This window comes from Streptomyces sporangiiformans, assembly GCF_005768555.2.
In the GTDB taxonomy this organism is placed as follows: Bacteria; Actinomycetota; Actinomycetes; order Streptomycetales; family Streptomycetaceae; genus Streptomyces; species Streptomyces sporangiiformans.
On the sequence record NZ_VCHX02000117.1, the window covers coordinates 57,672 to 113,212 of the forward strand.

Consider the following 55,541-nt stretch of genomic DNA (forward strand, 5'->3'; position numbering starts at 1 on the left):
CACCACGCGGCCGAGGCGTCGCGCAGGGTGTTGGTGCCGCAGTGCACCTCGCCCATGCCGAGGTGGTACGTGTACCAGTCGTCGATGTACGACACCTTCAGGCCGACTCGCCTGTATACGGCGGTGACAGCCTCGGTGAAGATGTCCTTGCCGGCGACGACGGGGCCCCACTGGCGCGGGGCGAGGTAACGGTCGCGGGAGAGCAGGATGCCATTGACGGCGCCGGGGACGTACGCACTGGTCTTGACGGTCGGGGCGGCAGGAGCGCTCGCGTCGCCGGCGAGCCACTTCTGCTGACCGTGCTTCTCGAGCGTGTCCACGAGGGGCGTGGTGCCGCCCATGCGTGTCAGGCGCGGCACGGAGATGCCTTCTCCGCCTTCCACCGGCTCGGTGTCGCGAACGTACAAGGCAGGCACCCGCACGATCTCGTCGTCGGTGACGCCCGTCTCGCGCTTGAGTATGTCCAGGTTGGCCGCGATGCGCTCGGCCGCCATGGCGTTGTCGGCCACCAGATGCCGGTTGGCGAGGGCCTCGTCGATGGTCTCCTTCGGCGCCGGCATGCCCTGGCGGCGCGGAACCGAGAACATCTTGGTCCCGCCGTGGCCGTCTCGCTTGGCATCACGCAGCAGCCGCAGCCCGGCCTCGGGGTCGGCGACACCGATCCGCCAGCCGCGCGGGGTGTCGGCGGGCAGGAACTGCACGAACTCATCGACATGACCGACGCCCAGCCACGAGGTGTCCAGCAGCAGCGGATCCTGCAGGCCCTGGGACTTCAACAGCGTGCGCATCGCCTTCGACGGCCGCGCGCCGCTGTCCTTGCGGTAGCCCATGATGATCCGCCCGGCCGGGAACGAGCGGCCGCCGTGGGCGTAAGGCGGGACGGTCTCCAGGTTTCCCATGGAGTTGAGCGACCAGTCGTCCGGCCGGCCCCGGTCGAAGGCCTGCACGACGCCGATGTCCCGGCCGCGCACCTTCTCGAACAGCTCCCGGCCCGCCTCACGGTCAGACTGGGCCGAGCGCAGCATCACGCGCATCACCTGTTGACGCCCGCCCGGTCCGGTCATGCTGACGTAGGCCGGCTCGACGAAGTCCTGCGCCCAGATGTCCTCGTACTTGTCGAAGGTCACGAGCGGCTTGGTGATACCGGCGCCCTTGGCCTCCTTCTCCAGTTCCCTGACGAACTTCCGCTGCAGTCCGCCCCATTCGCCTTCGCCGCGCACTTTGGTGACCATCAACTGCTGGGTGTTCTGCAGATGGTGGTGGGTGAGGAGAGGAGCGACCCGCAGCGTGACCCTGTCGGACGTGGTCCGGCCGGCGGATGTCACGCTCAGGCGGATCACCGCCCGGCCGTCCCATTTCGCGCTGTCGCGGATCACATCGGTGGCTTCGACACCGAACTCCGCGCCGGAACGCAACTCGGCGGAGGACAGCCGGGTCCGGGAGGTGACCAGGACCCACCTTCCGGAACGCTTGACGAAGACCCGGGTGTGCTTGGCCCCCGCTGTGACCTGCACGCTGCCCTTGGCCCCGGACGGCAGGCCCCGCATCGGTACGGAGCGTACCCGGGCCAGGTCGGCGGCGTCGGCACGGCCGTTGACCTTGGTGTCGGAGGCGTCGTTGCAGGCGGCCAGCTTGGCGATGGACAGCGGTCTGCCACCGGGGCCGGTGACCGGGCAGCGCTTGGTGTCGTCGTCGGTGTTGGGCAGGTAGACCGCTCCACGCCCGGCGGACCAGCTGTCCTCACCGGCCGTGTCGGTACCGCCGGTGAAGTCGACCCGGCCGTCACGGTTCACGTCCGCACGGAGGTCGGCCGACGAGGACGATTCCACCGCGGAGGCGGGTGAGAGCGGTGCAGCCAGAACGGATCCGGCTGCGGCGAGGGCGAGGGCGAGGGCGAGGGCGACGGGTCCCGCGGAGTTCGTACGTAGACGCGTACGTGTGCGCACTGCGCGTCCCTTCTCAGGTGGGGGGTGTGACGCCGTGCAAGAGGAGGAACGAGAGTTGTGCGTTCACTGGGGGGCGCGAGGTTCATACCTGGGTCTGTCGGCATCTCCCGTAAGGATCAGAGCGGACCAGACCCTGAGAGGTTTCGGGAGCGACGCTGATGCGGTGCAGAGCGGCTCCCGTTGCTCGCGAAAAAGGCCAGTCCAGACGCCCACGCCATCGAGGGACGACGTTTCCGCAGGTCAGAGGGGGAATCCCTCGATCTGGTGCGGTATTGGCGTGCGGCGGTCCGCGACCGCCGACAATCGCCCAAAACAACGAAGAGACCACCTCGGGGTCAACCCGAAATGGCCTCTGACCTGCTACTTCGCAAGTCGGGACGACAGGATTTGAACCTGCGACCCCTTGACCCCCAGTCAAGTGCGCTACCAAGCTGCGCCACGTCCCGATGCGCTCCGCCGCGGTGAACCGCGTGATCGCGCAATCAGAACTCTACCCCACACCCCGGCNCGCTCCGCCGCGGTGAACCGCGTGATCGCGCAATCAGAACTCTACCCCACACCCCGGCCAGGTCCGAAAGCGGCGTGAGGGCGAGGAACAATGGGCGCGAGGGACAATCGGCGTATGAGCGCTACTTCTGATGTCGGACGGGACCGGGACCCCGAAGGCCGGGCCCGCAACGCGCGGCCACGGGACGGGCTCGGGCGGCCCCTGCCGTACGGGGCCGCCGGGGTGGAGCGGCAGCCCGAAGGGGTCGTGCGCACGCCCGAGGAAACCGTCGCCGAGGCGCAGTCGCTGATGGCGGCGGGGAAACCGTTCCACGCGCACGAAGTCTTCGAGGATGCCTGGAAGTCGGGGCCCGAGGAGGAGCGAGCGCTGTGGCGGGGGCTGGCGCAGCTCGCGGTGGGGCTCACGCATGCGGCTCGGGGGAACGTGACGGGCGGGGCGCGATTGCTGCGGCGCGGGGCCGGGGCGATCGAGGAGTGGGGCACGGAGGCCGGGCGGGAGCGGCCGCACGGCGTCGATCTGCCTGGACTCGCCGCCTGGGCACGGGAGTTGGCGGGGACTGTGGAACGGGAGGGTGCCGCGGTGGACGCGGAGGCACGGGCTCCTCGGCTGCGCGGGAGGACGGCGTAGCAACGGCGTGGCACGCGAGTGCTGTGCGATGACGGGGCGTACGTGGCACGGCTCGATGTCCTTTCCCGGCTGTTCCGGTCCGGTGCGGTGACCGGGCTGTCAGTGGCGTGGGGCAGACTCGGGGTGTGCGAAAGATTCATGTCATCGGCATCGGGGCGGGCGACCCCGACCATCTGACCCTTCAGGCGGTCAAGGCTCTGCGGAGCACGGACGTGTTCTTCATCCTGGACAAGGGCGAGGTGAAGTCCGACCTCGTCCGGCTGCGCCGTGACATCCTCGACGCCCACCTGCCGGACGGGGCGTATCGGCTGGTGGAGGCCCGTGATCCGGAGCGGGACCGGGCCGCCGGGGGCGCGGGCTACTCCCCCGCCGTCGGCGACTGGCGCAGCGCCCGCGCCGACATCTACGAGCGTCTGATCGCCGAGGAGCTGGGCGAGGACGAGAGTGGGGCGTTCCTGGTGTGGGGCGATCCCTCGCTGTACGACAGCACGCTCGGGATCCTGGAGGAGATCCTCGACCGGGGTGCCGTGCCCTTCGACTACGACGTCGTGCCTGGTATCAGCAGTGTCTCGGCCCTCGTCGCCCGTCACCGTACGGGCCTCAACCGTGTCGCCCGGCCCGTCCAGATCACGACGGGCCGGCGTCTCGCCGAGGGCTTCCCCGAGGGCGTCGACGACGTCGTCGTCATGCTCGACGCCCACCAGATCTTCCAGAAGTACGCGGACCAGGACATCGACATCTACTGGGGCGCCTACATAGGCACCCCTGACGAGATCCTCGCCTCGGGCCCCCTCGCGGAGACCGCACCCCGCATCGCCGAACTCCGCTCCGAGGCGCGCGAGCGCAAGGGCTGGATCATGGACACGTACCTGCTCCGCAGGCGGCCGCGAGGATAGGAGGCTCCGGGTTGGGGCGGGGGCCACAGACCACCTGCTGTGGCACCCGGCGGATACGCGTGTCCGTCACGGCGAGTTGAGGCCCAGCCGGGTCAGTGTCTCGGCGACGTCGGAGGCAGGTGTGACGCCCTCGGGCAGCGGAGGGCGGCGTACGACCACGACCGGCAGGCCGAGTGCGCGGGCCGCGGTCAGCTTGGCCGACGTCGACGCGCCGCCGCTGTCCTTGGTGACCAGCACGTCGATACGGTGCTCGCGCAGAAGGGCGGTCTCGCCCTCCACCGAGAACGGGCCGCGCGCCAGCAGGACTTCCGTGTGGCGCGGCATCGGCGGCCCGGGGGCCTCCACCGAACGTACGAGGAAGTAGAGCTCGGGCACGCGCGCGAAGGCCGACAGGCCCAGGCGGCCCGTGGTCAGGAAGACGCGGCGGCCCAGCGACGGAAGAAGATCGGCGGCCTCGGCGAGGGACGCCACCGAGTGCCAGCGGTCGCCGGGACGCGGTTCCCAGCCGGGCCGGCGCAGGACGACGACCGGCACGCCCACGACGGCCGCGGCCCGCGCGGCGTTCGCGGTGATGCCCGCCGCGAAGGGATGCGTGGCGTCGGCAACGGCGTCCACATGGTGCGCGCGCAGCCACTCCGCGAGCCCCTCCGCCCCGCCGAAGCCCCCGATGCGTACGTCCCCGTCGAGCGAGCCGGGCCGGGACACCCGGCCCGCGAGCGACGTCGTCACGCGCACGCCGGGCCGGGCGGCGAGGGACGCGGCGAGTTCACGAGCCTCGGCCGTGCCGCCGAGGACCAGGACGTGCTGGTGGGACATGGCGTCGAGCGTACGGTGCCTGGAAGCTGGCAAAAAGGCCGGATCGGTCGACGGCACTGCGGCAAGCTCAGCGGAGCAGAAGCTGGATTCCGCCCAGTACCGTCGCCGCGATCACCAACTGTTCGAAGAGCCGCTGATTGATGCGGTTCACGGCCACTTTGCCGATGAGGGCGCCCGGGACGACGAACACGGCGAGGGCGGCGTCCAGCAGCAGCGAGCGGCCGTCGATCAACCCGAGGCCGACGCTGAAGGGCACCTTCGAGACGTTGACGATCAGGAAGAAGAAGGCCGAGGTCCCCAGGAAGCCGAGCTTGCGGAATCCGGCGGAGAGGAGATACATCGACATGACGGGGCCGCCCGCGTTGGCGACCATCGTGGTGAAGCCGCCGAGCACACCGTACGAACGAGCCTTGATCCGGCCCGCCCGCGAGGTCACCGAGTCCGGCTCCTCCTCGGCCGTGACCTGCCTGCGGCGCCACACCGTGACCCCGGCCATGAACAGCAGAATCGCGCCGATCGACATCCGTACGATCCCGTCGTCCGCCCACATCAGGAACAGGGTGCCGAAGACGACGCCCCCTGCGACCGCCGGGAAGAGCCGCCACAGCGTGGGCCAGTGCGCGTGCCTCCGATAGGTGAGCACGGCGAGCACGTCCCCGACGATGAGGATGGGCAGCAGTACCCCCGTCGAGGCGCGGGCGGGCAGGACGGCCGCGAAGATCGCGAGACTCACCGTATTGGCCCCGCTCACCGCGGTCTTCGAGAAGCCGACGAGCATCGCCGCGGCGGCGAGTGCGGCGAACTCCCAGGCGGAGATGTGCCAGAGCGTCATCGTGTTCATGCGAAGGCCGATGCTATGCGCAAGCATCTAGCCGCGGGAGACCGTCTCGCCAGGTGACCCCTGCCCGCACGGGACCGCTGGTCTTGCCCTGTGGACCGCCGTCCCGCCCCCCTGGGAAGATCGTCCGGAACCTTTGCCGACGACGATGGAGGAGCGATGACCGACTCGCGCGAACACACCCTCACCGGCACCAGGGGCACCATCACCGCACGCGAGTGGCCACGGGAGCGTCCGCGGTACGTCGCGCTCCTGGTCCATGGCTACGGGGAGCACATCGGCCGGTACGAGTACGTGGCGGACGTACTGAACCGGCATGGCGCGGCGGTTTTCGGGCCCGACCACATGGGGCACGGGAAGTCGGCGGGCGAGCGGGTGCTGATCGAGGACTTCGAGGACGTGGTGACCGACGTCCACGCGACGGAACGGCTGGCGCGGGCCGCCTACCCGGGGGTGCCGGTCGTGCTGATAGGCCACTCCATGGGTGGGCTGATCGCGGCGCGTTACGCCCAGAGGTACGGAGAGGGTCTCGCCGCCCTCGTGCTGTCCGGGCCGGTGATCGGCAGCTGGGCGCTGCTCGACCGGCTGCTCCCGCTCGACCCGCTGCCCGATGTCCCCATCGACCCCTCGACGCTCTCGCGGGACCCGTCGGTCGGCGAGGCGTACGCGACGGATCCCCTCGTCTGGCACGGCCCGTTCAAGCGCCCGACGCTGGAGGCGTTCGTCCGTACGCTGGAGACCATCTCCAAGAGCGGGAACGTGGGCGCACTCCCGCTGCTGTGGCTGCACGGCGACGACGACCGGATCGTGCCGATTTCCCCCAGCCGCGCGGGCGTCGAGGAGCTGCGCGGCAGCGACTGGACCGAACGCATCTGTGCGGGAGCCCAGCACGAGGTGTTCAACGAGACGGACAAGGCCGCGGTTCTCGCGGACGTGACCGGCTTCGTGGACCGCGTCCTCGGGAACTGAACCACCGGTGTTTCCACTGGTACGCCCTGGGCACTCGCGGCCGCATGGAGTGGTTGCGGAGAGCAGCCTGCGCGGATGAGGACCCGGAACTGTTCTTCCCCGTGGGCACGACCGGACCCGCAGTACGGGACGTCGTGGCCGCCAAGCGGATATGCGCCCGCTGCCCGGTGACCTTCGAGTGCCTGACCTGGGCGCTGGACACCGGACAAACCTCGGGTGTGTGGGGCGGAACCGGTGAGGAAGAGCGCACGGAGCTGCTCCGTATGGTTCACGGTCAACCCACAAGGAGAAGCGCGTCATGACTGTGGTGAAGAGCACCCTCCCCGACGCCGCACGTCAGGTGGTCGGGGACGCCCTGCAGGGCACCCTGGTGGATCTGCTCGGACTCTCACTCATAGGCAAGCAGGCCCACTGGAACATCGTGGGCCCACGATTCCGCTCGATCCATCTGCAGATCGACGAGGTCGTCGCGACGGCACGTACGTACTCCGACACGGTGGCGGAACGTGCGGCGACGCTCGGCATCCCGCCCGACGGGCGGCCCGAGACCATCGCCACGACCTGCGCCCTGCAGGCCCCGAAGCACGGCGGCTGGATCCAGGACACCGAGGTCGTCAGCCTGCTCATCGAGGCCCTGGAGACGGTCATCGCGCAGCTGCGCGAGCGGATCGACGCGACGGACGAAGCCGATCGCGTCACCCAGGACCTGCTGATCGGTCTCACGGCCGAACTCGAGAAACACCGCTGGATGTTCCAGGCCGAGGACTGGCCGAGCTGACGTCCGAGGAAGGAAAGGGGGTCACGCCATGACCGACACCCTCGAACTCGACGCGCTGTGGGACGAGTTCCACCGCGTGGTGAACATGACCTCGCAGGAGCTGGCCGCCTGGCTGAAGGCGCTTGACGCGGGCGAGGAGACCGAACCGCTGCCGGAGCACGCGGGGTCACCCACCGGTCAGCAAGTGCTGGACATCCTCCAGAAGCGCCGTACGGACCTCACCGAGGACGACATCAGCGTCATGTACGGGGTCGTGGACACCGTCACGGAAGAGACCGAACAGGCGGACCGGACGGGCCAGGCGGACCGGACGGGCCCCGAGCAGGAGTACGAGGCCGAGGAGACCCGGCGGCGCCATCGGCTGATGACGCTGGGTCATGATCCGCTCAGGGCGCCGTCATGACCAGGCACAGCCGGATCGTGGAGGCGCTGGTCTCCGAACACGGCACGACGTTCGCCGAGGAGGCGGGCATCACGCTGCGGAACACGCCGCAGCCGCTGTACCGCACCATGGTCATGGCCTGCCTCCTCAGCGCGCGTATCCGCGGTTCCGTCGCCGTGGCGACCACGCGTGCCCTGTACGAGGCCGGGCAGCGCGATCCGCGCCGGATGGCCGACGCGAGCTGGCAGGAACGGGTCGACGCGCTGGGCGAAGGCGGCTACCGGCGCTATGACGAGCGCACGGCGACTCAACTCGGCGCAGGCGCCGAGCTGTTGAGGGAGCGCTGGGGCGGCGACCTGCGGCGTATGCGGGACGCGGCGGACGGTGACCTCGACGAACTGCGGTCGCTGCTGCGGGAGATACCGGGGCTCGGTCCGGCGGGCGTGGACATCTTCCTGCGTGAGGTGCAGCGGGTCTGGTCCGAGGTCGCGCCATATCTCGACGCGAAGGCGCTGCAGGGCGCGGAGCGGCTCGGGCTGCCCAAGGATCCCGACCGCCTGGTGAAACTCGCCGGTGACACCGACCCGGCCGTGCTGGCAGCCGCGTTGGTGCGCGCCGCGCTCGACAAGAAGGTAGTGGAGGAGTGTCTGCGGAGCGCCGCGCAAGCTTCCTCGAAGGCGGCCTGAGCGACGGGGTTCGAGGGGTAGCGCCGGAGCCCGACGGCCCGTCACCCTCACGCGTGACCGGATCTGAGGAACTCCGCCATCGCGCTCAAGTCACGTTCCCCGAAGCCCGCTTCGGCTGCGCCTCGGGCCAACCGGCCGTTGACGTAAGCCTGTTGCATGGGCGCGCCCACCCGTTCGGCGAGCCCAAGGATCAGGTCCAGGTCCTTGGCGACCAGTTCGAGGGTGAAGGCCACGGGGGTGTCGTCCGGGTGCAGATAGGCGTCCTTCTTGTAGCTCACGAAAGGCGCCCCCGCGGCGCTCGCCGCGAACACCTCGTACGCGGACTCTCTCGGCACACCGGCCCGTTCGGCGAGGACCAGCGCCTCCGACAGGGCCTGGTTGAGGGCGTGGACGACGGAGTTCACCGCGAGCTTCATCGCCGCTCCCGAGCCGCTGTCGCCGAGGTGGAACACCCGCGTGGCCAGCGCGTCGAGCACGGGCCGTGCTTGCTCCAGCGCCTCGGCGGAGCCGCCCGCCAGCACGGTCAGTCTGCCCTGTTCGACGAAGGAGACGCTGCCGGAGACGGGGGTGTCGAGGAGGCTCGCGCCGGTCTTGTCGACGAGGGTGTGCAGGGCCGACACCGTCTCGGGCGCGATCGTGCTCGTCTCCAGGACCACGCTCCCGGCGCGCAGCCCGGCGGCGATGCCGTCGTCCCCGCCGTAGGTCTCGGTCACGGCCGCGTCGTCGGCGAGCGAGACAAGGACGGTCCGCGCGCCCGCGGCCGCCTCGCGGGGCGTCGCGGCCACGGTGTCGGCGACCGCTTCGGCCTTCTCGCGTGTGCGGTTGTACGCGATCACCTCGAAGCCGGCGTCGCGCAGCCGCCGCGCCATGGCCGCGCCCATACGCCCGGTGCCGACCAGCGCGACCCGCCGCACGTCGCCCGCTCCGTCGTCGCCACTCATCGCAGCAGCCACCCGCCGTCCACGTTGAGATTGACGCCGTTGACCGAACGGTTGCGCAGCAGGAAGTCCACCGTATCCACGACGTCCCGCATGCTCGTCAACCGTCCCGTGGGCGTCTGCGCACGGTAGTTCTCCAGCACCTCGGCCGGCTTGCCCGCCCAGAACGGGCTGTCGCCGACGATGCCCGGGTGGACGGCGTTCACCCGGATCGGGGCGAGTTCGGTCGCGAGGGTGCGCACCAGCCCGGTCACTCCGGCGTTCACGGTCGCGACCGTCGTCGCGCCCGGGTAGGGCCGCTCCTTGGCCTGCCCGCCGAAGATCACGACGGCGCTCTGATCGCTCATCCGCGGCAGTAGCGCATGCACCACCTCAGTGTATCCGACGAGCTTGAGCGTCACGAGGTGCAGCGCGGCGTCGATGTCGTACTCGGCGACGAGGTTCTGGTCGCGCGAGATACCGACGAGGACGAGATGGTCGACGTGCCCGATGTCCGTCAACGCAGAAGCGATGTCATGGGGCCGGGACAGGTCGAGGGCCAGTCCCCGCGCGCCGATCTCCTTGGCGACGGTGTCGGCGCGGTGCGCGTCGCGCCCGGTGAGCACGACCTCGTCCCCGCGCGCGGCGCAGAACCGTGCGATCTCGCGTCCGATACCTGCCGTACCCCCGATCACCACCACGCTGGTCATGGCTGCTCCTTCAGTGCCGTGCGCAGGTAGTCCCAGTCCCGGGTGAAGCGATAGGCGTGGCGTGACGGAGGCTGCGGTGCCTGTGTCTCCAGCCAACGCACCGGGCCGGGCCCGACGTTGGCGAAGCTGTGCACACAGCCGGCGCCCGCCCAGGCCGCGTCGCCCACCCCGAGCCGGTGCCGCTCGCCGTCGAAGGTGGCGTCCACGGTGCCCTCGACGATCAGATACGTCTCCTCGAAGGGGTGGTCGTGCCCGCCCACGACGCCGTCGGCCGCGTACTGCACCATGAACATCGTGGAGGCCACCGCGCCCAGGTCCGTGTCCACCATCATCTTCACGGTGATGCCGCTGTAGACGAGCAGCGCCGTGCGCATGCTCGCCGACACCGCGAGCAGTTCCTGGGACTGCTTGCCGGGTTCCATCTGGGCGGCCTCGAAGTGGCCGAACGAGCGGGTGCGCGGGTCGCGTACGTCGATCCGGACCGGCTCGCGGGCGCCGGCGGCCGGCAGCGCGGGCACCGTCTCGGTGTCGTGCCCGTACCGTGCGCGCGGCACCGGTGCGAGCATGTCGGCCCAGCGCGCGGCGGTGTCCCCGGCGCCGCGCCAGGCGTGCGGCACGCCGGTCGGCAGGACTCCGTAGTCGCCTTCCTCGAGCAGGTACGCGCCCTCCGGCACATCGAGGATCACCGTCCCGGACAGCACATGGAAGGACTCCTCGTACGCGTGCACATGCGCGCCGATCGCCCCGTCGGGCGCCAGCTCGCAGACGCCGAAGCCGGTGTGCACGGCGCCGTCCGCCTCGTCGACGACTGTTCGCCGCCTGAATCCCTTGCTGCTGTAGGGCAGTTGGGACGGAACGGCGAACGTGGCGTCCGCCGCCCGCTGTACGACGTAGTGCGTCACGCCTGCTGCCTCTTCCGCTCCTCGACCGCCGCCGCGAGACGGTCGCGGGACTCCTCGACCAGACGGCGCGCCCGCGCGGTGTCGGCGAGCAGCCGGCCGTCCCGTTTGTGGACCGTGCCGTCGACGATGACCGTCTCGACGTTGGACACGTCCGCGCACAGCGTCACCGCCGCCACCGGGTCGATCAGGGGCGCGACGTTGAGGGCGGTCGCGTCGATCGCGACGACGTCGGCGCGCTTGCCGGGGGTCAGTGACCCGGTGCGCTGCTCGAGTCCCGCGACATGCGCGCCGTTGACCGTCGCGATCTCCAGCATCCGACGTGCCGTCAGCATCGTTTCGGGCACGGTGGTGTTGGCCTGCCAGCACTCCGCGTTCACCCGGGCGCGCTCGGCCCCGAAGGCGGCGCGGATCTGGGTGAACATGTCGCCGGGCACGGTGGTGACCACGTCGATGCTCAGACTCGGCCGCAGCCCGTACTCAATCGCCTTCATCACGGGCGGCCAGCCGTGCCCCATCTGCGTCTCCACCTGCGGCGCGATGGAGACCGTGCCGCCGCTGTCGGCGACCATCCGCCACTCCTCCTCGCTGAAGTAGCAGCAGTGGACGTAGGTGGTGTCGGAGCCGAGCAGCCCGAGGTCGTGCAGTTGCCTGACCATCCCGAAGCGCCCGGCCAGCCGCCCCATGCCGACGTGCACGGTGATCGGGATGTCCAGCTCGCGTGCGAGCCGCCACTCGGCGTCGACGACGTCGTTGACGCAGAAGCCCGGGCCGCGGGTCGCCAGGCCCATGGTCAACAAGCCCTCATCGGAAGGGAAGTGACGCTCCCTCACCCGTCGTACGTCGTCCCTGGGCATGGCGATCTTGCTCTCGAACCAGTAGTCGGCGAGCGAGGTGTTGGCGCTGCCGTACGCGTACTGGGCGCGGATCCCGGTCTCGCTCAGCGCCTGCACGGCGGCGTCCGGGTGCTCGGGCGTGTTGTTGATGTGCGACCAGTCGACGAGCGTGGTGATCCCGGCGTTCAGGCACTCCAGCGAGCCCGCGAGATTGCCCGCGTACACGTCCTCGGGGCCGTAGACGGGTGCGAAGGTGTCGAGTACCTCGACGAAGTAGTCGTCGAGTGTGGCGTCGGGCGCGCAGCCCCTGATGGGTGCCTCCCAGGTGTGGCGATGGGTGTCGACGAATCCCGGCATGACGATGCGGTCCGTCATGTCCAGGACTTCGGCGTCCACTTCGGCGGCGATCTCCCGTTCGACCGCCGCGATCCGGCCGTCCTCGATCAGGACGTCTGCCCGGGGCAGGTCCCCGATGCCGGGGTCCATCGAGATCACATGGCCCGCGCGCAGGAGCATTCGTTTGGTCATCGCGCTACCCGCCTTTCTCCGTGCCGGGTTCAGTAGCTGGTGAGGTCGCGGACCGAGGCCTCGACCTTGTCGACGGTGGGGATGACCTGCTCTTCGAGCGCGTCCGCGAAAGGCAGCGGCACGCATGCGGCCGCCACCCTGCGTACGGGCGCGTCGAGGAGTCCGAATCCCTCATCGGCGACGACCGATACAAGTGTTGCGCCCCACCCGCCCTGGTAGGGGTTCTCCTCGACGGTCACGAGCCGCGAGGTCTTGGCGAGGGAGCCGAGCACCGTCCGGGTGTCCAGGGGCACCAGGCAGCGCAGGTCGATCACCTCGGCGTCGATGTGCTCCTCGGCCAGCCGCTCGGCCGCCGTCAGCGCCACGGGCACCATCGAGGCGAGGGCGACGAGCGTGACGTCTGCGCCCTCGCGTACGACGGCGGCCCGTCCCAGCTCGACGACGTGGTCCGGTGGCGGGGGCACCCCCTTGGTGGCGAGGAGCCCTTTGTGCTCGAAGAAGACCACGGGGTCGTCGCTGCGGACGGCGGCCGCCATCATGCCGATCACGTCCGCGGGCGTGGCGGGTGCCGCGATCTTCAGTCCGGGCACGGTGAACGCCCAGTTCTCGGTCGCCTGGGAGTGCTGCGCGCCGAAACCGAGACCGCCGCCGTTGGCCGTGCGCACCACCAGCGGCACGGTGACCTGGCCTCCCGTCATGTAGCGGACCTTGGGGATCTCGTTGGCGAGGTAGTCCCAGCAGCAGGCGAGGAAGTCCGAGAACATGATTTCGGCGATGGGCCGCATCCCGGTCATCGCGGCACCCATCGCCGCCCCGACGATGGCCTGTTCGGAGATCGGCGTGTCCCACACCCGCTCGGGTCCGAACTCCTTGTGCAGTCCGACGGTCGTCTTGAACACCCCGCCTGCGGCGCCGATGTCCTCGCCCAGGCAGACGACCGCCGGATCGCGCCGCATCTCACGTGCGATGCCTTCGGCGACCGCCTCGCGGTAGGTGATCACGTCCGCCACGCCGCACCTCCGTCGGCCCATACGTCGGTCAGCGCCTCGCGCGGATCGGGCGCGGGGGCGTTCTTCGCGGCCTCGACGGCCTGCTGTACGAGGCTGCCCGCGCGTTCGTCGGCCTCGGTGGCCGCCTCCGCGGGCACGCCGAGTTCGGCGAGGCGGCCGCGGGCGACGTCCAGCGGGTCGTGCTTGAGCCAGCGCTCCACCTCCTCCGCCGGCCGGTAACTGGCCGGGTCGGCGCGGCTGTGGCCGAAGTGCCGGTAGGTCTGCGCCTCCAGCAGGCTGGGCCCGTCCCCCGCCCGGGCCCGGTCCGCCAGCCGGCTCACGGCCTCCTGGACGAGGACCACGTCGTTGCCGTCGACGATCTCGCCGGGGATGCCGTATGCGGGAGCGCGGTCCGCCGCGGGGTTGGCCACGGCGGTGACGTCGGCGATCGGCGTGTACTCCATGTACAGGTTGTTCTCGCAGACGAAGAGCACCGGCAGTTTCCACACGGCCGCCAGGTTGAGCGCCTCGTGGAAGGCGCCGATGTTGGTGGCGCCGTCGCCGAAGAAGGCCACCGCGATCTGTCCGGTGCCGCGCAGCCGGGCGGACCAGGCGGCGCCGACCGCCATGGGGAGGTGGGCGCCGACGATGGCGTACGAGCCGAGCATGTTGCTCGACGCCTTGGTGAGGTGCATCGAACCGCCCTTGGCCTTGCACAGGCCGGTGGCACGGCTCATCAGTTCGGCGAGGCACTCCTCGGGGGTGGCGCCGCGGGCCAGTGCGTGGTGATGGCCCCGGTAGGTCGCGAACACGTAGTCGTCGTCTCTGAGGGCCGCGCTCGCGCCGACGGCGATGGCCTCTTGGCCGGAGGCGAGGTGGGTGGTGCCCTTGACGAGGCCGGACATGAACAGGTCGTGGGCGGCCTTCTCCGTACGCCGGATCATGGCCATCTGCTCATAGAGCGCGAGGAGCTGGGCCGCGTTCGTCATGACTCGCCCCTGCCCTCACGGGTGTTGAGGTGGGACTGCGCCTCGCGCCTCGTGTTGAGCTCACCGCCGACCGTCCAGTACTTGCGGCCCGCCACGAGCAGTTCCTCGGCCGGGAACTTGGTGATCACCTCGCAGCCGTCGGCCGTGACGACGACTTCCTCCTCGATCCGGGCGGCCGACCAGCCGTCCGCCGCCGGCCAGTACGTCTCCAGCGCGAACACCATGCCCTGTTCGAGGACTTCGGGGTGGTCGAGCGAGACGAGGCGGCTGAAGATGGGCTTCTCCCAGATCGACAGGCCCACGCCGTGCCCGTACTGCAGCGCGAACGCGGCGGTCTCGTCGGGGAAGCCGAACTCCTCGGCGCGCGGCCAGACCCGGACGATGTCGGCGGTCGTGGCGCCCGGCCGCACCAGGGCGATGGCCTCGTCCATGTAGGCGCGGCAGCGGACGTACGCGTCGCGCTGCGCGGCGGAGGCGCTGCCGACGGCGAACGTGCGGTAGTAGCAGGTGCGGTAGCCGAGGTGGCTGTGCAGGATGTCGAAGAACGCGGGGTCGCCGGGGCGGATCAGGCGGTCGCTGTAGACATGCGGGTGCGGTGAACAGCGCTCCCCCGAGATGGCGTTGACGCCCTCGACGTATTCGCTGCCCAGGTCGTAGAGGACCTTGCTGACGAGTCCGACGCATTCGTTCTCGCGCACGCCCGGCCGCAGGTGGCCGTACAGCTCCTCGTACGCCGCGTCGACCATCGAGCAGGCCTGGGTGAGCAGGGAGATCTCGTCGGGGGTCTTGATGCGGCGGGCCTCCAGGAAGACCTGCTGGCCGTCGACGACGTCGATGCCCTGGTCCTTGAGGGCCTGGAGTATGGGCATCTCGGCCAGGTCGACGCCCAACGGCTCGCCGGCCAGGCCGTGTTCGCGCAGTACCTCGGCGATCTTCGCGGCGACGTCCTCGGCGATCCCGGCATCCGGGTGGAAGGCGCCCCGGAGCGTCGAGATCCCGGCGCGGGCGCCCGTGGGCGGGCCGCCCTTGCCGTCGCTGTAGTCCAGCCACGGGTTGTAGAGCTGGTGGTGGCGGGCGGCGGAACCGAAGTCCCAGACGACCGGTTCGCCGCCGCGGACGAGCAGCGCGAAGCGGATCAGCTTGTCCATGGCCCACGTGCCGATGTGGGTGGACGACATGTAGCGGATGTTGGAGAAGTCGAAGCTCAGCAGCGCGCCCAGCTCGGAACGGTTCAGCGCCGCGTTCAGCCGCGCCAGCCGTTCCTTGCGCAGCCTGTCCAGGTCGACGCGCTCTTCCCAGTCGACGGCATTGGGGCCGAAAGTGCGGATCGCCATGGCGAACCTCCCCTTCGAGTGAACGACCGTCCGAGGGGAGTGTCAAGGCATACTGAACACGAACCACACGCCGACAGCCGGGTCGTCCCCGTCGTTGCGATAGCGGTGCGGCGTCGTCGACTCGAAGGAGACCGCGTCGCCGGGCCGCAGCGTGTACTCCTCGAAGCCGAGCGTGAGCACCAGTTCGCCCGAGGTGAGGTAGCCGTACTCCGTGCCCGGGTGCCGCATCAGCTTGCCCGTGCCGGACGAGGTGCCCCCCGGTCGGTACGTGACCAGCAGGAAGTCGACGTCCGTGCCCGGAACCCGGCCGAGACGCTCCCATACGACACCCGAGTCGAGCTCCAGGACCTCGCGGTCGTGGGCCTCGACCAGCGGACCGATCCTGCGGCCGGGGTCCGCGGCGAGGGCGGCGAGGGCGCGCAGCACCGTGCCGGGCGGTGCGCCCGCGCTCGCCTGCGTAGGCACGTCGGACACACTGGTCACTTCAGTCGCGCCTGCCCCCTCCGCCGCGTCGAAGAGCGACTCGACCGGTATGGAGAGGGCGGTGGTGATGGCGTACAGCGTGCTGACCGACGGCTGGCTCTTCCCGGTCTCGATCTGCGAGATGAGGCTCGCGGACACCCCGATCTCCCGAGCCAGGCCGCGCAGGGTCATGCCCCTCGCGGTGCGCGCCTGACGGATGCGCGCACCGACGGGCGGCACGACCACAGGGGACACGGACGGCTCCTCTCGCGAAGAACGTTCGCTCCCATTGAACAGGTGCACGGAGCGGAGCGGAACCGCTCAGGAGGCGGTGGGTGTCCAGTTTCCCAGCCAGTCGTCGATCTCCTGGCCGGTGGCCTGGGCGTCGGTCAGCTGGGGCCGGTCGCCGCTCGCCGAGCCGGCGCCGGGGCCGGTGTTCTTGTACTCGGCGAAGCGGTCGTCCTTCCAGGAGAAGCCGCCCATGTCGGTCCAGGGCTTGGACTTGATGGCGTTGCTGAGGGTGGAATTGCGGACCGTGGTCTGCGGGTCGAGGGACGCGTCACCGCCGGCGTGCCAGTTGCGGCCGAGGAAGAAGCTTCCCGCGGACACGTCGCCGTTGAACGTGGTGTTGTTGATCAGGAAGCCCTTGCGGTCGGGGGCCGTGCTGGGCGCCGTGACGTATCCGGCCGACGTGCCGTCCCACCGCTTCTTCAGGGTGATCACCGACTTGTTGATCACCGCGGTGGCCCGGCCGAAGATGAAGTCGACGTTCCCGACGATGTAGGAGTTGGTGATGTAGACCCGGCCGAGCTTGTCCCTCGCCGCCGTGTCCAGCAGCAGCGTGTCCTGGTCCCCGGTCATGATGACGCCGTCGAGGAGGACCTTGTCCGCGCCGGTGCGCAGGGCGACGGCCTGGTGTCCGTTCAGGTTCTGGTTCTTCGCCTCGTCGAAGTCGTTGGAGATGGTGAGGTTGCGGGCCTGGAAGTCGTCGGCGTCGACGGCGACGGTGGCGCTGCCGCCGGTGCCGTAGTTCCCCGAGCCGTCCGGCTTCGGCGTACCGGCGGCGTTGTTGAAGACGATCACGGTGTCCTTGCGGCTGCCACCTGTGCCCTGGAAGGTCACATGGGGCTTGTTGGACGGGACCTTGACCGTCTCACGGTAGGTGCCGGGCTTGATGGAGATGACGACCCGTGAGGGGTTGTGCGCCGGTACGGCGTTGACCGCGGCCTGGACGGTCGTGTACTGGCCGCTGCCGTCCTTGGCGACGGTGAGCGTGGCCGCCGCCTTCGGGCTCGAGGTACCCGTACCCGCCGTCGTGCCGATCGAAGTCCGGGGCCCGGTACCGGACTTGAGGAGCGCCGGGATGTCGGCGGCCTTGTCGAGCGTGTAGCTGTAGAAGCTCTTCGGATCGAAGGCCGCGCCACCGCTCTCGTTGCGTCCGCTGGTGCCGGAGAACACGTTGCCGCGCTGCACGAGGGCGGCGGTGCTGTCCTTGGTGACCGGGTTCTTCAGACCCTGGAAGTAGCTGTTCTCCAGGACCATCTTCGTCTTGCCGCGCGCGTAGTTGCCGTACGACGTGGTGATGTCGGTCCCCGACTCGTCCTGCAGCCAGTTGTTGTAGAGGTGCGCGTGGGCGAGGTTGTCGGCGGAGGGGTTGCGCTGCTCGGTCTCGCGGAACCAGTTGTGGTGGATCGTCAGGTCGGCGGTGGCGTTCTCGGTCCAGCCGATTCCGAAGGTCTTGTTGTTGTTGCTGAGCTTGTTCCAGGACACCGTCACGTAGGTGGTGTCCTTGCGGCTGTCGATCAGGCCGTCGGCCATGTGCCGCAGGTCGTTGTGGTCGATCCACACGTGGTGCGCGCCGTCCATCTGGATGGCGTCGAAGTCGTGGTCCTTGTCGTTCCACGTCCCCATGTACGAGTCCCGGATCGTCAGGTTCCGGATGATCACGTTGTGTACGCCCTGGCCGAGGAAGAAGCCGCCCCCGACGATCTGGCCCGAGGTTCCGGAGCCGACGATCGTCTTGTCCGAGGCGACCTTGATCTCCTTGCCCTTGGGGTCCATGTTGATCGCGCCGGCCACGACGATGACGTACGGCTCCGCCGCCGTCGCGTACTTCTCGAGGTCGGCGAACGTCTTCACGGTGACGGTCTTGCCGCCCCGGCCGCCGTAAGTGCCCTTCTGGCCCAGCGCGTTGACCGAAGCGAAACCGTCGGCCGTGTCGTTCGCCCAGGCCGGGGCGGCCGCCGCCGAGGCCGTCCGCTGAGCGTCCTCGCCGAACAGACCGAGATCCGGGCCGTACGACAGTCCGGCCGCGGCGGCCATCGCCACCGGGATCCCGACTGTCAGGCCGAGCCTGCGCCTGCGGTGGCGCGCCTTCTGCTGGGATGAATCCATTACCTCAACCGCCCTGGTGAACTGTTGGTCCGACTTGTGCGTCCGACACTTCTTCGGTTCATTGCTCCAGGCAGTTGCCGCCCCGGGCGAAAGGGTTGCCGACGATGCCGACCCCGAAAGTTTCGACGCTCCAGGCACCGTCGCTACTTGATCACCTCACGGTGCCGGCCCGTCAGTTCCTGGAGCGCCTGCGCCATGACCTGCCTGGTGAGTACGCGGTCGGTCTCATCGCCAGACGGAGGCCGGGACCCGGACGGACGCCGAGGCGGACAGGAGGGCGTCCGCCGCGTCGGGGACATGGGGCAGCCGGTTCTCGGCCGGCCGGACCCTGCGAGCACGGTGGTGGTCCACGACGAGGCGGCGGACCGTCGTGAAGAGCCACGGACGCGCTTCCCCCGCGTCACCGTCGATTGCGTTCGCGTGCTTCCAAGCCCGGGTGACCGCCTCCTGCAGGACGTCCTCGGCCTGATGCCAGTCCCCTCCCAGCAGCCGGGCGGCGTACCGCGTCAGCCTGGAGCCGTGCTCGTCGTACAGGCCCCGGATGAACTCCTCGCCTGTGCCGTGCATCGCCAACGCATCCCCGTTCTCAGCTGTTCGGTCACTCACGGACGGAGCGTGACCGTGTCGCATGCTCACCTCACAGACCGGTCAGGTGCTCACTTCTGCCCCCGGGCGCCGGACACGGCGACGCCGCCGTCCCCGTGAGAAACTCGGCCGGTGATCATCGAACGAGCGTACGCACATGTGGACTCGTACGAGGACGACCAGTGGCCCTGGTCCGTGCCCTGTGTTCGCGGGCTCCTGGCCGACGGTCTGCGCTTCACCGCCCCGGTGACCTTTCTCGTCGGGGAGAACGGCTCGGGGAAGTCCACTCTCGTGGAAGCGCTCGCGGAAGGCTTCGGTCTGGACCCCTGGGGCGGCTCGCACGACTGGCGTTATGCCTCCCCCCGGCCCGCATCGGTGCTGGGCGAGCGGATCCGCTTCGACGCGGCGCCGCGAGGGCGGCGCATGCTGGGCAGTTGGTCCGCTCGCAAGGGATTCTTCCTGCGCGCCGAGACGGCCGTGCACGCGCTGGACCGGGAAGGGCTGGCACCGCATTCGGTCAGTCACGGGGAGGGCTTTCTGGCGGCGTTCCGGGGGAAGTTCCTCCAGCCCGGGCTGTATGTGATGGACGAGCCGGAGGCGGCCCTCTCGTTCTCGTCCTGCCTGGAACTGCTCGGCCATGTCGACCATTTGGTGAAGACCGGTGGCCAGGTCATCTGCGCCACCCACTCGCCGCTGCTGACCGCGCTGCCGGGCGCCGACATCCTCGAGGTCGGCGACCACGGCATACACCGGGTGGCCTGGCACGAACTCGCCTTGGTCGACCACTGGCGCCGCTATCTCACCGACCCGCAGGCCTATCTCCGGCATGTTCTCGACTGAGAGAACGCCCTTGACACCGGGGCGATGATCCGTGCGGAGCAACTGGCCTGGTCGTACGTCGTGATGCGGGACGACGGCTACTGGAACGCCCATCTCGGGGACATCAACAGTCGCTCATGCTCGGCGCCAGAACTGTTCAGTTCACAGACCGGTCCGCTGTTCAAGTGCCGCTCATACGCCGACCACGTCGCGGCCACGTGGCCCGTCAGCCTTCGCCCACGGCGGTCCAGAACCGTTCCAGCGCGTCGGCGGCGCTGCCGGGGTCGTTGCTGGATCACCAGCCCGGGGGTGGCGGCGGGGGCGGAATGCTCGCCACATCCATGGCCCAACTCCAGGTCGAAACAGAGGAGTTCATGGCCACCCGCGCCACCAGCAGTGCGCCCCAGTCGTGCCCGACCAGGTCCCGGCCCGTCGACCCCTCGCAGCTCCTGCTCCAGCCACTGGACGTACTCGTCCATGGTGGCGCCGAACCGGGCGGGACGCGGCACCCCGAACCCGGGCAGGTCCAGGGCTGCCGAGTCGGTCGACACCTTCGCGTGGGAGGTCGGATGATCCCGCGCGGGCGGCGCTCTGCCCGCCGATCGACGGGAGACGGGATCCGCGCGGTCGGCCGGGACCGGGTACGCGACATGCCCGTCCGACCGTCATCGCTGACAACGGCGGCCGTCCGCAAGCGGTTCACTCGGGGAGCGGTTGGTTCAAGGCTTCAGTCTCGGTGCCTCGCCCGTCTCTTCTCAGCGGGTCACTCCTCCCCGCCGGTCAGGCGGCTCGTGACGGGGGCCAGCCACAGGCCGACGATCGCGTCGATCAGCCCGGTGGCGGCGTCGTGCCAGCACGAGCGGGCCGTGGGGGCGCTCTCGGCGAGCGCACGTTCACGCTCGGCGCACACGTGCAGGATCAGCTGGCGCGCCATGTCGGAGCGCTCGGCGTGCACCTCGACCGGCAGCTCGGACAGGCACCGGTGCAGTCGTTCCAGGATCCGCCGCAGTGTGGGGGAGGTGAGGGACTCCTCGACCATGATCTGACGGAGGGCGGGGTCGGTCATCACCTGGGCGCTGAACCGCGCGTACCAGCTCGGGCTGCCCAGGGCCGCCAGATGCTCGGTGAGCGGGCGTACCAGGCAGGCCACCCAGTCCCGCAGTTCGGTGGAGTCGCCGATCTCGGCCAGCATCCGTACGCGCGCCCGCTCGACCTGTTCGGTGTGTCTGCGGGCGATGGCGAGCACCAGGTCGGCCTTGGTGCCGAAGTGATAGCCGACCGCGGCGTTGTTGCCCTGCCCGGCCGCCTCGCTGACCTGACGGTTCGACACCGCGTACACACCGCGCTCGGCGAACAGCCGCTCCGCCGTCGTCAGAATCAGTTCTCGCGTCGCGCTGACCTGCGCGGCCCGTACGGTGCCGGCCGGCATCGTCACCACCTCACCGGGACTTCGCTCAGTCCGCCGATGACAAGGCCCTCGACGCGGCGCAGGTCCTCCGGCGGCACGGCAAGCTCCAGGGAGGGGAGCCGGCGCAGCAGCACCTCGAGCACGGCCTGCAACTCGGTGCGGGCCAGTGCCTGGCCCAGACACGAGTGGGGCCCGACGCCGAACGCCAGATGAGGGTTCGGGGCGCGGTCGAGCATCATCTCCTCGGCCGCGTCGAAGGCCGTCTCGTCACGGTTGGCCGCGGCCATGCTGCACATCACGGTGGTGCCGCGGGGCAGCACGGTGCCGGCCACCTCGACCTCCTCGGCGATGTACCGCGGCATGCCCAGCCCCGGGTTGGCGTCGAGCCGCAGTGCCTCTTCCACCGTGGAACGCACCAACGACCGGTCCGCCAGCAACCGCTCCCAGAGCCGTCGGTCGGCCAGCAGCATGGCCACCATCTTCCCGATCATGTTGGCCGTGGTCTCGTGCCCGGCGATCAACAGGCCCTGACCGGTGGCCACCAGTTCCCTGTCGGACATCCGGTAGCCCCCGGGGCCGGCGGCCGTGGTGAGCTCACTGAGCAGGTCGTCGCCCGGCTTCGCTCGTTTGGCAGCGATGTGGGCGGCCATGTACTCGACGAACTCCGCCTGCGCCGCGTCCACTTCCTGCTGCTGATACCGGGTCAGATTGAGCATGGTGTCCGACCAGTGGGCGAACCGGTTCCGGTCCGCGTCGGGGACCCCGAGCAGATCGCAGATCACCCACACCGGCAGCGGGAAGCCCAGGCCCGCCTTCAGATCCACCGGGTGACCGCGCTTGACCATGTCGTCGATGAGCCGCTCGGCCATCGCCTCGATCCCCGGCCGCAGCGCGGCCATGCGCTTGGCCGTGAACCACTTGGTCAGCATCCGCCGCCACCGCTGATGCGCCTCACCGGTCTGGGGGATGGCCGCCGCCATGTCGTCGTTGAACACGCCGCCCGACTCGGTGTCCGAGATCCGGGCCGCGTCGTCGGCGTCCAGCAGCCGGCCGAACCGCGGGTCCGACAGCACCTGCTTGACGTCCTCGAAGCGCGTCAGCAGCGACGCCTCGTCGCCACTGGGCAGCGTCACCCGCGCCACGGGGCACCGCTGTCGCAGCCGCTGCCACTCCTGCGGCGGACCCAGCGCCGTACGGCTGGACAACGGGTAGCTCAGCACCTGCTCGCCGGCGCCCCGCTCGCCACCGCCCTGTTTGCCGGCGCCTTGCCCGCTGTCGCCCTGCTTGCTGTCGCTCCGGCCCACCAGGTCCTCCTCCGATCCGGCAGCCCCCGCAAGATCAGGCAAGCCCATCCCCGCAACGTCAGTCAAGCGCCTGCTTTAAAATGTCCGGAGTCAGCCCCCGCCGGTTGACGTGCAGCGGTACGCGCATCAGGAGGCCCGGAAAGTATGATCAGCCAATGTCTGACATGACCGAGACCACGCCCGGCTGGCTGACTTCCGACGAGCTCGAACTGTCGCGCGCCCGCATGCCGATCCTGTACGTCGAAGCCGTTCCCGTACGAGTCGACGACAGCGGCGAAGTCACCAGCATCGGGCTGCTCCTGCGCATCGGGGCGGACGGCACGGTCAGCCGCGCCCTCGTCTCCGGGCGCGTACTGCACCATGAACGAGTCCGGGACGCCCTCCTGCGCAATTTGGAAAAGGACCTCGGCCCGGTGGCGCTGCCCCGGGTCCCGGCCTCCTTGCAGCCCTTCACCGTCGCCGAGTACTTCCCGACGCAGGGGGTCACGCCGTTCCACGACCCCCGCCAGCACGCGGTGTCCCTCGCCTACATCGTCCCGGTGGCCGGCGACTGCCGCCCCCGGCAGGACGCCCTGGACCTGGTCTGGTTCAGCCCCCAGGAGGCCTCATCGCCTCTGGTCCAGAACGAGATGCCCGGCGGGCAGGGAGTCCTCCTCAAGCAGGCTCTCGCACACGTCGGCTGCCTCTCCTGAACGAGGCCTCCATGGAAGGGAATTGAACCGGCCGTGACAGGTTCCGCGCCCATCATCCGCCCGGCGGCGTCCGGGGACCTCAAGGCCGTGGCCGACATCTACGCGCACTATGTGCGGCACACGGTGGCCACGTTCGAGGAGACTCCGTGGCCCGTCGCGGCCTGGCAGCGACGGCTGGACGAACTCGCCGGAGGGGACCTGCCCTTCGTGATCGCCGAACTCTCCGGCGAGGTGGCCGGTTTCGCCTACGCCGGGCCTTGGCGGCCCAAGCCGGCCTACCGTCACACCGTGGAGGACACGATCTACCTCGCTCCCGGCTTCACCGGCCGGGGCCTGGGCGCCCCTCTCCTGGAGTCCGTGGTCACGGGTGCCGCCCGGGCCGGGATGCGCACGATGATCGCGGTCATCGCGGACACGGGCAGCGAGGCCTCGGCCGCACTGCACCGCCGCTTCGGCTTCACGGACGTCGGCCTGCTGACGGACGTCGGTTACAAGCACGGCCGGTGGGTCGACACGCTGCTGATGCAGCGTTCTTTGAACCTACAGGGCCGAGCCGACGACCGATCCGGCGGCAGCTGATCGAGGTCCTTGGGGATGCCGGAGCGGTACTACTCCGACGCAGCGGCCGTCATGGTCGAGCAGGTGCCCCATGTGCTTGATCGTGCGCAGCACCACCGAGCGATCGGCGACGGTGAGGCGCGGCAACCTGCGGGACAGGTGGGCCTCGAAGGCGTGCACATCCCGCAGGTCGCGCAGCCAGACGTCGATCACCAGATTGTGCGGGCCGGCCGTGATCGCGCAGGAGCGGACCTCGCGCACACCGGCCAGCACGCGGCTGGTCTCCTCCACGTGCTGCCCCGGTACCGATGCGAAGTACACGGCGGACAGCGGCCATCCCGACAGTGGCCGGGCCAGATCGCAGCGCAGGCTCAGGCGTGAGGCAACCAGTGACTGCACTCTGCGGCGCACCGTGGTCAGGCTCGTGTCGGTCGCCAGCGCCAGGTCGCGCAGCGACATGCGTCCGTCCACGCTCAGCAGTTCCAGCAGGCGCGCGTCCAGGGCGTCCCAACGCGCCACGGCCGCGGGCACGGGCCGACCGGTCGGGGGAACAGCCGCCTGGATGCGCGCGCTCTGGGAGTCGTCCAGGCTGCGCAGCCGCCATCGGCTGCCCTCGGTGGAGACGCCGGTCGACACATGGGTACGCGTCGCCCGTACCCCTGGTGTCCGCTGGAACAGCAGCGTGGTGACGCGGGCCAGCTCATCCAGGCTCCGGGCCTGTACGGAGGCCACCAGATCCCGGCCGCCCGCCGTGAGCTTGAGGTTCGCCACCGCGGGGTCCGCCGCGAGAGTCCGCGCCACGTCCTCGGCCACACCCGGCTCGATGTCGACCTCGACCACACCGCTCACCACGATCCGGGAGTTGGACAGCCGCGGATAGGCGGTCACCCACGCCAGGCCCGCCTCCTCCAACCGGTGCCAGCGCCGCGCGGCGGTGACCGGGTTGACCCCGAGTACCTCGCCCACCAGCGTCCACGGTGCCCTGGGGTGGATCTGCAGGGCGTGGACGACAGCGCGGTCGAGTTCGTCGAGCTCCACACCGGTGTCCGCGGCCGCCGCGGCGCCGGCCGCCGCCTTGGTCGCGGCGGTGGTCGCAGCGGTGGCCGCGGCTGCTTGCTCAGCGGCACAATCCTGCACACCCATGGACGGCGCTTCTCTGCGCACGTCCGGGGAATCCGGCGTGAAGCCTGCATCGCAACACCAGGATTTCTTCCGCATTCCACACTCCCTTCGCCTGTTCCCGACAACGGAATTCCCGACCACGGAGGAGTGACCGCGCCCTATGACGCAAGCCACCACGGCACCGGGGGACGCCCGGACCGCCCTGCGGATCCACAACGCCCGGCTCATCGACGGCACCGGCTCGTCCCCCGTCGACGACGCCGTCGTCACCATCGATGCCCAGGGGACCATCACCTACGCCGGAGCCGCCGCGATAGCTCCCCCGGCCGCCGACGACGCCTCGACGGTCCGCGCCGTCGACGCCGGCGGCCGCACCGTACTTCCGGGTTTCTTCGACTGCCACGTCCACCTCGCCTACGCGCAGGGCTCGCCGCCCGGCCGCCGCGCGGAGCTCGACCCGGTCCTGGTCACCCTGGACACGGTCACGCGGCTGCGGCAGACCCTCGACGCCGGCATCACCAGCGCCCGCGACCTGGGCGGTCTGTCGGCGGGCTTCCGCACGGCCGTCGAAACCGGACGGGTCGTGGGGCCGCGGCTGCACACGGCCGTACGGATCATCAGTCACACCGGCGGACACGCCGACGTACGCCTGCGCGACGGCACCGATCTGAGCGCCGGGATGTCCGAGATCGCCGACAGCACCGACGCGGCCCGGCTCGCCGTGCGCCGGGTGCTGCGCGACGGCGCCGACCTGGTCAAGGTCTGCGCCACGGGCGGCATGGGCAGCCCCTATGACGACCCCGACGACGAGGGCCTGTTGGAGGAGGAGATCCGGGCCGTCGTGGACGAGGCCCGGCGCCACGGCGGCAGGCCGGTCGCCGCCCACGCCCAGGGCAACGCGGGCATCCTCAACGCGCTTCGCGGCGGCGTGACCAGCATCGAGCACGGTTACGGACTGGACGAGCGGGCGCTGGACCTGGCCGGTGAGCGCGGTGTCTTCGTCGTGCCGACGCTGTCCACCGTGTACGCGGGCATCAACAAGGACACGATGCCGGACTACCACTACCAGAAGAAGGTCCGCTGGTCCGGCACCACCAAGGAGAACATCGCCCGGGCCATCGAGTACGGCGCCCGGATCGCGCTCGGCACCGACGCCGCCGTCGGTCCGCACGGCGTGAACCTGATGGAGCTCAGCTATCTGGTGGACCTGGGCATGGACCCCATGGCCGCCATCGTCGCCGGCACCCGCACCTCCGCCGAACTCCTCGGCGTCGCCGACCGGTTGGGCACTCTCGCCCCCGGGCGCACGGCCGACCTGATCATCTGCGACGGCGATCCGCTCCGGGACATCGGTGTCCTCGGTGATCCCGCCCGCATCGTGTGCGTCGTCCAGGACGGCGTCGTCCGCAAGGACCTCCTTCTCCCAGCGGCTCCGATCGGAAGGCAGCCCTGATGTCCTCATTGACCAACCTCCCGGCCCCCGGCAGCGAATCGCCGGACACGCGGCGGCCGACCGGCATCGACCGCGTGCTGTCCCTCATTGAGCGAGCGGGCAACGCCCTGCCCAACCCGATTCTGCTGTTCACCGGCCTCTTCGTGCTGCTGGCCGTCGTATCCACCGCGCTCGCGCTGGCGGACGTGTCCGTCGCCGTCCCCGGCACCGACGAGACGAAGTCCATCACCGGGCTGTTCACCGGCGAGGGGGTGCGCTGGCTGACGGAGAATCTCATCACCAACTTCGCCACGTTCCCGCCCATCGCCGCCGTTCTGCTCATGATCATGGCCGTGGGCGTCGCGGAGAAGGCCGGACTCCTGGAGACCGTCATGCGGGCCACGCTGGCCCGCGCGCCGCGTGCGGTCCTGCCGTACCTGCTGGCGCTGATCGCCTGCCAGGCGCACATGATCAGCGACGTCGCCGCCATCGTGCTCCCACCGCTGGCGGCCGTGGTCTTCAAGAGCGCCGGGCGCCACCCCGTGGCCGGCCTGATCGGCGGATTCGCGTGCGTCGGCGCCGGTTACGCGGCCGGGTTCACGATCGGCTCGCTGGACGCCCTCTACATCGGCATCACCCAGCAGGCGGCCTCGGTGCTGCCGGCCGCCGAGGGCCTCGACCTGAACTTGCTCATCAACTACTTCTTCACCGCCTCCAGCAGCCTCGTGCTGGGCCTGCTGGGCGGCTTCCTCATCAGCCGCGTCCTCGAACCGCGCCTGGCCCCGTACGAGCCCACCGCGGACGAGCCGGACGAGCCGGACGAGCCGGATGAGCCGGACGAGCCGGACTTCACCCTGACGCCGGCTCAGCGCCGGGGGCTGCTGTTCACCGCCCTGGTCGTCATCCTGTACGCGGGAGCGGTCCTGTCCCTGTGGCTGCCCGAAGGGGCGCCGCTGCGCGGCGAGGGCGGAGCCCTCGTACCCTCGCCCCTGCTCACCGGCGTCGTCCCGGTGCTGTTCGGCGCGTTCCTGCTGGCCGGGATCACCTACGGCTTCACGGTCAAGGCGCTGGCCGGCTCGGAGGGCGTGGTCACGGCGATGACCGACTCGGTGAAGAACATGTCGGGCTACATCGTCCTGATGTTCGTCGCCGCCCAGGTCATCGCCCTGTTCAATTGGTCCAACGTGGGGATCCTGCTCGCTGTGAAGGCTGCGGCGGGGCTCGACTCCATCGGCCTGACCGGGTTCTGGGCGCTCATCGCCTTCGTCCTCCTGGTGTCCTGCCTCAACCTGTTCATCGTCTCCGGGTCCGCCCTGTGGTCGCTGGTCGGTCCCGTGTTCGTCCCGGCGTTCATGCTCCTGGGCATGAGCCCGGCCCTCAGTCAGGCCGCCTTCCGCATCGGCGACTCCGCCACCGGCATCATCACGCCGATGAACCCGTATGTCTTCCTGCTGCTGGCGATGCTGCGCCAGTACGAACCGGAGGCACGCCTGGGCACGCTCATCTCCCGGCTGTCGATCTTCACCGTGCCCTTCCTCGTGGTGTGGCTCGCGATCCTGGGGATCTTCTACGGGTTCGATCTGCCGCTCGGGCCGGGTGCGCAGCTCGGCCTCAAGTGACCGCGCTACGCGGACGCCGCCCATGCCAGTACGACCTTGGCGAACTCCCCGGGCAGTTGCTCGGGGAGTGGGACGTGGCCGCCGGAAAGGACACGGGTCTCGCAGCCGAGGGCGTCGGCGAACTTCTCCAGCGCCGGCAGGGAGTAGTGGTCTCCGGGGGCGCAGACGGCGAGGGTGCGGGCGGTGACGTACGGCAGCCGTTGGTCCATCGCGTACTGCCGTACCGCCACATGGCCCTCCTCCACCCGGTCCAGCACGGAGAGCGCGTCGACCATGAACCGGGTGAGCGCGGCCTCCTCCCCGTCCGCGTAGAACCCGCGGCGCCGGTTCCACAGCTCAAGGAGGTGCGAGCCGTCCGGCTTCGGGTCGACGTGGTCGACGGGCTTGCGCTCGCCGGCCGTACGGCGCTTGTCCTCGTCGATGAAGGGCGTGGCGGAGAGCAGGAGGCTCGCGACACGGCTCTGGAGGCGCGCGGCGAGTTCGACGGCGATCACGCCGCCCGTGTGGTGGCCGACGAGGTGGAAGCGCTCCAGTCCGAGTGCGTCGACCAGCGCCTGAGCGGCGTCGGCGAAACGCTCGATCGAGTGGGGGTCGTCGGGCTTGGCGGAGGCTCCGAAGCCCAGGGTGTCCATGGCGATCGCCCGGTGCGCGGCACCGACCAGCGGCAGCACGTCTAGGTACTCGGTCCACGAGCGCGGGGTCTGATGGAGCATCAGGACGGGTTCGCCCGCGCCGCATTCGACGTAGTGCAACTGGCCGAAGCCGCTGGGCACATAGCCCTTTCGGAAGGTCATCAGTCGTTCGCCTTCGCTCGGGTCGGGGACAGCGCCGGCAGCACGGAGGAGCCGACGGTCTCGATCAGTTCGGTGGGAGGGTCGTAGGAGCCCACGTGCTGGAGGAACACACCGGTGACTCCACTCGTGTGCAGCGCGCGGAGCCGTTCGGCGATCTGCTCCGCGGTGCCGAACAGACAGAATTCCTGGGCGAATCGGAGGGCGTCCTCGTCGCTGATCCAGGCCGAGCAGATCTCGACGGCCCGGTCCCAGTCCTCGGCGTGGACGAGGTCGGGGTAGACCCCGTCGACCGTCGCGGGCACCTGGACGTCCATCCCCGCGAGGGCGAGGAAGGGTGCCCCGCCGTTCTGCGCGATGGAGGCGCAGATGGGTTTGACCAGCCGGGCCTCGGCCTCGATGTCGTCGGTCACCGCGCAGAACGCGGAGACGGTCAAGGGGATGTGGTCGGCGTTCCGGCCCGCCGCCGCGGCGCCTTCGCGTACGCGCGCGGTCGCTCCCGCCAGGGTCCTCGGTGAGACCCCGCTCAGGAGGATCACGCCGTCGGCGATCTCACCCGCGAGCCGCAGGTTCTTCGGCCCGCTCGCGGCCAGGTGCAGCGGCAGTCCTGGCTGGGGGTCACGCAGCCGCGAGCGGACCTTCCCCGCAAAGTCCCACTCCTCGCCGCCGAGCAGTGCGCGCACCATGCCGACTCCCTCACGCATCGCCGCCGAGGTGGTCTGGCGCAGCCCGATGGGGCCGACGGAGCTGTTGCCCACGCCGAGGCCGAGGGTGAAACGTCCGGGGGCAAGCTCGGCGACACTGCGTGCGGCCGAGGCGACGACGGCCGGGTGCCGGGTCGCCAGGTTGGTGACCGCGGTGCCGAGGCCGATCCGCTCGGTCCCCAGAGCGGCGGCGGTCAGTGTGGTGAACACGTCCCGCCACAGCAGCTGGGAGTCGGGGAACCACACGTCGTCGAAGCCGAGTCGCTCCGCTCGTCGTACGGTTTCGACCACGCGGTCCGCCCGGTCGCAGGGCGGCACGCGGACGCCGACCCGCAGGGGGGTCCCCGGTGCGCTCATGCCCGCGCCTCCCCCACCAGATCCAGGGCGACGTCGGTGATCAGGTCCTCCTGTCCGCCGACCATGCCGCGCCGGCCGACCTCGACGAGGATGGCCCGGGTGTCCAGGCCGTAGCGCTGGGCGGCCGCCTCGGCATGGCGCAGGAAGCTGGAGTACACGCCCGCGTAGCCGAGGCTGAGGGTCTCGCGGTCGACGCGCACCGGGCGGTCCTGGAGGGGCCGTACGAGGTCGTCGGCGGCGTCCATCAGCGGGAACAGGTCACAGCCGTGCGCCCAGCCCATCAGGTCGGCGACGGCGACGAACGCCTCCAGAGGGCAGTTGCCGGCGCCCGCGCCCTGACCGGCCAGCGAGGCGTCGACGCGGGTGACGCCGTTCTCCACCGCGACCACACTGTTGGCCACGCCGAGGCCGAGGTTGTGGTGGGCGTGGATGCCCAGTTCGGTGTCGGGCGACAGCACGTCGCGGTAGGCGCGGAAGCGGTCACGCACGCCGTCCATGGTGAGCCGCCCGCCGGAGTCGGTGACGTACACGCAGTGGGCGCCGTACGACTCCATCAGCTGGGCCTGGCGGGCCAGTTCGGCCGGCTCCGCCATGTGCGACATCATCAGGAAACCGGCCACGTCCATGCCCAGCTCGCGGGCCGCGGCGATGTGCTGGGCGGAGATGTCGGCCTCGGTGCAGTGGGTGGCGATGCGCACCGAGCGGATGCCCAGCGCATGGGCCTGCTTGAGGTCGTGCACGGTGCCGATGCCGGGCAGCAGCAGGGTGGTGGGGATCGCGTGCCGTACGGCGTCGGCGACCGCCTCGATCCACTCCCAGTCGGTGTGGGCGCCGACGCCGTAGGTGATGCTGGAGCCTGACAGGCCGTCGCCGTGCGCGATCTCGATGGCGCGAACGCCTGCCGCGTCCAGGGCGGCGGCGATGGTGCGGGCCTGCTCGACGGTGTAGCGGTGCCGGACGGCGTGCATGCCGTCGCGCAGGGTGACGTCCTGCACGTACAAGGCGGTCACCTGGCTGCCTCCTCGCGGGAGTGGTGGGCGGCCAGCCGCTCCGCGGTGCGCAGCGCGGCCGAGGTCATGATGTCGAGGTTCCCGGCATAGGCGGGCAGATAGTGGGCGGCGCCCTCGACCTCGAGGAACACCGAGACCTTCACGCACGGGGTGCCGAGGGGCACCAGGGCACGCAGCGGGTCGTCCTCTTCGATCCGGGCGAACTGCACCTTCTGCTTGAGGCGGTAGCCGGGTACGTAGGCCTGGACGCGGCCGACCATGGCTTCGATCGAGGCCGTGACCGCCTCCTCGTCGCACTCGGAGACCAGGCAGTGCACGGTGTCCCGCATGATCAGCGGTGGTTCGGCCGGGTTGAGGACGATGATCGCCTTGCCCCGCCGCGCGCCGCCGACCTTCTCGATCGCGGCGGCGGTGGTCTCGGTGAACTCGTCGATGTTGGCCCGGGTGCCGGGGCCGGCCGAGCGGGAGGCGATGGAGGCGACGATCTCCCCGTAGTGGACGGGAGTTACCGCGGACACGGCGGCCACGACCGGGATCGTGGCCTGGCCGCCGCAGGTCACCATGTTGAGGTTCGGGCTGTCGAGATGGGCGCCGAGGTTCACCGGCGGCACGACATAGGGGCCGATGGCCGCCGGCGTGAGGTCGACCACCGTCCGCCCGAGGTCGCGCAGCACCTCGTCGTGGCGGCGGTGGGCACCCGCCGACGTCGCGTCGAAGACGATCCGCACGTCGTCGAACTCGTCCAGGGCGACCAGGCCGTCCACTCCCTCGTGTGTGGTGGCGACCTTCAGACGGCGGGCGCGTGCCAGTCCGTCGGAGTCCGGGTCGATGCCGGCCATCGCGGCCATCTCCAGGCTCTCGGACAGTCGCAGCACCTTGATCATCAGATCGGTGCCGATGTTCCCGGAGCCGATGACGGCGACCTTGGTACGGGTGGTGTCCTTCACGGCCTGTCTCCCTCCGTCTCCGTCGCGAACTCGACTGTGATGCGCCCCAGTTGGCTGATGCGTGCCTCGAACCGATCGCCGGGGGCGGCGATGGCCATCGGCCCGAGCGCCCCGGTCAGGACGACGTCCCCGGCGCACAGCGGATCGCCCATCGCCGCCAGCGTCGAAGCCAGCCAGGCGGCGGCGTTGAGCGGGCTGCCCAAGCAGTCGGCGCCGGTTCCTTCGGAGACCACCTCGCCGTCGCGGGTCATCGTCATCCGTACACCGCGCAGGTCCAGGCCGGTCAGCGGTACGGGGGTGCCGCCGAGGACGAACAGTCCGCTGGAGGCGTTGTCGGCGACGGTGTCGACGATGCCGATGTCCCAGTCGGCGATACGGCTGTCCACGATCTCCAGTGCGGGCAGCGCGAAGTCGGTCGCGCGCAGCACCTCGGCCACCGTGCAGTCACGGTGCGGCAGTTCGGCGCCGAGGACGAGCGCGACCTCCGCCTCCACCTTGGGCTGGATGAGCCGCCCGGCCTTGACCAGGCCGCCCTCGGGGACCGCCATGTCGGCGAAGAGCGTCCCGAAGTCCGGCTGGTCCACGCCGAGTTGGGTCTGTACGGCGAGCGAGGTCAGGCCGATCTTGCGGCCGACGATCCGCCGGCCGGCGGCCACGCCCCGCTCGACGTTCGTCCGCTGCACCGCGTACGCGGCCTGGATGTCGCCGTCACCGAGAAGGGAACGCACGGGCGGACACGGGGAGTTCGTACGCGACGCCTCCCGCAGCACGTCGGCCGTCTTGGCCACCTCCGCCGCGGTCATCGAGCGCTCACCAGCGGGGTGTCGGTGCCTACCGGCCCGAGACCGGCCGCTCCGCCCGGGGCTCCCAGAGGCGCCTCACGACCGGGCAGGGGCTCCTCGAAGAAGCGGCGGTTGTCCGCACGGAAGTCGGGGTCGGCGAGGCGGTCGACGGTGATCGCCTGTTCGGGGCAGGCCGTCTCGCAGGCGCCGCAGTCGATGCACTCCGTCGGATGGATGTAGAGCTTGCGCTCGCCCTCGTAGATGCAGTCGACCGGGCATTCCTCCATGCAGGAACGGTCCATGATGTCGACACACGCCGGGCCGATGACGTAGGCCATGTCAGTTCTCCTTCTCGGTGGAGTGCCCTGGGAACAGGGCCGCCTCCGGGTCGATGACGGTCGCCGCGTTGTTCACCGCGGTGGCGACCTCGCCGAAGCCCACGGAGATCAGGCGCACCTTGCCCGGGTAGTCGGTGATGTCCCCGGCGGCGAAGACGCGGGGCAGGTTGGTGGCCATCCGGGTGTCCACGACGATCCGCCGTGCCTCGAGCGCCAGGCCCCAGTGCTGCAGGGGCCCGAGGTTGGCGATGAAACCGAGTGCGGCGACGACGGTGCGCGCCGGGAGCAGCCTGGCCTCCTTGGTGGTGCGGTGCCGGATCTCGATCTGCTCGAGATGCCCGGCGCCGTGCAGTGCGCTCACCTCGGAGTCGGTGATGATCTCGATGCCGAGGGCGCGGACCTTCTCCACGGTCGAACGGTGGGCCCGGAACCGGTCGGTGCGGTGGACGAGCCGGACGGAGCGGGCGATGGGGGCGAGCAGCGAGGCCCAGTCGAAGGCACTGTCGCCGCCGCCGACGACCACGACGTCGTGGTCGGTGTGTTCGGCGGGGTCCGGTACGAAGTACACCTGCCCTCGGCCGAGGTAGTCCTCGCCCGCCGGGAGCGGCCGGGGGGTGAACGTCCCCACCCCGCCGGTGATCACGACCGCTCCGGCCCGGACCACGGCCCCCTGGTCGCTGCGGACGACGGGACGGCCGTCGGGATCGTGGGAGAGTTCGGCCGCCCGGTGGCCGAGGAGATAGCGGGGGCCGTACGGCTCAGCCTGGGCGACCAGGTTCGCGACCAGATCGCGGCCGCGCACCGCCGGGAATCCGGCGATGTCGAAGATGGGTTTCTCGGGGTACATCGCGCTGATCTGACCGCCCTGTTGGGGCAGGACGTCCATGACGGCGACGCTCAGTCCACGGAAGCCGGCGTAGTAGGCGCCGTAGAGGCCTGCGGGGCCGGCGCCGATGATCAGGATGTCCGTCTCGATCGTGCGCGAGTCGTCGTCCGTGCTCGTGGGCACGTCGGAAAGAACACTCATGGGCGGCGAGCGTAGGAGGGGCCCACGGTTTCGCCCCATGGGTTCGTTCCGGTGAGCAGGACGCCAGGCTTATGCGACCGCGCACAATGCTGGGACCGTCGGCATCCCATCAAGTCCGGCGCCGGGAGAACGCACATGAACACCGAGAGAGCCAGCAACACGGAGCGAGTCAGCAAGAGGGGAATCAGCAGGAGAGGTGCCACCGCAGTCGGCTGTACGGCCCTGGCCCTCGTTCTCGTCACGGCCTGCTCGGCCGGTACCACGGATTCGGCCGGGGTGTCGTCGGCGGGGAAGCCGACGGTGCGGGTCGCCCTCGGGGTGGACGCCTCGTACGCCCCGTTCTATCTGGCCGTGGAGCGCGGCATGTTCGCCAAAGCGGGCGTGAACGTCGAGTTGGTGAAGACCGAGGGTGGTCCGGCGGCGTCCGAGGCCGTGTCCGCGGGCACCGCGCAGATATCGGCCAACGCGGACTCCACCGCGCTGCCTCTGATGGTCAACAACCCCGATCTGCGGGCCCTGGGTGTCTTCCAGTCCTCCGACCGCTATCTGAAGGTCGTGCTGCGCGACGGCATCAAGTCCCCGAAGCAGATCAAGACCATGGCGTCGATCGGCGGTCTCGGCCTGTACTCGACACACCGGTATCTGCAGCACAACGGCATCAACCCGAAGTCCGTGAAGATCCTGCAGAGTTCACCGCCGGAGATTCCCGGGATGCTGGAGCAGGGCTCGATCGACGCGTACGTCCTGTTCGAGCCGTGGGCGGCCCGGGGTGACGCGACGGGTGGTCACATCGCCGGGACGATCGGCGACTTCGGCGTGAAGTACGTGCAGTGGCTGCTTGCCGACCAGAGCTGGCTGAAGGACAACGAGGACACCGCCGGCAAGATCTTCAAGGTGGTGGCCGCCGCGGACAAGCTCGTCACCGACGATCCGGCCGCCGCGGCGAAGGCCACCAAGCAGCAGGTCAAGCTGCCCGAGGAGCAGACGGTGAAGGTGCTGCCGGAGATCACCTTCACCGCCCGCGGCATCGACGAAGCGGATGTCGCCGAATCGAAGAAGATCGTCGACTTCTACCTCGCCCAGAAACTGATCAAGAAGTCGCCGGAGCTGGGGACGACCTTGCTGAAGGGCTGGTACGAGCAGAACGCCAAGTGAGTTCGACGTGCCCGGTGACGCAGGGGGCGCCGTCGCCCTTGAGGACGGAGACGTCCAGCGTCACCAGGGCCCCCTCCTCGCAGGGCGCCACCGTGCGCACCGTCGCCGTCCAGGTGAGCGGCTCTCCGGCCACGGCTGTCGCGCGGTTGCGCCAGCTCACCGACGTAAGGCGCGCTCCGGGCCCGGCCCACTGAAGCGCGTGCCGGCTGAGCGTCTCGCCGTGCAGCGTCGACTGTACGACCACGTCCGGGAAGCCCTCGGAGGCGGCGAACTCGGCGTCGTAGTGGATGCGGTGCGCGTTCCACGACACGGCGCTGAACCGGAACAGCTGCACCCTGCTGTGGGAGTACGCGCGCGACGGGCAGACCTGCCCGGCGACCGGGGCCTTTGCCGTCATGCCGCGGCCTCGCTCGGCTCGTTGTCTCCGCTCGGCTCGCTGTCTCCGCTCCGCCCGTCGGCACCGCTCCGCTCGCCGTCCCCGCTCCGCTCGTCCGGAACGCCGTCGAGCGCGTCGAGTACGACGATCGTCTCGTCCACAGCCATCAGGTCCTCTCCGTCATGTGCTGCCGTGAAGCGGGTGGTGACGCCGAGCAGCACGAACTCGCCCGAGCGGCCGCGGCGGTGGTCGGCCGAGGTGACCGCCCGGGTGGCGGTGACCCGGACGCCCGCGACCGGGGGCGCGCCCAACCGCACCGTCTGGCCTCCGTGTACCTGGCGGACCGGCAGGCCCTGGGTGCAGGGCGACTCCCGGGCGGCCAGTCCGTCCGGGCGCAGTCCGTCCTCCGCCGGGCCGTCCTCCCAGCTCAGCGTCCCTGCGAGGAACAGGGCGGGGGCCTGGACGGCCTCTCCCGCCGTCTCCCGGGCGCGGGCGGTGCGGATGTAGTCGAGGTCGTTGAGGGCGGCGGCGTACCGGCAGAAGTCCTTCACGGTGAGCACGCCGCAGTCATCGCCCTCCCACTTCCCGATCAGGTTCCGGGCCCTGGAGAGGACCTCCTCCAGTACCGGGCTCACCGCAGCGACCGGCTGATCCCCGAAGCCGCGGCGCGCAGGGCGACGGCGTGCCCGGAAGGATCCATGCGGTAGGTGGGCGCGGTGATGGACAGCGCGCCCACGAGGGAGGCCCTGCCACCGAAGACGGGGACGGCCATGCTCGTGTAGCCCAGGCGGATCTCCTCGGCCTCGGTCGCGATGCCCTCCGCCCGGATCCGCTCCAACTGGACCCGCAACCGGCCCGGTGAGGTGACCGTGTGGCGGGTGAAGGGTTTCAGCCCGCTCCTGACCACATCGGCGAACAGGGAGGCCGGGGAGAAGGCGAGGATCGCCTTGCCGGTGGCCGTGCAGTACAGCGGCAGCCGGCCCGCCACCCGCGACTCCTCGTTCAGCCCCCGGTGCGGGAAGATCTTCTCCAGGTACACGACGTCCAGGCTGTCGTGGATGGCGAAGTGGATGGTCTCCTGGGTCGCCAGCAGCAGGTCCTCCATGTACGGCTGGGCGACCTCGCGCAGGATGCGCTGGCGGTGCACGCGCTGCCCGATCTCGAAGAGGCGCAGCCCGAGCCGGTAGTCGCAGCCCGACCGTTCCAGCAGGCCCCACACGACGAGTTCCTGGGCGAGCCGGTGCACGGTGGCCTTGGCGACTCCGGTCCGGCGCACCAGCTCGGCCAGGGAGAGGGTGGCGTCCTCCGCGGTGAAGGCCTCCAGGATGGGCCTGACCTTGCCGAGGACCGAGTTCATGGGATCGGGACCGGGGTCCGCGTCCCGGGGGATGGCGGACCCGCGGGGTACGACGGGTGCGGGGTCGGTGCGGCCGACCGCGGTGACAGTCATGGGGAGAACCTCCCGGTCGATCCGTTGCCTGCCTCGGAACACGTTCTTGGCTGGATCCGGCCCCTCAACGGAACCACGTGTTCCTTGATCATGGCCATGGGCGGCGTCGTAAATTCGCGGTGACCGCGGGCCCGCGCTGGGGGCGGGTTCACGAAACCCCGGCGAGAAACCCCAGGCTGAGCGGGTTGTACAGGTCGGCCTTCTCGTGCTGCGGCCAGTGCCCGCACTCATTGAAGATCTCAAGACGGGCCCCGGGAATGGCGGCGGTGATGGCCTCGGCCTCCGGGACGTCCCCGAACGGGTTCTTGTTGGCCCAGACCACGAGGGTGGGTGCCTTGATCCTGGCCATGCGGTCCGGCCGGAGCAGGTTGCGTTCACGGGTCTCGACCTCCTGCAGGGCCAGCAGGTTGTGCAGATTCCGCTGGAAGTCGGGCTGGTGGTAGATCTCGTACCGCACCTGGGTCAGCTCGTCGCCGAGGTCCTCGTCCCACTCCGCCCACAGCAGGCGCAGCCGGTCCCGGGTGAGGGAGATGTCGTCCTCCAGCGCGGCGGCCCGCGTCGAGGTCTTCAGCCGTTCCATCACCTGCGGGTTGACCTTCGTACCGCCCATGCACAGCAGTTGCAGCGAGGCGACGCGGTCCGGGTACTCGCTCGCCGCCCAGGACGACACCCAGCCGCCCAGCGACTCGCCGACCAGGTGCGCGCGTTCGGCGCCCACCGCGTCGAGGTACGCCATCAGGTGCTCGACATACGCGGGGATCTCACCGGGGCGGTCCGGCTTGCCCGTGTAGCCGTGGCCGAGCATGTCGACGGCGTGGCAGCGGTAGCGCTCGGCGTGCGCCGGGATGTTCCGTACGAACGCCTCCAGATGTCCGGTCGTGCCGTGCAGGAACACCACGTGCTCGCCGTCCTCGGGACCTGCCTGCAGCGCGCGGGTCCTGATGCCGCCGGCGTCGACGTAAGCGTGCCGGTGGTCGATGCCCGACAGTTCGGTCCAGATGCTCATGGCTGCCTTTCCTGGGTGGTGCGTGCGGGGTCGAGGACGGCGACGGCCATGCCGGTGAGCCACTCGGGCATGGGCTCGTACGCCAGTCGGCGGGCGGGTGCGTGGTCGAGCAGTGCCGCCGTCAGCAGCCAGGTGCGCAGCTCCTGCGCCCCGTTGCCCGCCGTCTTCTCCAGCGCTTCGGTGGTGTACTCGGTGATGCGGTGTGTGTGGCCGCGCTCCACCAGGGACAGGAACTCGTCGTCGAACTCCGGGTTGAGCGCGGCCTCGGCGGCCCGGATGATCTCGCGGCGGCGGGCGTCGTAGTCCTGCCAGTTCTCCCGGCCGTCGAGCCAGGCACCGACCATGAACTCCTCGTCGTCACCGTGCGGTTCGCGCCAGTCGGGCCAGGGCAGCCGGTGCGAGAGCCCGCCGGAGCCGATGACGGCGACCCGGCGGTCCTCGGGGAAGGCGAGCACGGCGTCCCGGATCGCCCGGCCCAGCTGCTCGCAGCGGTCCAGGGTCGGCAGCGGAGGCGCGAAGACGTTCACGACGAGCGGCACGATCTCCACGTCCAGCCCGTCAAGGAGGTACTGGATCGCGTGCGACTGGCCGTGGTCGATCTGCAGCCGGGCCGAGAAGGCGACATCGAAACGGCCGCCTTCCACAAGGGAGTTCGCGATGTGCCGGGCCAGGGGCACGTCCACCGGCTGCGGGCCCTTGGGGGTGCCGGACTCGCCGCTGGCGACGCACTCCCCCACGCCGATCGTGAAGCTGGGGATCAGGTCAAGCCAGAAGCCACGGAAGTGGTTGGAGCCGACCAGGATCACCGTGTCGGGGCGGGCCGCGGCGAGTTCGTCGCGCGCCGAGCGCAGTGCGTCACGGAACCGCTCGGCGCGGCCCTTGTGGACGGTCTCCTCCCAGTGGGTGTTCATCAGCGTGCTGTGCGACGCGCCCACCCCGAGGACGATCTCGGTCATGCCGGCTCTCCTTCCAGCTGGTGCAGTTCGTCGCGGGAGCGGGTGACGGTGTCGACGGCCGTACGGATCAGATGGCGTGTCAGCTTTTCCATGGCTCGTACGGACACGGTGTTCATCCCGCGGGCGAAGTCGATCTCGAAGGGTGCCTCGCCCTCGGGGACCTTCGGCATGCCGACCCGGACGGTCGGGATGCCGCGCCCGCGCAGGATATTGGCGTCGGTGGCGCCGCTGTTGCCCCGGACGACCTCGTGCTCGCGTCCCTCGAAGGCCTCCCAGCCGGCCGCCGCGCTGCGGAAGATCCAGCTGTCCGGACCGGTCCGTGTCCCGGGGATGGCCAGGATCATCTCAGCGGTGACGTCGAGTCCGGGCACCTTGTCCCGGATGGCCTCCAACGCGGCCGCGAACTCCCGTTTGGCCCGCATCGGCGTCGTGTCGGGGCTGATGCGCAGGTCCACCCTGAGGGTGCAGGAGGCCGGGGTGACGGCCGCCATGCGCGGCCAGCCGCCTCGTATGGAGGAGACGATGCCCTGCGGTGCGACGGTGCCGTCCGTGTGGCGGTCGGCGTAGGCGACGAACCACTCCTCCAGGTGCCGGGCGACCTCGCCGGCGCGGGCGATGGCGTTGCCGTACGGGAGCCGGTGACGGGAGCCCACGTAGGTGTGCGTGCCGCGGACGGTGACCTCGAACCATACGAGGCCGACCTCGTCCCAGGAGACGGTCCAGCCGGGCTTGGCGATGAGCGCGTAATCGGTCCACACGCCCTGCTCGAGGAGGAACGAACAGCCCACGCCCTGCCCGGTGTTGCGGCGAGTGCCGACCGGCCGGGCATTGGTGGGCATACCGCCGGCGCCGAACGCCGCGACGAGATCCCCGGTGAGCGGGATCCCGGCGACGGCGATCGCTTCGGCGGCCATCATCACGCAGGCCGCGTGACCCTTGGGGTTCGATGCCCCGAGGCCGGTCACCAGGTCGTCGTAGACGGTGGCCCGCGGGCGCATGTCGTCCCGCAGCTCCGGGCCGATCCAGGGGAGGTCCTCGTTCTCCTCGCCCACGGTGAGGGTGTCGATCGGCGCGTACAGCATGAGGTCGGGGCCGGTGCCGTCGCCGGAGAGCCTGGCCCAGGCGTTGGCCTGCCGGTCGTCGAGGGGCTGGACCGCGGCGCCGCATCCCGAGGCTTTCAGCGTGTCCGCGATGTGGGTGGCGAGCGGCCCCTCCTCGCCGGTGGGGCTCGGGATGTCGACGAGCCCGATGATCAGCTCGCGCAGCCGGTCGCCGGTGACGTACCGCCAGGCCTCCTCCACCCAGGTGCGGCGTGGGGTGTCGAGTCCGGCGAGTCCGTCGCCGCTCATTGGTTGATCCTGTGGACCTGGGTCATGGTGGCGCGCGCGAAGCGCTTCTTGGCCCGGGGCAGCCCCACGGCGAGGGCGACCCCGGCCAACATGGCGAGCAGTGTGCGGCGCATGGTCACGCCTCCTTCTCACTCCGGGTGTGGGCGCCGACCGCGGCCAGCTTCTTGCCGTACTCCTCCTCGCTCAGGTTCCGCCAGGCGGTCAGCGAGACGTCGGGGCGGTAGAGCTTCTCCGGGGGCGCGTCGGTGACGTCGACCATCCAGGCGTCCTGGCCGGAGAACTGTCCGTGGAACAGCCAGCGGATGGCGCCCAGGTACTTGGCGTAGAAACCGAGGGTCTGCCAGCCCTCGGTGAAGTTGACCATCACGCCGACGTAGCGGTGGTGGTCGGCGTCGACGGGGACGTAGAACTCGTAGTGGATGAAGTTGGGGTAGACGATGCGCAGCACGCCCGGCATGGAAAGGGACGCGAAGCCGGGGAACTCCTGAGCCTCGATCGTCGGGTTGACCTTGTCCGCCGCGCCGGTGTTGCCGATGTTGAAGGTCTCCTTCGGCGGCTGCATCTTCCACCAGCGCTTGTTGGTCCAGCGGCCGACCCCGGGGAAGTCGGCGTCCCAGTGGACCTCGTCCTGCACCCGGAAGATCCAGCGGCCCTTGGGCACGATCCGGGTGATGTTCCAGGTCGGCATCGGCTTGAACAGCCGCCACAGGGCCGTGCGGTGCAGGTACTTGGCGTGGCCCTCGTCGAAACCGTTCTCGCAGGCGAAACGCCAGTTGCCGCCGCGGGGCTCGATACGGCCGCCCATGACGAAGCCGTTGGACACGAGTTCCTCGGGGAGCTGCTCGTCGATCGGATGCGGCTCCTCGTCGGCGAGGGGGATGTACACCCACACCATGCCGAGGCGCTCCTCGACCGCGTACGTCCGCACCTGGACCTTGCCGGTCAGCCGGCACTCGGGACCGTCGGTGATGACCGCGCTCAGATTGCCCGTGGGCAGGTCGAACGTCCAGCCGTGATAGGGGCAGCTGACGGTGCCCGGGAACTGCTGGTCGCCCTCGGACAGCGGCACTCCGCGGTGCGGGCAGCGGTTGTGCAGGGCGTAGGCCTTTCCGCCGTCGCGGATCAGCGTGATCTTCTCGCCGCAGATCGTGTACGGGAGCGGCTTGCCCGTGATCTGGCTGGACCAGGTGACCGGATACCAGTAACCGCGGAATCCCGCGGCCGCCCCGTCGTAGTGCGGCCACGACGTCCAGTCCTGCCGGCCGGGCTGCCCTGTGCGGCCGCGCCCGGACCGGCTTCTGCCCTTGGGGGCGAGCGAACCTTCACCCGTCGTCATCGTGCGTGACCTCCTGCTGCAGTCGATGCATGGCTTGAGCATCGGGTGAGGCGGCGCGTCCCGCTACGGAACCGTTCCGCCCAGCAGACCGCCCGGCGGACGGCGGTCATCCCCGGTCACCCCGCGGGTCGCGTCCCACTGAGCGGACCAGGGTCCATGCGCTCCCGCGGCGCCGCGTTCTACTGTGCGCGCATTCCCGCCACCACCCATCGAGGTGCTCATGGAGCCACAGGCCAGCCGAGGACACCCCGCCAGAAGCGTCCTCACCCCGCTCACCGCCGCGTCGGTCTCACTCATCGGGTGCAGCGCCGCCACCACCGGCTCCGCCACCGGGGGCGGCGGCGCCACCCGGCCGACGAAGGGATCGCGATGACGAACGCCATCAAGGCCGCGACGACGCCCGCCAGGGCCGAAAAGACCGACAGGAGTGGGCATGGCGCGGCCGTACGCGTCGATGGCGTCGACATCAGGTTCGGCTCCTTCCACGCCGTACGGGACATATCGCTCGACATCGCCGCCGGGGAGTTCCTCTGTCTGCTCGGGCCGAGCGGCTGCGGCAAGTCCACCCTGCTGTCCGCACTCGCCGGATTCGTCCGGCCGCACCAGGGCAGCCTCACTGTCGACGGCACGCCCGTCACAGGTCCCGATCCCGAACTCGGCATGGTCTTCCAGAGCAGCGAGGCCCTCTTCGACTGGCTGACGGTCCGCCAGAACGTGGCCTTCGGCCCGCGGATGCGCGGCAGGTCCAGGGCCGAGCAGGCGGCGCTGGCCGACGAGTACCTGGGGCTTGTCGGGCTGCGGCACTGCGCCGACCGGTACCCCGCCCAGCTGTCGGGCGGGATGCGCCAGCGCGTACAGATCGCACGCGTCCTGGCGAACAAGCCCCAGGTCGTGCTGATGGACGAGCCGTTCGGGGCGCTCGACGCACAGACCCGGCAGGTGATGCAGGAGGAGATGGCCCGCATCTGGCAGGCCTCGGGCTGCACCGTCGTGTTCGTCACCCACGACATCGACGAGGCGATCCTGCTGGCGGACCGCATCGCCGTCATGACCGCCGGTCCCGCGGCCTCCGTCAAGTCCGTCTACCCGGTGGACCTGCCCAGGCCGCGCGACGAGTCCGACCCCGCCGCCCTCGAGCTGCGCCGCAGCCTGCGGCAGGACATCGGCGAAGAGGTACGCAAGGCCCTGCGCGACCAGGGGCTCGACACGGAGCGCGATACGGAACTCGCCCCGGAACGCAGCCCGGAACTCGGCCCGGAATCCGGCCCGGAGGAGGAACGATGACGACGGTCACCGTCGAGGCCACCCCGAAGCCCCGCACCGAGCGGCGCGCGCTGCAGGCCACCCGGCTCAGGCTGCGCACTGTCGCCCTGTACGCGGTGTCCGTCCTCGTCGGCATCGGCGTCTGGCAGCTGCTCGCGATGAGTTACGGCCCCTCGCTCGTTGCCTCCCCGAGCGCGACCCTGTCCGCGGCGGGCGAGCTCGCGAGCGACGGCACGCTCACCAACTCGATCATCGCCTCCGCCCGCCGCATACTGATCGGCTGGGGTCTCGGCCTGCTGGTGGGCGTACCGGCCGGCCTGTTCATCGGGCAGATCCGGCTCGTACGCCAACTCCTCGAGCCCTACATCGAGTTCTTCCGTTTCATCCCGCCCATCGCCTTCGTGACCCTGGCCGTGGTGTGGCTGGGCATCGGCGAGTCGTCGAAGGTCGTCCTGATCTTCTACACGGCGGTCTTCATCGTCATCCTGAACACCAGCGCCGGGGTGATGGCGGTGAGCGAGTCGAAGCTGCGTGCCGCGGCGAGCCTGGGCGCGAGCCGGCGGCAGATCCTGCGGGGGGTCGTGCTGCCCTCGACGGTGCCGTACATCATCACCGGGGCGCGACTGGCCATGGGCAACAGCTTCCTGACCATCGTCTCCGCCGAGATCGTCGCCGCCCAGGTCGGACTCGGCGCGCTGATCTGGACCTCCCGCAACTACGGTCGTATCGACTGGGTCTTCGTCGGCATCATCACCCTGGGCATCCTCGGGTTCGTCTTCGACCGTGTGCTGCGGATCGTCGCGTCCCGGGTCCTGCGTCGATACGGAGTGAAGCTGTGAGCGGTGTGACGTCACGTGCCCTGATCCTGGAGCACTTCGGTGAGCTGCCCCGGCTGGTGGAGCGGCCCGTGCCCGCGGCGAGCCCCGGACAGACACTTGTACGGATGCTGGCGACACAGGTGGCCCATCTCGATCTCAACGTCGTCGACGGCAAGTTCGGGATCCTCCCGGATCTCCCGGCGGTGCCCGGCACGAACGGGGCCGGGATCGTGCTCGCCTCGGACAGCCATCCTGAAGGCACCCTGGTGAGGGTCAACGGCAAGGGGCTCGGGCTGCGCCTGGACGGTTGCTGGGCCGATCACGCCGTGGTGCCCGATGCGACCGTGATCGCGGTACCGGAGGGCACGGATCCCGCGCTGGCGTGCAGCTTCTTCACACCGGTCGGCACGGCCTGGGCGGCGGTGTACTCGGTCGCGGCCGTGCAGCCGGGCGAGCGGGTCCTCGTCACCGGCGCGGCGGGTGCGGTGGGGTCCCTGACCGTGCAGATCGCGGCGCGTGCCGGGGCCGAGGTGATCGGCGTCGTCGGCCGCGCGTCCAAGCTGAGCCACGTGCCCGCGCCGGCCAAGGCGGTACTGGCGACCGAGATGTCGCCCGAGGCCGTGGCCGGGCAGATCGATGCGGTCGTCGACACCGTGGGCGGCCCTGTACTGCGGGACGCCCTGGGCCTGGTCCGCCCACGCGGCCGCGTCGCCCTGGTCGGCTACACCGCCGGACGCGAATTCACCGTGGATCTCGCGGACTTCCTGCTGGCCGACGTCTCCTTGCTGCCCGTGAACCTGATGACGCGGGGCAAGGAGGTCGCCGCGGACGCGGAGCGGCTCCTGACCGAGCTGGCGGCGGGTGAGCTGAACCTGCCGATCGAACGCTACGGACCGGACCGGCTGACCGAGGCCGTGGAGCGGCTGCGGACGGGAGCCGCGGTCGGGAGGGTGGTGCTCGACCTGGCCTGACGGGCTCAGCCCAGGACGACCACCTCGTGGCCCCGGCAGCGGACGATGCCGGGGCCGCCGGCATGACCTCGGCACCGGAAGCGGCCGTGCCCCGACGGCCGCGGAACCGGCCCACTGAGCGGACCGGTCCGCTTGGTCCGGCGTTCCGGCACCCGAGACCATCCGCTCATGGATCTCATGGACATTCAGGCGCCTCCGCAGGGCGCCTACGCGGAGGCGGACGGCGTCAAGTACCACTACATCGAGCTGGGCGAGGGCAGCCCCACGATCTTCCTGCACGGGGGCGGCCCGGGGTGCACCGGCTGGTCGGACTTCGGTCAGGTGGCCCCGCTGTTCGCCGAGGACCGCCGCTGCTTCCTGGTCGACATCCTGCAGTACGGCAAGTCGGCGAAGCCCGTCATCGAGGGCCCGATGTGGGACTACCACGCCGCCAAGACCGTGGCCCTGATGGACGCGCTGGGCATCGACCGTGCCGACTTCGTCTGCAACTCGTGGGGCGGGACGATCGCGCTCAACCTGGCCGCCAAGTACCCCGAGCGCGTACGGTCGCTGGTGATCACCGGGAGCATGCCCGTCTTCCACGGCCCGCTCGCCCCGCTCCCGGAGGGCGGCCGCCGCGGACGCAACGCCCGCGACAGGTACTACGGCGGTGACGGCCCGTCCTGGGAGAAGATGCGGGACCTGATGGCGCGCCTGGAGTGGTACGACCCGGAGGCCATCCCCGACGGCACCGTGACGCTGCGCTACGAGCAGAGCCTCGACCCGGAGGAGACAGCGCTGGCCGGCGCGTCGGACAACCCGCGCGGTGACTGGCAGGACCTGTCCGCCGAACTCGGCCGTATCCAGGCGCCCACGCTCTTCTTCTGGGCGATGTACGACGCGTTCCTGACGCCGGACTACCCGCTGATGCTCGCCCGCATGGTCCCCCGGGGAAATCTCCATGTGATGAGCCGGGCTTCCCACCATCCCCAGGAAGAGCGACCGTATGACTACCACAGTGTGGTCAGCGGCTTCCTGAACCAGCACCACGGCTGAGAGCGAGCGGAGGACACGTGAGCGCATCGATCCCCCGCGTCGTCGAACTATCCAGTCCCTTCACCCGGTTCGCGGGCAGGCTGCTGGTGGGGCTCGGCTTCGAGGTCGTCCTGGTCGAGCCCCCGGAGGGCGACGAGACCCGGCGCGAACTCGACGGCGACGCCTTCGCCCACTGGCACGCCGGAAAGCGCTCGGTGACCCTGGCCCCTTCCGCCTCCGCCGAGTTGCGCGACCTCCTGACGGGCGCGGACGTGCTGCTCGACGGAACACCGGACGGTGCGGGGGCGGCCGTCGAGGGTCTCGGGCACCTGGTCCACGTACGTGTCACGCCGTTCGGACTGGTCGGCCCCCGAAGCGGCTGGCAGGGCACGGATCTGGTGGTGGCCGCGCTGGGCGGGATGCTCGCGCAGGTGGGCGATCCCGACGGCCCGCCCCTGCGTATGCCGGAGAACCAGGCGGAGCATCTGGCAGGCGTCAACGCGGCGATCGCCGCCCTGCTGGGCCTGCGGGCACGACGCCGCGGGCCGGGGCAGCTCGTCGACGTCTCCGCCCAGGCCTGCGTCGCGGCGGCCCTGGAGGCGGGCACCCTCGCCTACCTGCACGAGGACCGGGTACCGCCACGTCCGGGACGTGTGCATCCCCTGGTCCCGCACGGGCTGTTCCGCTCAGCCGACGGCCATGTGGGCGGCGGACTCGGCGGCAGTCCCCGCATGTGGGACGCCTTGCTCGCCTGGCTGTGCGAGGAGGGGGCTCAGGCCGACCTCGCGGAGCCGCGGTGGCAGGACCCGGTGGAGCGCAAGAAGCACCAGGATCACGTCTTCAAGGTCGTCCAGGACTTCGTGGGCACCTGGCCGAAGTCCGAGTTCGCGGAGCAGGCTCAGGCAAGGAAGCTGCCGTGGGCGGCTGTCGACCTGCCGCCCGAACTGCCGGACAACCCTCAGCTCGCGGCCCGGAACTTCTTCACCGAGGTCGAGGGCCGGACCGACCTCGGCTTCCCCTTCGCGTTCCCCGAAGGCCGCAGGATCACCTCGCTCACCGTACCCGGGCCCGGTGAGGACCAGGCCCTGCTCCACGAGCACCGGGCGACGCCCGCGATCGGCGGCACCGGCTCGCCAGCCCGGCCCGCCCTGGAGGGGGTACGTGTCCTGGACCTGACCTGGGTCCTCGCCGGCCCGTACTGCACCAAGGTCCTGGCCGACCACGGCGCGGACGTCATCAAGGTCGAGTCCGTCCGCCGCCCCGACCCCACCCGGTTCGCGCCGTTCATGCACCTGTCCCGCGGTCCCCACACCGACCCGAACACCAACGGCTATTTCAACGAGGTCAACCGGAACAAGCGCGGTATCGCCCTCGACACCCGGACCGAGGAGGGCGTCGCCGTGCTCCGCGACCTGATCGCGTCCTGCGACGTCCTCGTGGAGAACTTCAGCGCCACGGTCATGACCGGACTCGGCCTCGGCTACGACGCGCTGCGCGAGATCAACCCTGATCTCGTCTATGTGAGCATGTCGGGCATGGGGCACAGCGGCCCCCGGGCCGGCTGGGTGTCGTACGCGGACACCGTCTCGGCGAGTGCGGGGCTGACCGGCCTGACCGGCTGGGGGCCGGACGACGTGGTCGGCGTGATCTACGGACACGGCGACATCGTCGCCGGCCTCCAGGCGGCGCTGGCGACGATCGCCGCGCTGGAGCACCGCGCGCAGACCGGCCGCGGACAGCACATCGACCTGTCCCAACTCGAGGCGATCGCCGCCCACATGGGGACGAGCCTCCTCACGTCGTCAGGGTCCCCGACGGGCAACGCGGATCCGCGGTGGAGCCCGCAGGGTGTCTACCGGGCCCTCGGGGCGGATCGCTGGCTGGCCGTCAGTGTCCGCTCGGACGCGGAATGGACGGCCCTGTGCCACGCCGTCGGACGCCCCGAACTGGCCGCCGACGACAGGCTGCGCACGGCGGAGGGCCGTGGGCGGGAGCGTGCCCTGGTCGACGGGGTGATCGCCGAGTGGGCTCGCGGCCTGCCCGCCGACGTGGCCGCGGAGACGCTTCAGGAGCACGGGATTCCGGCCGGCGCCGTGCAGGACGGCCGCGATCTGGTCGAACACGACCCGCAGTTGAGAGCGCGTGGCTTCTACGTCTGTCTCGCACACCCCGCCGCGGGCGCCTTCCTCCACGAGGGCGTACCCATCCGCCTCACCGGCACGCCCGGCTCCGTCCGCCGACCCGCGCCCCTGCTCGGCGCCGACACCGACGAGGTGCTGCGCGAGGTGGCGGGCTTCTCCCCGGAGCGGCTCCGGCGTCTGCACGAGGCCGGCGTCCTGCGGTGAACGACATGACCGTGCCGGGACTCGTCGAGGCGGCGGCCGAGCGATTCGGCGACCGCGTCTTCCTGCGCGTGGCAGACACGACGCGGACGTACGCCCAGACCCGCGAGGCCTCGGCCACCATGGCCGGGGCCCTCGCGGCCCACGGCTGCCGGCCCGGCGACCGCGTCGCGGCCCTGCTGTCCAACCGGATCGAGCTCGTCGACCTGGTCCTCGGCTGCGCCTGGCTCGGCGCGGTCGTGGTGCCGTTGAACACCGCGCTGCGCGGCCGGTCGCTGCGGCAGGTGCTGCACGCGGCTGAGCCGCGATTCCTGTACGCCGAGGCCGAGTTGGCGCAGCACGCCGTCGCGGCGGGACACCGTGGGGGCGTGTGGGTGGTGGGCGGGGACGACGTCCCCCGGCCCGGCGCGACGACCGAAGCGGTCCGGCCCGCGCCGGTCCGTCCGGGAGACACCGCGGCCATCCTCTTCACGTCCGGCACCACGGGTGTGTCGCGCGGCGTCCGCTGCCCGCAGGCCCAGTTCGTCTGGTGGGGCCGCAATGTCTCGGACGCCCTGCGCCTCACACCGGACGACGTGCTGTTCACCTGTCTCCCGCTGTTCCACACCAACGCCCTCAACACCTTGGCGCACGCCATGACGGTGGGCGCGAGCTGCGTCGTGGAGCGGCGTTTCTCCGCCTCGCGCTATTGGTCGCAGGTGGCCGACGCGCGCGCCACGGCCGTCTGTCTGCTCGGCGCGATGGTGCCGATGCTGCTCGCACGGCCACCCGGTCCGCACGATCGGGCGCACCGGGCGTGGCGCGGCCTTTCCCCGGCGACGCCGGGGCCGGTGTGGGAGCCGTTCCGCGCGCGCTTCGGTGTGAGGCTCGTCGACGGGTTCGGTTCCACGGAGACGAACCTCGTCATCGGGTCCACACCCGAGGAGTACCGGCCCGGTTACGTCGGAACCGTGCGCGCGGGCTTCTCCGCGCGGGTGGTCGACGAAGCCCTCGCTCCGGTCGCCGACGGGACGCCCGGCGAACTCGTCGTGCGCAGCCACCAGGAGTACGCCTTCTCCACCGGTTACCTGGGGGACCCGGAAGCGGCCCCCGACTCCTGGCGCCGGACGGGCGACCGGGTGATCCGCGAACCCGACGGCTGGTTCCGTTTCGTCGACCGGATCAAGGACGTCATCAGGCGTCGCGGCGAGAACATCTCCTCGTACGAGGTGGAGTCGGCCGTCCGCTCCCATCCGGCGGTCGTCGAGGCCGCGGCGTTCCCGGTGGCCTCCGAACTGGCCGAGGACGAGGTCATGGTCGTGGTGGTCGTCCGGCCCGGCAGCGTGCTGGATCCGGCGGACCTGGCCCGCCACTGCGCAACTGAGCTCCCGGCGTTCGCCGTCCCCAGGTACATCGAGACGGTCCCGGCCCTGCCGCTCACCGAGACGGGCAAGGTACGCAAAGCGGTGCTGCGGGAACGGGGCCTCACCACCCGCACCTGGGACCGGATCGCCGGGCGGTCCCCGTGAAGCCCTGTTCCCGGAGCGGCTCACGAGTCGATGACGAGCCCCTTGGCTTCGAGCACGGCGGCGAGGTCGCTGACCTCGATGACGCTCCGCCCGGAGCGGTACGCGGCGATGTACGAGTCCTCGGCCGCGACGCGCTGCTGGGACTTGCGGATGACGTCCTCCACGTCGTCGCGCCGAACCACCACGACGCCGTCGGCGTCCGCGCGCACCACGTCTCCCGGACGGACGATCTCGCCCCCGATCAGCACCGGTTCGGCCATCGGCCCGACGGTTTCCTTGACGGTGCCCTTCATGCACACGCTGTACGAGAACACCGGGAAGCCGAGTTCGCGAAGTTCCTGCGTGTCGCGCACACCGGTGTCGGTGACGAGGCCGCCCAGGCCCTTGGCCACACACGCGTTGGCGAGGACGTCGCCGAAGGAGCCCGCCTCGGCGTACGCGCCCGCGGAGACGACGATGACGTCGCCGGGCTGCGCGTGGGCGATGGCGACCTGCAGCATGATGTTGTCGCGGGGAGCGCAGGACACCGTGAACGCGGGGCCGCACAGGGACATCGTGTGGTCGACCGGCTTGATCGTCGAGTCGAGGGCGCCCAGGCGCCCCTGTGCCTCGTGAACGGTGGCGGCGGAGTACTTGCCCAGCTGCTCGACCAGCGCCGGTTCGGGCCGCTCGAACTTGGTGTTGACTCGGATCATGTCGCTCCTTCAGCTCCTTGAGCTCCGTCGGGAGGGATCGGCCGGGGACAGGGCCGCGCAGGCGCGGCCGATGCGCTCGCAGGCCTCGGTGAGGACGTCGGTCGAGGTCGCGAAGGAGACGCGGAAGTAACCCGGCGATCCGTATGCGGCGCCGTGGATGACCGCCACCTGCTGCGACTCCAGCAGATAACGGGCGAAGTCCTCGTCGGAGCGGATCTCCTCGCCCGTCGGTGTTCGCCGTCCCAGTACGCCGGAGCAGTTGACGAAGGCGTAGAAGCCGCCGCTGGGAGGGGTGCAGGACAGGCCCGGAACGTCGTTGACGAGCTTCACCGTCAGATCGCGGCGCCTGCGGTAGACGGCGACACAGTCGCTTACGAAGGTCTGGTCACCGGTGAGCGCCGCGGTGGCCGCCGCCTGGCTGATCGACGACGGGCAGGACGAGATCTGCGACTGCAGGGCGTTGACGGCCGACACCAGTTCGGGGGAGCCGACGCCGTAGCCGATGCGCCAGCCGGTCATCGCGTACGTCTTGGAGACGCCGTTGGTGAGGAACACCCGGTCGGTCAGGCGCGGTTCGACGCCGGCGATGCTGGGGACCTGGCCCGGCTCGTACCAGATCTCGTCGTAGATCTCGTCCGTGAGCACCTGAACGTGCGGATGAGCGAGCAACACCTCGGCCAGCGCGGTGAGTTCTGCGGCGGTGTAGGCGGCGCCGGTGGGATTGCCCGGAGCGTTGAGAACGACCCAGCGCGTCCGGTCGGTGATCACCGATTCCAGCCGCTGCGGAGTCAGCTTGAAGCCGTCCGCCTCCGGGCAGGGGACGATGACCGGAGTGCCGTCGTTGGCGAGCACCATGTCCGGATAGGACACCCAGTACGGAGCGGGGATGACTACTTCGTGGCCCGCGTCCAGGGTGGCCATCAGCGCGAGGAAGATGACCTGCTTCGCTCCCCCGCCGACCGCGATCCGGTCGGCCGGGTAGTGCGGTCCGTGCCGGTGCTGGAGCTTCTGCGCGATGGCGGCCCGCAGTTGGGGGGTGCCGTTGACCGGGGTGTACTTCGTGTCGCCCTGCCGGATCGCCTGAATCGCGGCGGCCTTCACATGGTCGGGGGTGTCGAAGTCGGGCTCGCCCACGGTGAGGTCGAGGATGCCCAGGCCCTGGGCCTTGAGTTCGCGGACACGCTGGGCGGCCGCGGTGCTCGGCGAGGGCTTGATGCGCCGTACACGCCGGGCGGTCGTCATGCCGGTCGTCGTCGTGTCGGTCGTCGTCTTGTCGGCGGCCGTCATGTCAGCCGGTCCTCCTCTCGAAGTTGAGGCCACCCGGTACCTGGAACGTCGGCAGGATCTCCACATGGCCGATGTTCACGTGCCGCGGTGAGCCGACCGCGAACTCGACGGCGTCGGCGATGTCTTCCGGCTTCAGCGACTCGTAACCGTCGTAGAACTGGCGCTGGGCCTCTTCCATGTCGCCGAGGAGACGGCCGAAGATCTCCGTCTCCACCCGGCCCGGGCAGATCTCGGTGACCCGGACGCGACGGCCGTATCCGTCGACGCGGAGCTGGCGCGAGAGGGTGTGCACGGCCGCCTTGGTGGCGTGGTAGATGGTGTTTCCGCCGAAGTTGTAGACGCCGGCGATCGAGCTGATGTTCACGATGTGCCCGCGGTCGCGTTCGACCATCCCCGGCATCAGCAGGCGTACGAGGTGCAGTACGGCCTGGATGTTGACCGCGATCTGCTCGTCGACGGCGAACTCGTCGGCGGTGAGGATGTTTCCGGTGCGGGAGACCCCGGCGTTGTTGACGAGGACGTCGATGTCGAGGTCCTGCAGGGTGTCGCTCAGTGCCGCGGTGTCGGTGATGTCCACGGCGTGCGGTGTACATCCCGTACGCCGGGCGAGGTCGTCAAGCCGCTCGGCGTTACGGGCGATGGCATGGACCTGGAGCCCTTGTTTGGCCAGCCGCTCGACGACCACCGCTCCGATTCCGGTCGAGGCACCGGTCACCAGGGCAGTCCTGTAGTCGGAAAAGGGCATGAGGGTGTGCTCCTAGGGATCTGGAGAGATATGTGGGGGGGTGATCAGCCGGTCGGGCGTCTTATACGTCGCGCAGCGGCAGGTGCGCCCTGTCCTGCACCCGGGACACGGCGATCAGCGTGCCGAGGGCGGTGACGACCGCGTAGAAGGCGGGCACGTTGACGTTGCCGGTCTTGTCGATGAGGTACGTCATCAGCAGCGGCGCCGTGCCGCCGAAGAGGGCGGCGGAGACGTTGTAGCCCAGGCCGTAGGCGGAGTAGCGGACGCGGGTGGGGAAGAGCTCGACGAGCAGGATGTGGATGACGCCGGTGTGCCCGGCGAAGATGACCGCCATGAGGCAGGCGCCCAGGATCGCGAGCGGGACGCTGCCGGTGCCGATGAGCAGGTAACAGGGAATGCCGGCGACGGCCATGGCTATCGCCGCGCCCGCGAGGACCTTCTTGCGGCCGATCCGGTCGGAGAGGTGGCCCATGTAGGGGATCGCGAGGGAGATGGCCACCAGGCTGGCCGCGGTGACCAGCAGGCCCTGCACCTGGCCGAAGTGCAGCTCGGTGCTCATGAACGTCGGCATGTAGCCGAACAGCACGTAGTAGCCGGAACCGTTCATGAGCGGGATGAACAGGGCGAGCAGCATCGCGCGGCGGTGCTCGGCAGAGGTGAAGGCCTCCTTCAGCGGGTTCTTCGACAGACCACCGCCTTCTTGCAGGCGCGTGAAGTTGGGGGTGTCACTGATCCGCTTGCGGATGTAGATGCCGGTGACGCCGAGCGGGACGGCCAGCAGGAACGGGATGCGCCAGCCCCACGACTCCATGCGCTCCGCACCGAGGCCGCTGGTCATCGCGGCGGCGATGAGCGTTCCGGTGAGCAGGGAGAGGAAGGAGGCGATCTGCGCGTAGCTGGTGTAGAGGCCGCGCTTGCCCTCGGGGGCGTGTTCGGCGAGGAAGCTCATCGCGCCGGAGGCCTCGCCGCCGACCGAGAAGCCCTGCGCGACGCGCAGCAGGATGAGCAGCGCGGGTGCCGCGATCCCGATGCTCGCGTACGTCGGCAGGATGCCGATGCCCGCGGTCGCGACGCTGATGAGCAGGATGACGAAGACGAGCATGCGCTGCCGTCCGATGCGGTCACCGAGGTGTCCGCAGATGACGCCGCCCAGGGGGCGGAAGAAGAACGAGACGGCGTAGCCGAGGAAGACGAGCTGGACGGCGTTCTCCGAACCGGGGAAGAAGACGGCGGCCAGGGTGCCCGCCATGAAGCCGAAGATGCCGTTGTCGTAGAGCTCGGCGAAGATTCCGACGCATCCGGCGAGGGTGACTTTCCTCGCCGTTCTCGGGTCGACGGTGTTGGGTACCGGCTGAGCGGCCACGGTACTCATGGCGTCTCCTGTCTGGGGTGGGACGGGGATGGGTTGCTCACGGCTCGATGCGGGTGCTGCTTTCAGGGGGCGGCGGGTGACGGTTGAAGGGGACGGGATACGGAACGAGGGGACGGGTCAGGGGCTGAGGGGAACGGGTTACGGGCTGAGGGGAACGGGGATACGCAGGGCCTCGAAAGCCGAACGCACCCGCGCCTTGAGGGCGTTGACGGCGTTTCGCTGAGAGCGGTAGGCGGTCACCGCTTCGGCGATGGTGCGGTGCCGGAAGCGGACGGCCTGGCCCGGTCCGGCCTGCCCCAGTGCGGAGAGACCTGTCGCTGTGACGACCGCGAGGACCGGATAGCCGGCGGTGACACCACGGCCGCGGTGCAGGACCAGGAGTTCGTCTCCCGCGGGCACCTCGACGGCCCCGACGGGGACGCCGCGCGAGAGCACCTCGCCGGTCGCGACCCGCCGCGGTACGTCGCCGCGCAGGCGAAGCCCGATGTGGTTGCTCTGCGGGCTCACGGTGTACGGCGACCGGAAGAGCCGTTCGGCCGTGTCACCGAACTCCGTGCGGTCGGGGCCGTCCGTGACGTCGATCGTCCACGCGGCGTGGAAGCGCCGCACGGGGGCATGCAGCCGGAACAGCGGGATACGGAAGTGCGGATGGTCGATGGGCGGGCAGTGGGTGCGCAGGCCCACTTCGTCGCCGTCGCGCAGCGCGCGCCCGAAGCCGAGGATCGTGTCCGGGGCACAACTGCCTTGCAGCCAGGGGGCGTCCACCGAGCCGAGCACGGCCAGGTAGACCCTGATGCCGACCCTGATGCCGGTGATACGGATCGTCTGGCCGGAGCGTACGGAGACGGGTTCCCACTGGGGGCGTGCGACGCCGTCGACGGTCAGGTCCGCCGGCGCGCCGGTCACGGCCATGAGCACGTCGGTCGAGGGAGTGCAGCTGAAGTCCAGGGCGGTGATCTCTATCAACGGCGCGCCCTCGTCGTTGCCGCACAGCACGTTGGCGACACGGGCCGAGTGCTGGTCGAGCGCGCCGTTGACGGGCAGACCGTAGCGCGAGCGTCCGAACCGTCCGAGATCCTGCACCGTCGCGAGACCGGCGCGGTGGACGGTCAGTGTGTCAGCCATGGGACACCGCCAGGGACAGGCCGGCGTGGTCGTCCCACTGGTCGGGGGTGATCGGCTGAAATCGGAACGTGTCGCCGGGCCGGTACGGAGTCATCGGGTCGGCGGCGAAGTCGAGTACGCGCAACGGGGTACGGCCCAGGAGCGGCCAGCCACCAGGTGACGGCATCGGGCAGATGACGGCCTGCCGTCCGGCCACCGCGATCGACCCTGGCAGGACCCGCGTACGCGGCGAGGCCAGCCTGGGGACGGGTCCGGGGAACGCCGGGCCGTCCATCATCGGGGCGCCGGCGGGTGCCCCGAGGCAGCGGACCGTCAGGTCGGAACCGGAGTGGAGCTCCACGACCTCCTGCTCGGTGATCCCCAACTGCTCGGCCACGACGGGGAGATCGGGGCCGTGTTCGCCCCCGTACACCACCGGGACCACGAAGTGCCGTGCCGTGGCCGTGTGGAGCGGGCCCTTGCCGAGCCGGTCGGCCTCGTGCCGCAGCACGCGCCGTACCGTGTGCTGATCGGTGCCGGCGCAGTCGAACTCGACGAGCAGCGCATCGTACGTGGGCACGATCCCGTGCACCCCGTCGAGCCGGACCGAGTCGATCGCGTCGGCCAGGGTGTGCACGAGTCGCCAGTTGTGCTCCGCGTCGCTGCCCATGGCCCTGGCCATGACGGCCGAGTCACCGCAGTCCACGATCACGACGCCGCTGTCCGTTTCAGGCATCCCGCCGGTTTCAGGCATCACGGCCGTCCAGGACGTCCGTGAGCGACGTGATCTTGATG

Annotated in this window: 56 protein-coding genes and 1 tRNA gene (2 of these 57 cut by a window edge); 19 read left to right on the top strand and 38 right to left on the bottom strand. The window is 70.3% G+C overall.

Annotated features, from left to right (window positions below):
* Both FGD71_RS14750 and FGD71_RS14755 read right to left on the bottom strand, forming a co-directional pair.
* Positions 1–1,946, bottom strand: the 5' portion of a protein-coding gene (locus FGD71_RS14750) for a protein-arginine deiminase domain-containing protein (RefSeq protein ID WP_119100902.1). It extends 19 nt beyond the left edge of the window; only the first 1,946 of its 1,965 coding nucleotides appear in the window; the start codon lies at positions 1,944–1,946; its stop codon lies beyond the left edge, outside the window.
* 372 nt (positions 1,947–2,318) lie between these two features.
* Positions 2,319–2,392: transfer RNA gene (locus FGD71_RS14755), tRNA-Pro, on the bottom strand.
* 176 nt (positions 2,393–2,568) lie between these two features.
* On the opposite strand from FGD71_RS14755, the gene FGD71_RS14760 reads away from it, so the two are divergent.
* Together FGD71_RS14760 and cobF are read left to right on the top strand one after the other, a co-directional pair.
* Complete coding sequence (locus FGD71_RS14760; RefSeq protein ID WP_119100903.1) at positions 2,569–3,081, top strand: DUF309 domain-containing protein; 513 nt, start codon at positions 2,569–2,571, stop codon at positions 3,079–3,081.
* A gap of 125 nt (positions 3,082–3,206) precedes the next feature.
* Entirely contained in the window at positions 3,207–3,977 is a 771-nt protein-coding gene (gene cobF / locus FGD71_RS14765; RefSeq protein ID WP_119100904.1) for a precorrin-6A synthase (deacetylating), read from the top strand.
* Positions 3,978–4,043: 66 nt separating this feature from the next.
* Here cobF and FGD71_RS14770 read toward each other — a convergent pair whose 3' ends face one another.
* Both FGD71_RS14770 and FGD71_RS14775 read right to left on the bottom strand, forming a co-directional pair.
* Positions 4,044–4,793 (bottom strand): cobalt-precorrin-6A reductase, encoded by a 750-nt coding sequence (locus FGD71_RS14770; protein WP_119100905.1) that lies wholly within the window; start codon positions 4,791–4,793, stop codon positions 4,044–4,046.
* 67 nt (positions 4,794–4,860) lie between these two features.
* Positions 4,861–5,634, bottom strand: coding sequence for a sulfite exporter TauE/SafE family protein (locus FGD71_RS14775; protein ID WP_119100906.1), 774 nt, complete (start codon positions 5,632–5,634; stop codon positions 4,861–4,863).
* 156 nt (positions 5,635–5,790) lie between these two features.
* Here FGD71_RS14775 and FGD71_RS14780 point away from each other — a divergent pair, with 156 nt between their 5' ends.
* From FGD71_RS14780 to FGD71_RS14800, 5 genes are read left to right on the top strand one after another with little or no spacing between them, the layout of a single operon-like run.
* Positions 5,791–6,600 (top strand): alpha/beta hydrolase, encoded by an 810-nt coding sequence (locus FGD71_RS14780; protein WP_119100907.1) that lies wholly within the window; start codon positions 5,791–5,793, stop codon positions 6,598–6,600.
* Positions 6,601–6,644: 44 nt separating this feature from the next.
* Positions 6,645–6,902, top strand: a complete 258-nt coding sequence (locus tag FGD71_RS14785; protein WP_119100908.1) for a WhiB family transcriptional regulator — start codon at positions 6,645–6,647, stop codon at positions 6,900–6,902.
* Positions 6,899–7,378, top strand: a complete 480-nt coding sequence (locus FGD71_RS14790; protein ID WP_119100909.1) for a Dps family protein — start codon at positions 6,899–6,901, stop codon at positions 7,376–7,378. Before FGD71_RS14785 ends, FGD71_RS14790 begins: the two co-directional genes overlap by 4 nt.
* Before the next feature lie 28 nt (positions 7,379–7,406).
* Positions 7,407–7,781, top strand: a complete 375-nt coding sequence (locus FGD71_RS14795) for a DUF3140 domain-containing protein (RefSeq protein ID WP_119100910.1) — start codon at positions 7,407–7,409, stop codon at positions 7,779–7,781.
* Positions 7,778–8,446: an HhH-GDP family DNA glycosylase gene (locus tag FGD71_RS14800; RefSeq protein ID WP_119100911.1), complete on the top strand. Its 669-nt coding sequence runs from the start codon at positions 7,778–7,780 to the stop codon at positions 8,444–8,446. Before FGD71_RS14795 ends, FGD71_RS14800 begins: the two co-directional genes overlap by 4 nt.
* Positions 8,447–8,493: 47 nt before the next feature.
* Here FGD71_RS14800 and FGD71_RS14805 read toward each other — a convergent pair whose 3' ends face one another.
* From FGD71_RS14805 to FGD71_RS14850, 10 genes are all read right to left on the bottom strand, one after another.
* Positions 8,494–9,387, bottom strand: a complete 894-nt coding sequence (locus FGD71_RS14805; RefSeq protein ID WP_119100912.1) for an NAD(P)-dependent oxidoreductase — start codon at positions 9,385–9,387, stop codon at positions 8,494–8,496.
* Positions 9,384–10,073, bottom strand: coding sequence for an SDR family NAD(P)-dependent oxidoreductase (locus tag FGD71_RS14810; RefSeq protein ID WP_119100913.1), 690 nt, complete (start codon positions 10,071–10,073; stop codon positions 9,384–9,386). Before FGD71_RS14810 ends, FGD71_RS14805 begins: the two co-directional genes overlap by 4 nt.
* Complete coding sequence (locus FGD71_RS14815) at positions 10,070–10,975, bottom strand: cupin domain-containing protein (RefSeq protein WP_119100914.1); 906 nt, start codon at positions 10,973–10,975, stop codon at positions 10,070–10,072. The genes FGD71_RS14810 and FGD71_RS14815 overlap by 4 nt, the downstream gene beginning before the upstream one ends.
* Positions 10,972–12,336 carry an amidohydrolase family protein gene (locus tag FGD71_RS14820; protein ID WP_119100915.1) on the bottom strand — a complete coding sequence of 455 codons (1,365 nt, stop codon included), beginning with the start codon at positions 12,334–12,336 and terminating at the stop codon, positions 10,972–10,974. The genes FGD71_RS14815 and FGD71_RS14820 overlap by 4 nt, the downstream gene beginning before the upstream one ends.
* Positions 12,337–12,365: 29 nt before the next feature.
* Positions 12,366–13,346: an alpha-ketoacid dehydrogenase subunit beta gene (locus FGD71_RS14825; RefSeq protein WP_119100916.1), complete on the bottom strand. Its 981-nt coding sequence runs from the start codon at positions 13,344–13,346 to the stop codon at positions 12,366–12,368.
* Positions 13,334–14,314 carry a thiamine pyrophosphate-dependent dehydrogenase E1 component subunit alpha gene (locus FGD71_RS14830; RefSeq protein ID WP_119100917.1) on the bottom strand — a complete coding sequence of 327 codons (981 nt, stop codon included), beginning with the start codon at positions 14,312–14,314 and terminating at the stop codon, positions 13,334–13,336. The genes FGD71_RS14825 and FGD71_RS14830 overlap by 13 nt, the downstream gene beginning before the upstream one ends.
* Positions 14,311–15,648 (bottom strand): M24 family metallopeptidase, encoded by a 1,338-nt coding sequence (locus FGD71_RS14835; RefSeq protein WP_119100918.1) that lies wholly within the window; start codon positions 15,646–15,648, stop codon positions 14,311–14,313. Before FGD71_RS14835 ends, FGD71_RS14830 begins: the two co-directional genes overlap by 4 nt.
* A 42-nt stretch (positions 15,649–15,690) precedes the next feature.
* Positions 15,691–16,365, bottom strand: coding sequence for a helix-turn-helix domain-containing protein (locus FGD71_RS14840; RefSeq protein ID WP_119100919.1), 675 nt, complete (start codon positions 16,363–16,365; stop codon positions 15,691–15,693).
* Between the two features lie 66 nt (positions 16,366–16,431).
* Entirely contained in the window at positions 16,432–18,504 is a 2,073-nt protein-coding gene (locus FGD71_RS14845) for a pectinesterase family protein (protein WP_119100920.1), read from the bottom strand.
* A gap of 225 nt (positions 18,505–18,729) precedes the next feature.
* Positions 18,730–19,110: a sigma factor gene (locus tag FGD71_RS14850; protein ID WP_240436589.1), complete on the bottom strand. Its 381-nt coding sequence runs from the start codon at positions 19,108–19,110 to the stop codon at positions 18,730–18,732.
* A gap of 111 nt (positions 19,111–19,221) precedes the next feature.
* Here FGD71_RS14850 and FGD71_RS14855 point away from each other — a divergent pair, with 111 nt between their 5' ends.
* Positions 19,222–19,929: an AAA family ATPase gene (locus FGD71_RS14855; protein ID WP_119100922.1), complete on the top strand. Its 708-nt coding sequence runs from the start codon at positions 19,222–19,224 to the stop codon at positions 19,927–19,929.
* 742 nt (positions 19,930–20,671) lie between these two features.
* Here FGD71_RS14855 and FGD71_RS14865 read toward each other — a convergent pair.
* Both FGD71_RS14865 and FGD71_RS14870 read right to left on the bottom strand, forming a co-directional pair.
* Positions 20,672–21,337 (bottom strand): TetR/AcrR family transcriptional regulator, encoded by a 666-nt coding sequence (locus tag FGD71_RS14865; protein WP_119100923.1) that lies wholly within the window; start codon positions 21,335–21,337, stop codon positions 20,672–20,674.
* A 2-nt stretch (positions 21,338–21,339) separates the two neighbouring features.
* Positions 21,340–22,620: a cytochrome P450 gene (locus FGD71_RS14870; protein ID WP_420878292.1), complete on the bottom strand. Its 1,281-nt coding sequence runs from the start codon at positions 22,618–22,620 to the stop codon at positions 21,340–21,342.
* Positions 22,621–22,775: 155 nt separating this feature from the next.
* Between FGD71_RS14870 and FGD71_RS14875 the strand changes: the two genes are divergently transcribed.
* A complete protein-coding gene (locus FGD71_RS14875; RefSeq protein WP_119100925.1) occupies positions 22,776–23,312 on the top strand; it encodes an NUDIX hydrolase family protein in 537 nt (178 codons plus the stop codon).
* Between the two features lie 33 nt (positions 23,313–23,345).
* Entirely contained in the window at positions 23,346–23,891 is a 546-nt protein-coding gene (locus FGD71_RS14880; RefSeq protein WP_119100926.1) for a GNAT family N-acetyltransferase, read from the top strand.
* On the opposite strand, the gene FGD71_RS14885 is transcribed toward FGD71_RS14880, so the two are convergent.
* Entirely contained in the window at positions 23,853–25,013 is a 1,161-nt protein-coding gene (locus tag FGD71_RS14885; RefSeq protein WP_119100927.1) for an Lrp/AsnC family transcriptional regulator, read from the bottom strand. The two genes, FGD71_RS14880 and FGD71_RS14885, sit on opposite strands and share 39 nt — an antisense overlap.
* A gap of 139 nt (positions 25,014–25,152) precedes the next feature.
* Between FGD71_RS14885 and FGD71_RS14890 the strand changes: the two genes are divergently transcribed.
* Complete coding sequence (locus FGD71_RS14890) at positions 25,153–26,445, top strand: metal-dependent hydrolase family protein (protein ID WP_119100928.1); 1,293 nt, start codon at positions 25,153–25,155, stop codon at positions 26,443–26,445.
* On the top strand, positions 26,445–28,043 hold the full coding sequence (locus FGD71_RS14895; RefSeq protein ID WP_119100929.1) for an AbgT family transporter: 1,599 nt from the start codon (positions 26,445–26,447) through the stop codon (positions 28,041–28,043). The genes FGD71_RS14890 and FGD71_RS14895 overlap by 1 nt, the downstream gene beginning before the upstream one ends.
* A 5-nt stretch (positions 28,044–28,048) precedes the next feature.
* Here the strand turns inward: FGD71_RS14895 and FGD71_RS14900 are convergent, their stop codons facing one another.
* The 7 genes from FGD71_RS14900 to FGD71_RS14930 are packed head-to-tail and all read right to left on the bottom strand — an operon-like array spanning position 28,049 to position 33,999.
* Positions 28,049–28,837 carry an alpha/beta fold hydrolase gene (locus FGD71_RS14900; protein WP_119100930.1) on the bottom strand — a complete coding sequence of 263 codons (789 nt, stop codon included), beginning with the start codon at positions 28,835–28,837 and terminating at the stop codon, positions 28,049–28,051.
* Complete coding sequence (locus FGD71_RS14905) at positions 28,837–29,895, bottom strand: LLM class flavin-dependent oxidoreductase (RefSeq protein ID WP_119100931.1); 1,059 nt, start codon at positions 29,893–29,895, stop codon at positions 28,837–28,839. Before FGD71_RS14905 ends, FGD71_RS14900 begins: the two co-directional genes overlap by 1 nt.
* Positions 29,892–30,905 (bottom strand): 4-hydroxy-2-oxovalerate aldolase, encoded by a 1,014-nt coding sequence (gene dmpG / locus FGD71_RS14910; protein ID WP_119100932.1) that lies wholly within the window; start codon positions 30,903–30,905, stop codon positions 29,892–29,894. Before dmpG ends, FGD71_RS14905 begins: the two co-directional genes overlap by 4 nt.
* A complete protein-coding gene (locus FGD71_RS14915; protein WP_119100933.1) occupies positions 30,902–31,852 on the bottom strand; it encodes an acetaldehyde dehydrogenase (acetylating) in 951 nt (316 codons plus the stop codon). Before FGD71_RS14915 ends, dmpG begins: the two co-directional genes overlap by 4 nt.
* Positions 31,849–32,655: a 2-keto-4-pentenoate hydratase gene (mhpD, locus tag FGD71_RS14920; RefSeq protein WP_119100934.1), complete on the bottom strand. Its 807-nt coding sequence runs from the start codon at positions 32,653–32,655 to the stop codon at positions 31,849–31,851. Before mhpD ends, FGD71_RS14915 begins: the two co-directional genes overlap by 4 nt.
* Positions 32,652–32,972: a ferredoxin gene (gene fdxA, locus FGD71_RS14925; protein ID WP_119100935.1), complete on the bottom strand. Its 321-nt coding sequence runs from the start codon at positions 32,970–32,972 to the stop codon at positions 32,652–32,654. The genes mhpD and fdxA overlap by 4 nt, the downstream gene beginning before the upstream one ends.
* 1 nt (position 32,973) lies before the next feature.
* A complete protein-coding gene (locus FGD71_RS14930; protein WP_119100936.1) occupies positions 32,974–33,999 on the bottom strand; it encodes an NAD(P)/FAD-dependent oxidoreductase in 1,026 nt (341 codons plus the stop codon).
* A gap of 135 nt (positions 34,000–34,134) precedes the next feature.
* Between FGD71_RS14930 and FGD71_RS14935 the strand changes: the two genes are divergently transcribed.
* A complete protein-coding gene (locus tag FGD71_RS14935) occupies positions 34,135–35,154 on the top strand; it encodes an ABC transporter substrate-binding protein (RefSeq protein WP_119100937.1) in 1,020 nt (339 codons plus the stop codon).
* On the opposite strand, the gene FGD71_RS14940 is transcribed toward FGD71_RS14935, so the two are convergent.
* From FGD71_RS14940 to FGD71_RS14970, 7 genes are all read right to left on the bottom strand, one after another.
* On the bottom strand, positions 35,090–35,551 hold the full coding sequence (locus FGD71_RS14940) for a hotdog family protein (RefSeq protein ID WP_119100938.1): 462 nt from the start codon (positions 35,549–35,551) through the stop codon (positions 35,090–35,092). The two genes, FGD71_RS14935 and FGD71_RS14940, sit on opposite strands and share 65 nt — an antisense overlap.
* Positions 35,548–36,165, bottom strand: coding sequence for an FAS1-like dehydratase domain-containing protein (locus FGD71_RS14945; protein WP_119100939.1), 618 nt, complete (start codon positions 36,163–36,165; stop codon positions 35,548–35,550). The genes FGD71_RS14940 and FGD71_RS14945 overlap by 4 nt, the downstream gene beginning before the upstream one ends.
* Positions 36,162–36,980 (bottom strand): IclR family transcriptional regulator, encoded by an 819-nt coding sequence (locus tag FGD71_RS14950; protein WP_119100940.1) that lies wholly within the window; start codon positions 36,978–36,980, stop codon positions 36,162–36,164. Before FGD71_RS14950 ends, FGD71_RS14945 begins: the two co-directional genes overlap by 4 nt.
* Positions 36,981–37,128: 148 nt before the next feature.
* The gene (locus FGD71_RS14955) at positions 37,129–37,986 is read right to left on the bottom strand and encodes an alpha/beta fold hydrolase (protein ID WP_119100941.1); all 858 of its coding nucleotides are present in this window, start codon (positions 37,984–37,986) and stop codon (positions 37,129–37,131) included.
* On the bottom strand, positions 37,983–38,942 hold the full coding sequence (locus tag FGD71_RS14960) for a DODA-type extradiol aromatic ring-opening family dioxygenase (RefSeq protein ID WP_119100942.1): 960 nt from the start codon (positions 38,940–38,942) through the stop codon (positions 37,983–37,985). The genes FGD71_RS14955 and FGD71_RS14960 overlap by 4 nt, the downstream gene beginning before the upstream one ends.
* Positions 38,939–40,291 (bottom strand): M20 family metallopeptidase, encoded by a 1,353-nt coding sequence (locus FGD71_RS14965; RefSeq protein ID WP_119100943.1) that lies wholly within the window; start codon positions 40,289–40,291, stop codon positions 38,939–38,941. The genes FGD71_RS14960 and FGD71_RS14965 overlap by 4 nt, the downstream gene beginning before the upstream one ends.
* Positions 40,292–40,406: 115 nt before the next feature.
* Complete coding sequence (locus FGD71_RS14970; RefSeq protein WP_119100944.1) at positions 40,407–41,627, bottom strand: Rieske 2Fe-2S domain-containing protein; 1,221 nt, start codon at positions 41,625–41,627, stop codon at positions 40,407–40,409.
* A gap of 369 nt (positions 41,628–41,996) precedes the next feature.
* On the opposite strand from FGD71_RS14970, the gene FGD71_RS14975 reads away from it, so the two are divergent.
* The 6 genes from FGD71_RS14975 to FGD71_RS15000 all read left to right on the top strand — a co-directional run bounded on the left by FGD71_RS14975 (position 41,997) and on the right by FGD71_RS15000 (position 49,543).
* Positions 41,997–42,911 (top strand): ABC transporter ATP-binding protein, encoded by a 915-nt coding sequence (locus FGD71_RS14975; RefSeq protein ID WP_119100945.1) that lies wholly within the window; start codon positions 41,997–41,999, stop codon positions 42,909–42,911.
* Positions 42,908–43,729 carry an ABC transporter permease gene (locus FGD71_RS14980; protein ID WP_119100946.1) on the top strand — a complete coding sequence of 274 codons (822 nt, stop codon included), beginning with the start codon at positions 42,908–42,910 and terminating at the stop codon, positions 43,727–43,729. The genes FGD71_RS14975 and FGD71_RS14980 overlap by 4 nt, the downstream gene beginning before the upstream one ends.
* Positions 43,726–44,679 carry a quinone oxidoreductase family protein gene (locus FGD71_RS14985; protein ID WP_119100947.1) on the top strand — a complete coding sequence of 318 codons (954 nt, stop codon included), beginning with the start codon at positions 43,726–43,728 and terminating at the stop codon, positions 44,677–44,679. The genes FGD71_RS14980 and FGD71_RS14985 overlap by 4 nt, the downstream gene beginning before the upstream one ends.
* 168 nt (positions 44,680–44,847) lie before the next feature.
* A complete protein-coding gene (locus tag FGD71_RS14990) occupies positions 44,848–45,714 on the top strand; it encodes an alpha/beta fold hydrolase (RefSeq protein WP_119100964.1) in 867 nt (288 codons plus the stop codon).
* A 17-nt stretch (positions 45,715–45,731) separates the two neighbouring features.
* On the top strand, positions 45,732–48,038 hold the full coding sequence (locus tag FGD71_RS14995; RefSeq protein WP_119100948.1) for a CaiB/BaiF CoA-transferase family protein: 2,307 nt from the start codon (positions 45,732–45,734) through the stop codon (positions 48,036–48,038).
* Between the two features lie 5 nt (positions 48,039–48,043).
* Positions 48,044–49,543 carry an AMP-binding protein gene (locus tag FGD71_RS15000; RefSeq protein ID WP_162931128.1) on the top strand — a complete coding sequence of 500 codons (1,500 nt, stop codon included), beginning with the start codon at positions 48,044–48,046 and terminating at the stop codon, positions 49,541–49,543.
* 20 nt (positions 49,544–49,563) lie between these two features.
* Here the strand turns inward: FGD71_RS15000 and FGD71_RS15005 are convergent, their stop codons facing one another.
* From FGD71_RS15005 to FGD71_RS15035, 7 genes are all read right to left on the bottom strand, one after another.
* A complete protein-coding gene (locus tag FGD71_RS15005) occupies positions 49,564–50,238 on the bottom strand; it encodes a 4-carboxy-4-hydroxy-2-oxoadipate aldolase/oxaloacetate decarboxylase (RefSeq protein WP_119100950.1) in 675 nt (224 codons plus the stop codon).
* 9 nt (positions 50,239–50,247) lie between these two features.
* Entirely contained in the window at positions 50,248–51,525 is a 1,278-nt protein-coding gene (locus FGD71_RS15010; protein WP_240436590.1) for an aspartate transaminase, read from the bottom strand.
* A gap of 1 nt (position 51,526) precedes the next feature.
* Entirely contained in the window at positions 51,527–52,270 is a 744-nt protein-coding gene (locus tag FGD71_RS15015; RefSeq protein WP_119100951.1) for an SDR family oxidoreductase, read from the bottom strand.
* Between the two features lie 61 nt (positions 52,271–52,331).
* Positions 52,332–53,642 carry an MFS transporter gene (locus FGD71_RS15020; RefSeq protein WP_119100952.1) on the bottom strand — a complete coding sequence of 437 codons (1,311 nt, stop codon included), beginning with the start codon at positions 53,640–53,642 and terminating at the stop codon, positions 52,332–52,334.
* Between the two features lie 138 nt (positions 53,643–53,780).
* Entirely contained in the window at positions 53,781–54,767 is a 987-nt protein-coding gene (locus tag FGD71_RS15025) for a 5-oxoprolinase subunit C family protein (protein ID WP_119100953.1), read from the bottom strand.
* Positions 54,760–55,482 carry a 5-oxoprolinase subunit B family protein gene (locus tag FGD71_RS15030; protein ID WP_240436591.1) on the bottom strand — a complete coding sequence of 241 codons (723 nt, stop codon included), beginning with the start codon at positions 55,480–55,482 and terminating at the stop codon, positions 54,760–54,762. Before FGD71_RS15030 ends, FGD71_RS15025 begins: the two co-directional genes overlap by 8 nt.
* Positions 55,483–55,492: 10 nt before the next feature.
* Positions 55,493–55,541, bottom strand: the 3' portion of a protein-coding gene (locus FGD71_RS15035) for a LamB/YcsF family protein (protein WP_119100955.1). It continues 734 nt past the right edge of the window; 49 of the gene's 783 nt are visible here — the last part of the coding sequence; its start codon lies beyond the right edge, outside the window — the gene reads right to left on this strand; it ends in the stop codon at positions 55,493–55,495.

Excerpts from the sequence above, each read along its gene's own strand:
- FGD71_RS14760 (WP_119100903.1), top strand. The coding sequence starts at position 2,569 with ATGAGCGCTACTTCTGATGTCGGACGGGACCGGGACCCCGAAGGCCGG.
- FGD71_RS14770 (WP_119100905.1), bottom strand. The coding sequence starts at position 4,793 with ATGTCCCACCAGCACGTCCTGGTCCTCGGCGGCACGGCCGAGGCTCGT.
- FGD71_RS14775 (WP_119100906.1), bottom strand. The coding sequence starts at position 5,634 with ATGAACACGATGACGCTCTGGCACATCTCCGCCTGGGAGTTCGCCGCA.
- FGD71_RS14780 (WP_119100907.1), top strand. The coding sequence starts at position 5,791 with ATGACCGACTCGCGCGAACACACCCTCACCGGCACCAGGGGCACCATC.
- FGD71_RS14785 (WP_119100908.1), top strand. The coding sequence starts at position 6,645 with ATGGAGTGGTTGCGGAGAGCAGCCTGCGCGGATGAGGACCCGGAACTG.
- FGD71_RS14790 (WP_119100909.1), top strand. The coding sequence starts at position 6,899 with ATGACTGTGGTGAAGAGCACCCTCCCCGACGCCGCACGTCAGGTGGTC.
- FGD71_RS14795 (WP_119100910.1), top strand. The coding sequence starts at position 7,407 with ATGACCGACACCCTCGAACTCGACGCGCTGTGGGACGAGTTCCACCGC.
- FGD71_RS14800 (WP_119100911.1), top strand. The coding sequence starts at position 7,778 with ATGACCAGGCACAGCCGGATCGTGGAGGCGCTGGTCTCCGAACACGGC.
- FGD71_RS14805 (WP_119100912.1), bottom strand. The coding sequence starts at position 9,387 with ATGAGTGGCGACGACGGAGCGGGCGACGTGCGGCGGGTCGCGCTGGTC.
- FGD71_RS14810 (WP_119100913.1), bottom strand. The coding sequence starts at position 10,073 with ATGACCAGCGTGGTGGTGATCGGGGGTACGGCAGGTATCGGACGCGAG.
- FGD71_RS14820 (WP_119100915.1), bottom strand. The coding sequence starts at position 12,336 with ATGACCAAACGAATGCTCCTGCGCGCGGGCCATGTGATCTCGATGGAC.
- FGD71_RS14830 (WP_119100917.1), bottom strand. The coding sequence starts at position 14,314 with ATGACGAACGCGGCCCAGCTCCTCGCGCTCTATGAGCAGATGGCCATG.
- FGD71_RS14835 (WP_119100918.1), bottom strand. The coding sequence starts at position 15,648 with ATGGCGATCCGCACTTTCGGCCCCAATGCCGTCGACTGGGAAGAGCGC.
- FGD71_RS14845 (WP_119100920.1), bottom strand. The coding sequence starts at position 18,504 with ATGGATTCATCCCAGCAGAAGGCGCGCCACCGCAGGCGCAGGCTCGGC.
- FGD71_RS14865 (WP_119100923.1), bottom strand. The coding sequence starts at position 21,337 with ATGCCGGCCGGCACCGTACGGGCCGCGCAGGTCAGCGCGACGCGAGAA.
- FGD71_RS14875 (WP_119100925.1), top strand. The coding sequence starts at position 22,776 with ATGTCTGACATGACCGAGACCACGCCCGGCTGGCTGACTTCCGACGAG.
- FGD71_RS14885 (WP_119100927.1), bottom strand. The coding sequence starts at position 25,013 with ATGGGTGTGCAGGATTGTGCCGCTGAGCAAGCAGCCGCGGCCACCGCT.
- FGD71_RS14890 (WP_119100928.1), top strand. The coding sequence starts at position 25,153 with ATGACGCAAGCCACCACGGCACCGGGGGACGCCCGGACCGCCCTGCGG.
- FGD71_RS14895 (WP_119100929.1), top strand. The coding sequence starts at position 26,445 with ATGTCCTCATTGACCAACCTCCCGGCCCCCGGCAGCGAATCGCCGGAC.
- FGD71_RS14900 (WP_119100930.1), bottom strand. The coding sequence starts at position 28,837 with ATGACCTTCCGAAAGGGCTATGTGCCCAGCGGCTTCGGCCAGTTGCAC.
- FGD71_RS14905 (WP_119100931.1), bottom strand. The coding sequence starts at position 29,895 with ATGAGCGCACCGGGGACCCCCCTGCGGGTCGGCGTCCGCGTGCCGCCC.
- mhpD (WP_119100934.1), bottom strand. The coding sequence starts at position 32,655 with ATGACCGCGGCGGAGGTGGCCAAGACGGCCGACGTGCTGCGGGAGGCG.
- fdxA (WP_119100935.1), bottom strand. The coding sequence starts at position 32,972 with ATGGCCTACGTCATCGGCCCGGCGTGTGTCGACATCATGGACCGTTCC.
- FGD71_RS14930 (WP_119100936.1), bottom strand. The coding sequence starts at position 33,999 with ATGAGTGTTCTTTCCGACGTGCCCACGAGCACGGACGACGACTCGCGC.
- FGD71_RS14935 (WP_119100937.1), top strand. The coding sequence starts at position 34,135 with ATGAACACCGAGAGAGCCAGCAACACGGAGCGAGTCAGCAAGAGGGGA.
- FGD71_RS14940 (WP_119100938.1), bottom strand. The coding sequence starts at position 35,551 with ATGACGGCAAAGGCCCCGGTCGCCGGGCAGGTCTGCCCGTCGCGCGCG.
- FGD71_RS14950 (WP_119100940.1), bottom strand. The coding sequence starts at position 36,980 with ATGACTGTCACCGCGGTCGGCCGCACCGACCCCGCACCCGTCGTACCC.
- FGD71_RS14955 (WP_119100941.1), bottom strand. The coding sequence starts at position 37,986 with ATGAGCATCTGGACCGAACTGTCGGGCATCGACCACCGGCACGCTTAC.
- FGD71_RS14960 (WP_119100942.1), bottom strand. The coding sequence starts at position 38,942 with ATGACCGAGATCGTCCTCGGGGTGGGCGCGTCGCACAGCACGCTGATG.
- FGD71_RS14965 (WP_119100943.1), bottom strand. The coding sequence starts at position 40,291 with ATGAGCGGCGACGGACTCGCCGGACTCGACACCCCACGCCGCACCTGG.
- FGD71_RS14970 (WP_119100944.1), bottom strand. The coding sequence starts at position 41,627 with ATGACGACGGGTGAAGGTTCGCTCGCCCCCAAGGGCAGAAGCCGGTCC.
- FGD71_RS14975 (WP_119100945.1), top strand. The coding sequence starts at position 41,997 with ATGACGAACGCCATCAAGGCCGCGACGACGCCCGCCAGGGCCGAAAAG.
- FGD71_RS14980 (WP_119100946.1), top strand. The coding sequence starts at position 42,908 with ATGACGACGGTCACCGTCGAGGCCACCCCGAAGCCCCGCACCGAGCGG.
- FGD71_RS14990 (WP_119100964.1), top strand. The coding sequence starts at position 44,848 with ATGGATCTCATGGACATTCAGGCGCCTCCGCAGGGCGCCTACGCGGAG.
- FGD71_RS15000 (WP_162931128.1), top strand. The coding sequence starts at position 48,044 with ATGACCGTGCCGGGACTCGTCGAGGCGGCGGCCGAGCGATTCGGCGAC.
- FGD71_RS15005 (WP_119100950.1), bottom strand. The coding sequence starts at position 50,238 with ATGATCCGAGTCAACACCAAGTTCGAGCGGCCCGAACCGGCGCTGGTC.
- FGD71_RS15010 (WP_240436590.1), bottom strand. The coding sequence starts at position 51,525 with ATGACGGCCGCCGACAAGACGACGACCGACACGACGACGACCGGCATG.
- FGD71_RS15015 (WP_119100951.1), bottom strand. The coding sequence starts at position 52,270 with ATGCCCTTTTCCGACTACAGGACTGCCCTGGTGACCGGTGCCTCGACC.
- FGD71_RS15020 (WP_119100952.1), bottom strand. The coding sequence starts at position 53,642 with ATGAGTACCGTGGCCGCTCAGCCGGTACCCAACACCGTCGACCCGAGA.
- FGD71_RS15025 (WP_119100953.1), bottom strand. The coding sequence starts at position 54,767 with ATGGCTGACACACTGACCGTCCACCGCGCCGGTCTCGCGACGGTGCAG.
- FGD71_RS15030 (WP_240436591.1), bottom strand. The coding sequence starts at position 55,482 with ATGCCTGAAACGGACAGCGGCGTCGTGATCGTGGACTGCGGTGACTCG.